The 56392-nt window shown below is 71.0% G+C and carries 57 protein-coding genes and 1 pseudogene (2 of these 58 running past the window's edge); 19 read left to right on the forward strand and 39 right to left on the reverse strand.

The window, feature by feature from the left end:
* The 9 genes from ABD987_RS12250 to eccD form a co-directional block, all read right to left on the reverse strand.
* Nucleotides 1-1399, reverse strand: the 5' portion of a protein-coding gene (locus tag ABD987_RS12250; protein ID WP_452039175.1) for a WXG100-like domain-containing protein. The gene continues 10976 nt to the left of window position 1, outside the view; only the first 1399 of its 12375 coding nucleotides appear in the window; the start codon lies at nt 1397-1399; its stop codon lies off the left edge, out of view.
* 42 nt (nt 1400-1441) lie between these two features.
* Nucleotides 1442-1789, reverse strand: coding sequence for a hypothetical protein (locus ABD987_RS12255; RefSeq protein WP_345390834.1), 348 nt, complete (start codon nt 1787-1789; stop codon nt 1442-1444).
* Nucleotides 1790-1865: 76 nt separating this feature from the next.
* Nucleotides 1866-2276: a YbaB/EbfC family nucleoid-associated protein gene (locus ABD987_RS12260; RefSeq protein ID WP_345390837.1), complete on the reverse strand. Its 411-nt coding sequence runs from the start codon at nt 2274-2276 to the stop codon at nt 1866-1868.
* Nucleotides 2277-2286: 10 nt separating this feature from the next.
* Nucleotides 2287-4566: a hypothetical protein gene (locus ABD987_RS12265; RefSeq protein WP_345390840.1), complete on the reverse strand. Its 2280-nt coding sequence runs from the start codon at nt 4564-4566 to the stop codon at nt 2287-2289.
* A 55-nt stretch (nt 4567-4621) separates the two neighbouring features.
* On the reverse strand, nt 4622-5011 hold the full coding sequence (locus ABD987_RS12270; protein ID WP_345390843.1) for a hypothetical protein: 390 nt from the start codon (nt 5009-5011) through the stop codon (nt 4622-4624).
* On the reverse strand, nt 5011-5304 hold the full coding sequence (locus ABD987_RS12275; protein ID WP_345390846.1) for a hypothetical protein: 294 nt from the start codon (nt 5302-5304) through the stop codon (nt 5011-5013). The genes ABD987_RS12270 and ABD987_RS12275 overlap by 1 nt, the downstream gene beginning before the upstream one ends.
* 15 nt (nt 5305-5319) lie before the next feature.
* A complete protein-coding gene (locus ABD987_RS12280; RefSeq protein WP_345390849.1) occupies nt 5320-5664 on the reverse strand; it encodes a WXG100 family type VII secretion target in 345 nt (114 codons plus the stop codon).
* Between the two features lie 85 nt (nt 5665-5749).
* Complete coding sequence (eccB, locus tag ABD987_RS12285) at nt 5750-7192, reverse strand: type VII secretion protein EccB (protein ID WP_345390852.1); 1443 nt, start codon at nt 7190-7192, stop codon at nt 5750-5752.
* Between the two features lie 20 nt (nt 7193-7212).
* Complete coding sequence (gene eccD, locus ABD987_RS12290; protein WP_345390855.1) at nt 7213-8583, reverse strand: type VII secretion integral membrane protein EccD; 1371 nt, start codon at nt 8581-8583, stop codon at nt 7213-7215.
* Between the two features lie 263 nt (nt 8584-8846).
* Here eccD and eccCa point away from each other — a divergent pair, with 263 nt between their 5' ends.
* Together eccCa and ABD987_RS12300 are read left to right on the forward strand one after the other, a co-directional pair.
* The gene (eccCa, locus tag ABD987_RS12295) at nt 8847-12776 is read left to right on the forward strand and encodes a type VII secretion protein EccCa (RefSeq protein ID WP_345390858.1); all 3930 of its coding nucleotides are present in this window, start codon (nt 8847-8849) and stop codon (nt 12774-12776) included.
* Nucleotides 12777-12829: 53 nt separating this feature from the next.
* Nucleotides 12830-13555, forward strand: coding sequence for a response regulator transcription factor (locus ABD987_RS12300; RefSeq protein ID WP_345390860.1), 726 nt, complete (start codon nt 12830-12832; stop codon nt 13553-13555).
* A gap of 186 nt (nt 13556-13741) precedes the next feature.
* On the opposite strand, the gene ABD987_RS12305 is transcribed toward ABD987_RS12300, so the two are convergent.
* Nucleotides 13742-14521: a sensor histidine kinase gene (locus tag ABD987_RS12305; protein WP_345390862.1), complete on the reverse strand. Its 780-nt coding sequence runs from the start codon at nt 14519-14521 to the stop codon at nt 13742-13744.
* Between the two features lie 196 nt (nt 14522-14717).
* Between ABD987_RS12305 and ABD987_RS12310 the strand changes: the two genes are divergently transcribed.
* Both ABD987_RS12310 and ABD987_RS12315 read left to right on the forward strand, forming a co-directional pair.
* Nucleotides 14718-17951: a right-handed parallel beta-helix repeat-containing protein gene (locus ABD987_RS12310; RefSeq protein ID WP_345390865.1), complete on the forward strand. Its 3234-nt coding sequence runs from the start codon at nt 14718-14720 to the stop codon at nt 17949-17951.
* Nucleotides 17952-18026: 75 nt separating this feature from the next.
* Entirely contained in the window at nt 18027-19169 is a 1143-nt protein-coding gene (locus tag ABD987_RS12315; RefSeq protein ID WP_345390868.1) for a S8 family serine peptidase, read from the forward strand.
* 1 nt (nt 19170) lies between these two features.
* Here the strand turns inward: ABD987_RS12315 and ABD987_RS12320 are convergent, their stop codons facing one another.
* Nucleotides 19171-20277: a hypothetical protein gene (locus ABD987_RS12320; protein ID WP_345390870.1), complete on the reverse strand. Its 1107-nt coding sequence runs from the start codon at nt 20275-20277 to the stop codon at nt 19171-19173.
* A 113-nt stretch (nt 20278-20390) separates the two neighbouring features.
* Here ABD987_RS12320 and ABD987_RS12325 point away from each other — a divergent pair, with 113 nt between their 5' ends.
* Nucleotides 20391-21503, forward strand: coding sequence for a sensor histidine kinase (locus ABD987_RS12325; protein ID WP_345390873.1), 1113 nt, complete (start codon nt 20391-20393; stop codon nt 21501-21503).
* On the opposite strand, the gene ABD987_RS12330 is transcribed toward ABD987_RS12325, so the two are convergent.
* Nucleotides 21504-22118 (reverse strand): helix-turn-helix transcriptional regulator, encoded by a 615-nt coding sequence (locus tag ABD987_RS12330; protein ID WP_345391607.1) that lies wholly within the window; start codon nt 22116-22118, stop codon nt 21504-21506.
* A 409-nt stretch (nt 22119-22527) separates the two neighbouring features.
* A complete protein-coding gene (locus ABD987_RS12335) occupies nt 22528-23868 on the reverse strand; it encodes a DUF3089 domain-containing protein (protein ID WP_345390876.1) in 1341 nt (446 codons plus the stop codon).
* 71 nt (nt 23869-23939) lie between these two features.
* Here ABD987_RS12335 and ABD987_RS12340 point away from each other — a divergent pair, with 71 nt between their 5' ends.
* The 3 genes from ABD987_RS12340 (at nt 23940) to bcp (ending at nt 25373) form a co-directional block, all read left to right on the forward strand.
* Nucleotides 23940-24122, forward strand: a complete 183-nt coding sequence (locus ABD987_RS12340) for a hypothetical protein (RefSeq protein WP_345390879.1) — start codon at nt 23940-23942, stop codon at nt 24120-24122.
* Nucleotides 24123-24339: 217 nt separating this feature from the next.
* The gene (locus tag ABD987_RS12345; protein WP_345390882.1) at nt 24340-24876 is read left to right on the forward strand and encodes a hypothetical protein; all 537 of its coding nucleotides are present in this window, start codon (nt 24340-24342) and stop codon (nt 24874-24876) included.
* A 23-nt stretch (nt 24877-24899) separates the two neighbouring features.
* Nucleotides 24900-25373 (forward strand): thioredoxin-dependent thiol peroxidase, encoded by a 474-nt coding sequence (bcp, locus tag ABD987_RS12350; RefSeq protein WP_345390885.1) that lies wholly within the window; start codon nt 24900-24902, stop codon nt 25371-25373.
* A gap of 117 nt (nt 25374-25490) precedes the next feature.
* Here the strand turns inward: bcp and ABD987_RS12355 are convergent, their stop codons facing one another.
* Together ABD987_RS12355 and ABD987_RS12360 are read right to left on the reverse strand one after the other, a co-directional pair.
* Nucleotides 25491-27269, reverse strand: a complete 1779-nt coding sequence (locus ABD987_RS12355; protein ID WP_345390888.1) for a sensor histidine kinase — start codon at nt 27267-27269, stop codon at nt 25491-25493.
* Nucleotides 27259-27957 carry a response regulator transcription factor gene (locus ABD987_RS12360; protein ID WP_345390891.1) on the reverse strand — a complete coding sequence of 233 codons (699 nt, stop codon included), beginning with the start codon at nt 27955-27957 and terminating at the stop codon, nt 27259-27261. The genes ABD987_RS12355 and ABD987_RS12360 overlap by 11 nt, the downstream gene beginning before the upstream one ends.
* A gap of 102 nt (nt 27958-28059) precedes the next feature.
* On the opposite strand from ABD987_RS12360, the gene ABD987_RS12365 reads away from it, so the two are divergent.
* A complete protein-coding gene (locus ABD987_RS12365; protein ID WP_345390894.1) occupies nt 28060-31245 on the forward strand; it encodes an NACHT N-terminal Helical domain 1-containing protein in 3186 nt (1061 codons plus the stop codon).
* Here the strand turns inward: ABD987_RS12365 and rdgB are convergent.
* The 6 genes from rdgB to ABD987_RS12395 are packed head-to-tail and all read right to left on the reverse strand — an operon-like array spanning nt 31242 to nt 35377.
* Nucleotides 31242-31847, reverse strand: a complete 606-nt coding sequence (gene rdgB, locus ABD987_RS12370) for an RdgB/HAM1 family non-canonical purine NTP pyrophosphatase (RefSeq protein WP_345390897.1) — start codon at nt 31845-31847, stop codon at nt 31242-31244. The genes ABD987_RS12365 and rdgB overlap by 4 nt on opposite strands.
* A complete protein-coding gene (rph, locus tag ABD987_RS12375; RefSeq protein ID WP_345390900.1) occupies nt 31844-32620 on the reverse strand; it encodes a ribonuclease PH in 777 nt (258 codons plus the stop codon). Before rph ends, rdgB begins: the two co-directional genes overlap by 4 nt.
* Nucleotides 32621-32630: 10 nt before the next feature.
* Nucleotides 32631-33125: a PaaI family thioesterase gene (locus ABD987_RS12380; RefSeq protein ID WP_345390903.1), complete on the reverse strand. Its 495-nt coding sequence runs from the start codon at nt 33123-33125 to the stop codon at nt 32631-32633.
* Nucleotides 33115-33882 (reverse strand): MBL fold metallo-hydrolase, encoded by a 768-nt coding sequence (locus ABD987_RS12385; RefSeq protein ID WP_345390906.1) that lies wholly within the window; start codon nt 33880-33882, stop codon nt 33115-33117. The genes ABD987_RS12380 and ABD987_RS12385 overlap by 11 nt, the downstream gene beginning before the upstream one ends.
* Before the next feature lie 29 nt (nt 33883-33911).
* A complete protein-coding gene (gene murI, locus ABD987_RS12390) occupies nt 33912-34718 on the reverse strand; it encodes a glutamate racemase (RefSeq protein WP_345390909.1) in 807 nt (268 codons plus the stop codon).
* Nucleotides 34715-35377, reverse strand: a complete 663-nt coding sequence (locus ABD987_RS12395) for a rhomboid family intramembrane serine protease (protein WP_345390912.1) — start codon at nt 35375-35377, stop codon at nt 34715-34717. Before ABD987_RS12395 ends, murI begins: the two co-directional genes overlap by 4 nt.
* A gap of 126 nt (nt 35378-35503) precedes the next feature.
* Between ABD987_RS12395 and ABD987_RS12400 the strand changes: the two genes are divergently transcribed.
* The gene (locus ABD987_RS12400) at nt 35504-36376 is read left to right on the forward strand and encodes an arylamine N-acetyltransferase family protein (protein WP_345390915.1); all 873 of its coding nucleotides are present in this window, start codon (nt 35504-35506) and stop codon (nt 36374-36376) included.
* Here the strand turns inward: ABD987_RS12400 and ABD987_RS12405 are convergent.
* The 4 genes from ABD987_RS12405 to ABD987_RS12420 all read right to left on the reverse strand — a co-directional run bounded on the left by ABD987_RS12405 (nt 36331) and on the right by ABD987_RS12420 (nt 38891).
* Entirely contained in the window at nt 36331-37050 is a 720-nt protein-coding gene (locus ABD987_RS12405) for an aspartate/glutamate racemase family protein (protein WP_345390918.1), read from the reverse strand. The two genes, ABD987_RS12400 and ABD987_RS12405, sit on opposite strands and share 46 nt — an antisense overlap.
* A 138-nt stretch (nt 37051-37188) precedes the next feature.
* Nucleotides 37189-38139 (reverse strand): PLP-dependent cysteine synthase family protein, encoded by a 951-nt coding sequence (locus tag ABD987_RS12410; RefSeq protein WP_345390921.1) that lies wholly within the window; start codon nt 38137-38139, stop codon nt 37189-37191.
* A gap of 3 nt (nt 38140-38142) precedes the next feature.
* Nucleotides 38143-38415, reverse strand: coding sequence for a MoaD/ThiS family protein (locus ABD987_RS12415; RefSeq protein WP_345390924.1), 273 nt, complete (start codon nt 38413-38415; stop codon nt 38143-38145).
* A gap of 68 nt (nt 38416-38483) precedes the next feature.
* A complete protein-coding gene (locus tag ABD987_RS12420; RefSeq protein WP_345390927.1) occupies nt 38484-38891 on the reverse strand; it encodes a M67 family metallopeptidase in 408 nt (135 codons plus the stop codon).
* A 119-nt stretch (nt 38892-39010) separates the two neighbouring features.
* On the opposite strand from ABD987_RS12420, the gene ABD987_RS12425 reads away from it, so the two are divergent.
* Nucleotides 39011-39391, forward strand: a complete 381-nt coding sequence (locus tag ABD987_RS12425; RefSeq protein ID WP_345390930.1) for a hypothetical protein — start codon at nt 39011-39013, stop codon at nt 39389-39391.
* A 3-nt stretch (nt 39392-39394) separates the two neighbouring features.
* On the opposite strand, the gene ABD987_RS12430 is transcribed toward ABD987_RS12425, so the two are convergent.
* Genes ABD987_RS12430 through clpS form a run of 5 tightly spaced genes read right to left on the reverse strand, consistent with a single transcriptional unit; the run spans nt 39395 to nt 42033 of the window.
* The gene (locus ABD987_RS12430; protein WP_345390933.1) at nt 39395-39901 is read right to left on the reverse strand and encodes a DUF2017 family protein; all 507 of its coding nucleotides are present in this window, start codon (nt 39899-39901) and stop codon (nt 39395-39397) included.
* 1 nt (nt 39902) lies between these two features.
* Nucleotides 39903-40142 carry an ATP-dependent Clp protease adaptor ClpS gene (locus ABD987_RS12435; RefSeq protein ID WP_345390936.1) on the reverse strand — a complete coding sequence of 80 codons (240 nt, stop codon included), beginning with the start codon at nt 40140-40142 and terminating at the stop codon, nt 39903-39905.
* A 39-nt stretch (nt 40143-40181) separates the two neighbouring features.
* Nucleotides 40182-41183: a P1 family peptidase gene (locus ABD987_RS12440; protein ID WP_345390939.1), complete on the reverse strand. Its 1002-nt coding sequence runs from the start codon at nt 41181-41183 to the stop codon at nt 40182-40184.
* A complete protein-coding gene (locus ABD987_RS12445; RefSeq protein ID WP_345390942.1) occupies nt 41180-41737 on the reverse strand; it encodes a DUF2017 domain-containing protein in 558 nt (185 codons plus the stop codon). The genes ABD987_RS12440 and ABD987_RS12445 overlap by 4 nt, the downstream gene beginning before the upstream one ends.
* A complete protein-coding gene (clpS, locus tag ABD987_RS12450) occupies nt 41734-42033 on the reverse strand; it encodes an ATP-dependent Clp protease adapter ClpS (protein ID WP_345390945.1) in 300 nt (99 codons plus the stop codon). The genes ABD987_RS12445 and clpS overlap by 4 nt, the downstream gene beginning before the upstream one ends.
* Before the next feature lie 75 nt (nt 42034-42108).
* On the opposite strand from clpS, the gene ABD987_RS12455 reads away from it, so the two are divergent.
* Genes ABD987_RS12455 through ABD987_RS12465 form a run of 3 tightly spaced genes read left to right on the forward strand, consistent with a single transcriptional unit; the run spans nt 42109 to nt 44651 of the window.
* On the forward strand, nt 42109-43413 hold the full coding sequence (locus ABD987_RS12455) for a nicotinate phosphoribosyltransferase (protein WP_345390948.1): 1305 nt from the start codon (nt 42109-42111) through the stop codon (nt 43411-43413).
* A 12-nt stretch (nt 43414-43425) separates the two neighbouring features.
* Nucleotides 43426-44007, forward strand: a complete 582-nt coding sequence (locus ABD987_RS12460) for an isochorismatase family protein (protein WP_345390951.1) — start codon at nt 43426-43428, stop codon at nt 44005-44007.
* Nucleotides 44004-44651 carry a bifunctional 4-hydroxy-2-oxoglutarate aldolase/2-dehydro-3-deoxy-phosphogluconate aldolase gene (locus ABD987_RS12465; RefSeq protein WP_345390954.1) on the forward strand — a complete coding sequence of 216 codons (648 nt, stop codon included), beginning with the start codon at nt 44004-44006 and terminating at the stop codon, nt 44649-44651. Before ABD987_RS12460 ends, ABD987_RS12465 begins: the two co-directional genes overlap by 4 nt.
* Nucleotides 44652-44657: 6 nt before the next feature.
* On the opposite strand, the gene ABD987_RS12470 is transcribed toward ABD987_RS12465, so the two are convergent.
* Nucleotides 44658-45326: a choice-of-anchor P family protein gene (locus ABD987_RS12470; protein ID WP_345390957.1), complete on the reverse strand. Its 669-nt coding sequence runs from the start codon at nt 45324-45326 to the stop codon at nt 44658-44660.
* Nucleotides 45327-45503: 177 nt separating this feature from the next.
* On the opposite strand from ABD987_RS12470, the gene ABD987_RS12475 reads away from it, so the two are divergent.
* Both ABD987_RS12475 and ABD987_RS12480 read left to right on the forward strand, forming a co-directional pair.
* Entirely contained in the window at nt 45504-47555 is a 2052-nt protein-coding gene (locus tag ABD987_RS12475; protein WP_345390960.1) for an ATP-dependent DNA helicase, read from the forward strand.
* 56 nt (nt 47556-47611) lie between these two features.
* Nucleotides 47612-47944, forward strand: a complete 333-nt coding sequence (locus tag ABD987_RS12480) for a hypothetical protein (RefSeq protein ID WP_345390963.1) — start codon at nt 47612-47614, stop codon at nt 47942-47944.
* A gap of 261 nt (nt 47945-48205) precedes the next feature.
* Here ABD987_RS12480 and ABD987_RS12485 read toward each other — a convergent pair whose 3' ends face one another.
* From ABD987_RS12485 to ctaD, 4 genes are all read right to left on the reverse strand, one after another.
* The gene (locus ABD987_RS12485; protein WP_345390966.1) at nt 48206-48610 is read right to left on the reverse strand and encodes an OsmC family protein; all 405 of its coding nucleotides are present in this window, start codon (nt 48608-48610) and stop codon (nt 48206-48208) included.
* A 39-nt stretch (nt 48611-48649) separates the two neighbouring features.
* A complete protein-coding gene (locus tag ABD987_RS12490) occupies nt 48650-49429 on the reverse strand; it encodes a peptidyl-tRNA hydrolase (protein ID WP_345390969.1) in 780 nt (259 codons plus the stop codon).
* Nucleotides 49426-50655 (reverse strand): phosphoserine phosphatase SerB, encoded by a 1230-nt coding sequence (gene serB / locus ABD987_RS12495; RefSeq protein ID WP_345390972.1) that lies wholly within the window; start codon nt 50653-50655, stop codon nt 49426-49428. Before serB ends, ABD987_RS12490 begins: the two co-directional genes overlap by 4 nt.
* Nucleotides 50656-50778: 123 nt before the next feature.
* Complete coding sequence (gene ctaD, locus ABD987_RS12500) at nt 50779-52560, reverse strand: aa3-type cytochrome oxidase subunit I (RefSeq protein ID WP_345390975.1); 1782 nt, start codon at nt 52558-52560, stop codon at nt 50779-50781.
* Between the two features lie 187 nt (nt 52561-52747).
* Here ctaD and ABD987_RS12505 point away from each other — a divergent pair.
* Nucleotides 52748-53008 (forward strand): annotated as a pseudogene (locus tag ABD987_RS12505) (aminoglycoside phosphotransferase family protein); the annotation flags it as partial.
* A 45-nt stretch (nt 53009-53053) separates the two neighbouring features.
* Here the strand turns inward: ABD987_RS12505 and ABD987_RS12510 are convergent.
* Nucleotides 53054-53827, reverse strand: coding sequence for an alpha/beta fold hydrolase (locus ABD987_RS12510; protein WP_345390981.1), 774 nt, complete (start codon nt 53825-53827; stop codon nt 53054-53056).
* Between the two features lie 39 nt (nt 53828-53866).
* On the opposite strand from ABD987_RS12510, the gene ABD987_RS12515 reads away from it, so the two are divergent.
* On the forward strand, nt 53867-54391 hold the full coding sequence (locus ABD987_RS12515) for a GNAT family N-acetyltransferase (RefSeq protein ID WP_345390984.1): 525 nt from the start codon (nt 53867-53869) through the stop codon (nt 54389-54391).
* A gap of 4 nt (nt 54392-54395) precedes the next feature.
* On the opposite strand, the gene ABD987_RS12520 is transcribed toward ABD987_RS12515, so the two are convergent.
* Nucleotides 54396-54710, reverse strand: coding sequence for a hypothetical protein (locus ABD987_RS12520; protein ID WP_345390987.1), 315 nt, complete (start codon nt 54708-54710; stop codon nt 54396-54398).
* A 91-nt stretch (nt 54711-54801) separates the two neighbouring features.
* The gene (locus ABD987_RS12525; RefSeq protein WP_345390990.1) at nt 54802-55929 is read right to left on the reverse strand and encodes an alkaline phosphatase family protein; all 1128 of its coding nucleotides are present in this window, start codon (nt 55927-55929) and stop codon (nt 54802-54804) included.
* A gap of 63 nt (nt 55930-55992) precedes the next feature.
* Between ABD987_RS12525 and ABD987_RS12530 the strand changes: the two genes are divergently transcribed.
* Complete coding sequence (locus ABD987_RS12530; protein WP_345390993.1) at nt 55993-56202, forward strand: FmdB family zinc ribbon protein; 210 nt, start codon at nt 55993-55995, stop codon at nt 56200-56202.
* Here the strand turns inward: ABD987_RS12530 and ABD987_RS12535 are convergent.
* On the reverse strand, nt 56199-56392 hold the end of the coding sequence (locus ABD987_RS12535) for a trans-sulfuration enzyme family protein (RefSeq protein WP_345390996.1). The gene runs 922 nt beyond the window's last position; only the last 194 of its 1116 coding nucleotides appear in the window; its start codon lies beyond the right edge, outside the window — the gene reads right to left on this strand; it ends in the stop codon at nt 56199-56201. The two genes, ABD987_RS12530 and ABD987_RS12535, sit on opposite strands and share 4 nt — an antisense overlap.

Below are 56392 nucleotides of genomic sequence, written 5' to 3' on the forward strand. Positions count from 1 at the left end.
GCGGGGCGGTGGGCACATCCGGCATGTCCGGCAGATCGTGGTTTTTGAGGTTCTCGACGATCTCGCCGAGCTTGTCCGCGAGGGGCTCGCCCATGAACTTGTCCATCAGGTCGCCCGCGGCGCCGGTGACCATCCCACCGGTGAAACTCCACCAGTGCGCCTTGAACTGGTGCTCGTCGCTGAAGGCCAGGTTGTTCAGGCCCTCGGAGAGGTAGCCGTGCACACCGTAGACCGGCGAGCCCGCGATCGGCTTGAGGATCTGGTACGGCAGCGAACCCTTGAGGTGCTGTTTGGTTTCCTGGTAGACCGCCTCGGGCACGTCGTGCGTGAGCGCCTGGTAGGCACCACCGCTCAGCTTGGCCTTGAACGGCAGTTTGTCCACAGTGGTCTTGAGCTCCTGCTGGAGTTCGACCTTCCCGACGTGCCCGACATGGGAGGTGAAGGTGTCCGACCACGCCTTGCCGAGCGCCTTCTTCTCGGCGCTGTTGAGCGTGTTCTCGAAGCTCTTCTCGAACAGCTTGGTCAGGTCCTTCGCGAGCAGCTTCGCCTCGCTCTTGGGCAGGTTCTGCGACCAGGCGTCCCCGAAGGACTGCGCGATGTTGGTCTTGTACTTCGCCAGTGCGGCGCCGAACTTGTCGCCGAACTCCTTCAACGTGTCCGGGAACGCGTTCCCTACACTCAGGGCGAGATACTTGCCGAAATCCTTGGTGACGATCTTCGCCAGCGCGTCACCGAGCGCCTTGGCACCCAGCGAGGCGGCGCCGCCGAGCGACCCGGCCAGCGCGCCCGACTTGACGGCGTTCTCCAGGCTCTCCAGGTCGAACTTGTCGCGATGCCCCTGCCCGATCTGGATCTCCTGGGCGATCACGTCGGCCAGCACCGCGGCGATCACCGCCAGCGCGATCGAGACGATGGTGTCCAGCAACAGGTTCAGCAGGAACCGGAGGATCATCTGGCCGACCATGCGGATGGTCGGGATGAGCAGCAGGGAAAGCCCGGCGGTGGCCGGTGCCATCGCGTAGGCGGCCGCGATCTGGGCGGGGATCAGGATCAGCTGGATGATCGCGGAGTACTTCATGTACTCGACCTGCGTCGCCACCTGCTCGGCGTAGGCGGCGTATGCCTTGACCGCCTTCTCCGCGGTCTCAAGTGGGACGAGCCCCTTGTCGTTCTTGGTGATCAACTGCCGCATGCGGTCGACGAACGCCTCGCCCGCCGCGCCGTGGAAGTCGTTGCCGATGGCGACGGTCAGCTGCCGGATCTGCTCGGCGATCCGCGGGAAGTTGTCCCCCGCCCGGCGGTAGAGCGCGGCGACCTCGCGCAGCTTGTCCTCGTCGGCCGTCGGCCAGTCCGAACCGGTGAGCCCCTTGAAGAAGTTCACGCCGTCCTGGTTGATCATCAGCGACACGGCCGCGCTCCCCTTTCCCCGCCGCTCCCGGCGTCAGTGCCCTGGTCTGCCCACGTTGGTCGGCGTCGGTGTCCAGCCCGTGGTCAGCTGCTGGTTCCCGTCTTCGGTGGCGTCGAAGGTGCTCGCGGTGACGTGGCCGCTCTCCCCGGTCAGCCCGAGGTAACCGGCGATCTGCTCGACGAGACCGGACACGTTCTCGGTGCCCTTCGTCGTGTACTCGTGGTACTTTGTCGCGACCTCGTCACCGTGCCCGCCGGCGTCCTCGTTCATCCGGTGGATGTCGTCGAGGATCCTGCGCTGCTCGCTCACCAGATTCGAGAATCCGTCGAAGTTCGCGAACTTCTGCTTCAGGTCGGGCGGGACGGAGATCGGCTCGCTCATGCGATCGCCTCGCTTCGCGAGGCAGTGTTGAATCCCTTATAGCGCATGATATCCATGGTTCGCTCGCAAGCTTCGCTCACTTCCGGTCCTCGTCGAACATCGGCATCGGCATCATCTTCCGCAGCGGTTCGAGGAAGGTGTCCCACTCGTGGGCGCCGGTGGTCGAGGCGTTCAGGTCGGCCAGCCCGCGCAGATGCGGCTGGAGCGTGCTGGTGACCTGGCCGAACATGTCCCGGCGGGCCTGCTCGATCACCCTGGTGACGACGTCGGCGAGCTCGGCGGGCGCCATCGACCGGTACCGCGTGTCGTGGAACTCCAGTTTGGACAGTCCACCTTGGGCGTCCACTGTGGCCGAGACCATGCGGTCCTTGGAGCGCGCCGAGGTGGACTGGCCGGCCAGGTGCCGCTGGCAGTCCTCGATCGCCTTCTGCTGTTCGGTCAGCTCGGCGATGGCCTGGTTGAGCTGTTCCTGCAGACGGGTGTGCATTTCCTTCTCCTCAACGTCCGATGGCCGCGGTGAACCCACCGCTGTCCGTGCCCCAGGTGGTCTCGTCCTCGGCCAGCCAGGTCGTGCGCTGCCGCTCCTTGGCGTCGGCGCCGCCGCCCCCGCCCATCCCGGGCGGCGGCATCATCGGCTGCTGCCCGTTCTTGCCCGTCTCCCCGAGTGCGTGCGGCCCGGTCTCGGTCCGGAGCTTCTGCTGTTTCTCCAGCGCGTGATCCAGCGCCGAGGAGTTCGCCGTGCTCCGTTTCGACGGATCGCCGATCTCCGCCCCCGAGAACTTCGCGCCGCCCTGGGTGTCCGGGTGGAACGTGGCCATACTGCTCAGCTTGTTCTTGGTGTACGGGGTGTCCGGTACGTGCAGCGCGCCGTTCGGCCCGAACATCGACTGATGGTTCGGGTCCACGACCTGCCCGCCCGGCCCGATGCCCGAGCCCGGCGGCAGGTAAAGCCGCTGGTTGTTCCCGTCCTGGTAGGTCGACCCGTCCGGCCACCGCAACGCCGTGTTGTGCTGGAGTTTCGACCGCGGATCGACGTGCAACGGGTTGCCGTCCGACCCGGTCACCCGCGAGCCGTCCGGGCGGGTGACGGTGCCGTCCGGGTTGACGTGCGAACCGTCCGGCACGGTGAGCGGGTTCCCGTCCGGGCCCCGCACGACCTGGCCGTCCGGGGTGAGGAGCGAGCTGGTGCCACCGGCCGTCGGGTCGAACAACTGCGTGCCGCCGGACTGGTTCGGCCGGAGCACCGAGTCCTTCGGCACCGTGAGCGGCTGCCCGTTCTTGCCGGTCACCGGCGATCCGTCCGGTTTGACCACGGTGCCGTCCGGGTTGATGCGTGAGCCGTTCGGGACCGTGATCGGTGTGCCGTCGGGATAACGGACCTGGTTGCCGTCCGGGCCGATGATCGAGCTGGTGCCCGCCCCGCCCGGATCCGGGTTCTTCGAGCCGAACCCGCCACCGCCGGAACCGGTGCCGATTCCGCCGGGGCCGAAGTGGGTGGTGGTCGGCCCGATCGGTGGCGGGGTCTGGTCCTTCGTGTTCTGTCCGGTGGGCAGGTTCTGTCCATTTTGGTCATTTTGACCGCCGTGGCCGCCGGTTCCGGTGTCGCCGTCGCCCGTGTCCAGGTCGCCGACGTCGCCGTCGCTACCGTCGCCGTTCTGGCCGTGTTCGCCCCCGGCCCCTGTCCCGGTGCCGCCCGTGCCGGGCGGCAGGTCGCCGTTCCCGCCCGTTCCCGTGCCCTGGCCGCCCGAACCACCGGTGCCGTCGCCGGTGCCGGTTCCCTTGAAGGGGTTGTCGGAGCCAGTGCCGGTGCCGTCCCCTGTGGACGAAGGTGGCTTGGTCGTCGGCGCGATCTGTCCCATTTGGACGGGCACGATGCGGTTCACCGTGACGCCGTACGCGCTCTCGGTCGCGTTCATCAGGGATTCGGACAACGGGTCGAAGGACCACGCGTAGTGGTTGAGCCACCGGTTCTTGGCCTCTCGGTCCAGTCCGGTCTTGAAGCTTTCGTCCCAGATGCCGCCCCAGTTGGAGGTCACATTGGCCCAGTTGTTGGTGATGTTCCAGTTCACTTCGGCCTTGAGCCCGGAGTTCAGCAACGCCTGGTGCACTGCCTCCCTCGGGTCGTGCAGCGGGGTGCCCCGCCACGCGATGAACTGGTTGAGCAGGCCGACGACCTCGTTGCCGAGCGTGTCCCGGCTCCGGTTGAGCGCGTCGATGAGCAGCGGATCGGCCAGCCGCCTGCCGAACTCACCGAGGCGCTTTCCCGCGTTCTCCAGAAGGCTCTGATAGGTCTTGGCCGCCTGGCCTTCCAGATCCCCGCCGGACTCCACCTGCTTGGCCTGTGACGCGAGCTTCCTGCTCCACTGGTCGAGGAACGTGCTGATATCGCCCAGCATCCGCGCCGCGTTGGTGAAGCTGGGCCTGCTGACCACGCTGTTGCCCTCGGGTGGGTGGACCAGCGGGTCGAGGATCTCCGAACCGATGTGGAGGATCTTCGACCAGTGCCCGTCGGGGGCGTTGAGCTTGCCCCAGTCGAGGTTCGCCCAGACATAGCCGGAGCGGGTCTGCATCCGTCCGTTGATACTGGCGGTTGTGTCGAACGGGATGTAGACGTCCCAGGTCGCCGCCGGATCCTTGCCACCGCCACCGTGGCCGTCGTTGTCGGTGACACCGACCGCGGCGATCCACGACTCCGAACTCGGCCCGGCGAACTCGTCACGGTTGACGACCTTCTGCTCTTTCGGGACAAGAGCGGTCAGCGCCTGTTCCCAACCCATGACAGCATCCTCCGGAAGATAGGACTTACGCGGCCGTCAACCGCGACTAGTGCGCTCAGGCGTGGCCGCCGAGACCCGAATCGGTCTGATACTGCTGAACCGACCCGAAGTTCTCCTGCTCGGTGTCCTGGGAGTTCTTGCCCCAGTTCTCGAGTGCGTCGACCCAGCCGAGCACGGTCTTGCCGGACAGATCCTTCAACTGGTCCGAGGCCGATTTCGCGAAGGCGGCGAACTGGGTGGTCAGCTGGTTTCCCATGGCCGACGATCCGGCCTGCACCGTCGAATCCGGGGTACCACCCCCGACGCCGAAGCGCTGCAGGGCGAGGATCGCCGGATTCGACGTCAGATCGGCACGAAAGTCCGTCAGCTGCTTCTTCTGGTCGGCCACCGCCGACTCCGAGAAGGCGATGGTGTCCCCACCGTGGTGTCCCTTTTCCCCACCCATCAGCGCTGGAATTCCGCGGCGTTCTTGATATCGGTGCGCTGGATCGCCTCACGCATATTGGTGAGAATGCCGGTGCCGTGGGAGAACTGCGCGTTCATCTGCGCCTGCGCGTTGTTGATGGTGTCCTGCTTGATCTTCCACTCGTCGCTCCACTGACCACCGGTCTGCTGGACCAGCTTGGTGATGTGGCTCTTCAGATAGTCGATCTGCCGGGAGATCTTGGTGCTGATCTGCTGCATGTCGTGCTCGACCGCCTGGACGTTGGTCGGCTCGATGTACTGTTCGTCGTTCACGAAATGCTCCTCGGTTCAGCTCAGCGCGTTCTCGTAGGACGCGCCGACCTCCGGTGTGGTCTGGAAGCCCTGCGTCAGATCCAGGTTCTGGTCATCGGCGGTACGGAAGCTGTTGATCGTGCCCTGCAGCTTGGCGATGATGTCGTCGAACTGCCGCTTCACCAGCTGGTAGTTCTCGCTCCACTGCTGCACCTTGTTCTGGTACTGCAGGGCGGAAGGCGACCGGTGCATCTGCTGCAGGTGCGAGCGGATGTCGCTGACCCACATGCTGGTCTGGTTCATCTGGTTGGCGTGGTTCTGGATTTCGCCGATTCCGCGTGCCAGTTCGGAATACGGAACACTGATGTTCGGCGTAGTCACCTTCACTCCTTTGCGATGCCGAAGAGCTGCCGAGAAGAACCTAAGCCGGACCCGGAGTCCGTGCCATATCCCAGAAACGGGGACGTCAGCACCGCTTCGCGGCCGTCACCGTCACCCCGGTGACCGGTTTGCCCGCGACGCCGGGATCGAGCGCGTTCCCGGTGGGCAGCTGCCCGGTGAGCAGCGCGGGCATCCGTACCTGGGGCGCGCCCTCGTAGCCGAGCTGCTTGAGTGCCTCCGCGCCCGGCACCGGGTACGCGACGCCGTTGTCCGCCACCAGTGAAAGCGCGTCGCTCGCTCCGTCCCCTGTGGACACACTGCGCACGAGCACCCCACTGCCCGGCGCGATCGCGATCCGGTCGGGACCGGCGCAGGACAGCGCGACGCCGGGCAGGGCCTTCGGCGGTTTCGCCGCGTCCGTCACCTCCCTGCTCACCAGCAGGGTGCTCGTGGACAGGCGTTCGCCGGACGCCGTGGCCGCGCACAGCGCGGAACCGGGATCATCGCGCCGCAGCGCCGGCGGCGTCTCGGGCAGTGCCCCGTCCCGGGTCAGCTGGGCCTTCGCCGAGGGCGGCGCGGCGTGCGCGGTGACGTCCCCGGCGCCGATGGGCCGGACATCGACCGGATGTCCGCCGTAGGCACCGCTCTGCGTCTTCGGGTCGCCGCCGATCAGGGCGAACAACGCCGGGGTGAGCGGCACCAGCCCGTCGGAGCGCAGCAGGTACGGCTGCCCGGCGGTGTCCTTGAACAGCTGCCCGACGACGCTGGGCCGTCCGGCGAGGGCGGGGCCCGCGCCACCGCGGCCGGGGACCTCGGGGCCCACCAGGTCCGGGCCGGACGGCAGCGCGTTGAGGAACCCGGCGGGCACCCGGACCGGGTCGGCCGTGCCGTAGCCGAGCGCGGCGGGCCCGCCCGCGGCCGGGTCCATCCGCAGCTTCTGCCCGGACCACACCAGGAACACCGCGCCGTCCGGGCCGGACACCAGCAGCGCGTCGGCCGCGGTGAGCGGGCGCCCGTCGGCCTCGCCGACGAGCAGGGTGTAGTCGCGCGGCCGGCCGTCCTCGCGCGGCGCAGCGCAGGAGAGCCACGGCGCGGAGCTGAGCGCGGCCGCGCCGGGCAGCCCGTCCGGGGCGCCGGGGATCCCGATCGGCGTGCCGCGTGGCGTCCCGGCGAGCGAGTTCGCGGAAACCTCCTGTACCGCCAGCGACGGTCCGGCGAGCAGCTTCGCCGAGGCCTGGTTCAGCACCGGGTGCAGCTCGCCGCCGAGGTAGATCCACCGGGCGCCGCTCTCCCGCTCGACCACGACCGTGCCCGCCTGCTGCCACGAGGTCGCGCCACCGGGCTTGATGAGTCCGAACAGGACGGTGCCGAGTCCGATGAGGACGGTGACCGCGACGCCGATCGCGATACCGCGGCTCGTCCGCCGCTGCGGGGTGTCCGGGATGTCGGGGTCGGCCCGCAGCATGCCCGCGCTGAGCCTGCCCATGATGAACATGTGCGCCTGAACCTGGTCGCGTCGGGACCGCACGGCCGTTCCTCCTGGAGTCGTTATCCGTTGATGGCGCGGAGAAAGCCGAAGACGCCGAGCACCAGCAACGCCATCGGCAGCAGCGCGACCGCGAACAGCACGTGCACCACGTCGGCGATCCGGCCCCAGTAGGGCACCATGCGCCGTCCCGGCACCGTCCAGCCCGCGACCATCAGCGCGGCACCGGCGAGCAGCACACCGGCGACGAGCAGGAACCGGCCGGTCAGGTCCAGCCGGACGGCCTGGGTGACCGTCAGCGCGACCAGCCCGTAGGCACCGGGGAGCACGACGGCGAGCCGGGTACGGAGGCCGCCGACCTCGCGGCCGTGCAGAAGCAGCAGGGCGCCGAGCAGGCCCGCGAGCACCGCGGGCGCCCAGCCCCCGGCGGTCAGCAGGCCGGTGATCACCGCGGCGCACACGACCCCGGTGGCCAGGAACAACGCGGTGAGGTAGCGGTCGGCGACGGCACCGCGGTCGAGGACCGTCCGGCTGGGGTGCGGGTCGATGCCCTCCTGGAGCTGCTCGGCGGTGGTCGGCAGCGGCGGCATCTTCAGCCCCGCGAGCCGGAACGCGAGCCCGGGGAGGAACGCGCCGAAGAGCACCGCCAGCACCGCGGTCACCGCGAACGCCGGGGCGACCTCGCCGGTGAGCAGCATGACGCCCGCGGTCAGCACCCCGAACACGCACACCACGAGCACGCCGAGATGGACGTGCGGATGCGTGCCGGACGCGACGAGCGCGAGCACCACCCCGCCCGCCGCGGCGGTGGCGGAGGCGAGCAGCAGCGCGGACGGGGCCGCCGCCGGACCGGGCACGAGCAGCCCGGCGAGCGCGAAGAAGGGGACCGCCGCGACGCCGTACAACGTCCCGGCCACGGCGTCGCCGACCGCGCGGGACGCCGAACCCGAGGCGGCGAGCAGCAGCACCGCGACGACGATCGCCGCCGACGCGCGCGGCAGGATCGGCCCCGGCAGCAGGATCGCGGACCACGCGAGCGTGGCGGCCACCAGCGCGAGACCGTGCAGCAGCCACTTCGTCGCCGCCGGGCGCCAGGCGCCGGGCCGGTCCCGCAGCCCGGCGCCGATCCCGTCGACGAGGTCGTCGAAGTGCACCGCGGGAAGGGCGTCCTCGCGCGAGCGCAGGTACAGCACCTGCCCGTCACGCAGGCCGAGCGCCTCGGGCGTCGCCTCGTCGTCGAGTGGTTCCCCGCCGAGGTCCTGCAGCACCCAGCCGCCGTGGTCGAGCCCGGCCTCGTCGAGGTCGTTCCCGGCGTAGCCGACCATGGTGGGCACCAGGTCGGCCAGCGGCACGTCGGCCGGGACCGCCAGGTCGAAGCTCCTGCCCGGCGCCCGGATCGACAGGCGGCACAGGCCCGCGACGGTGCTGTTCACTCCACACTCCCGTTGTCCACTGTGGACTCTTCGGTCACCCCGGCGGGTCCGGCCGCACCGAGGGACGCCTTCGGTGCACTGACCGCGCCGAGGGACGCCCCTGTCGCACTGAACGCACCAAGGGCGTCCCTCGGTGGGTCCCCGCCGGGAGAACGCTAGCCGGACGCACCACGCTTGTAACGTCGCCGATTTACGGGACCTGTTTCCCCGCACCACCCCGTGCGATTCTTCGCCGGCCAGTACCGACCGGAAAGGACACCGCCGTGAGCGTCGTGCTGTTCCGCCGCCCCGAACGGCAGCCGGGGCCGCCGATGCCGTCCGGGGAGATCAGCCTCCAGGAGCCACCCGAACTGCCCGAGGTCCAAAGTGGCTTCAGCGGCGTCATCACCTACCTGCCGATGGCGCTGTCCTCGCTGGCGATGGTGATGATCTTCCTGCGGCCCGGTTCCGGGGCGGGCGGCACGCTGATGTACTTCGCCATCGGCATGATGCTGCTCGCCGCCGTCGGCATGCTCGCCGCGCAGTTCCTGCGCGCCGCGTCCGACCGCAAGCGCCAGATGTCCGGCGCGCGCCGCGACTTCCTGCGGTACCTGGCCCAGGCGAGGAAGAAGGTCCGGGCGACGATCGGCGACCAGCAGCGCGCGCAGGCCTGGCGGCATCCGGCCCCACCGGCGCTGTGGTCGCTGGTCCGCACGTCCCGGTTGTGGGAGACCCGGCCGGAGCACCCGGACTTCGGCGAGGTCCGGATCGCGGTCGGGGACCAGCAGCTGGGGACCCGGCTGTCCCCGCTGTCCACCAAACCGGTCGAAGACCTCGAACCGCTCTGCGCGCACGCGCTGCGCCGGTTCATCCGGGCCTACGGCACGGTGCCGGACCAGCCGATCGCGGTGTACCTGCGGTCGTACGCGCGGGTGCTGCTGCGCGGCGACGCCGAGGTGGCGTGCGGGCTGACCCGCGCGATCCTGGCCCAGCTGGCGGTGTTCCACGCGCCGCGGGACCTGCGGATCGTCGTCGTCGGCAAGGAACACGCCGCGTGGTCGTGGACGAAGTGGCTGCCGCACCACCTGCACCCCGCCGACACCGACGGCGCGGGCCCGGTGCGGCTGGTCGCCGAATCGGTCGGCGAGCTGGAGGGCCTGCTCGGCGAGGAACTGGCCGGGCGCCCGTTCTTCGACCGCGACGCCGTGCCCAGCCAGGACGAGCCCTACACGGTCGTCGTGCTCGACGGCGCCAGCACCGCGCACGGCAGCCGGATGGCCGGCGCCGGGTACCGCAACGTCACGGTCATCGACCTCGGCACCGCGCTGGACTGGCAGTCCGACGCGCGCACGCTGCTGCTGCGCGTCGAGAGCGGAAAGGCCGAGCTGGTACGCACCGAACGCGGCGGCAAGGAGACCGCGACGCCGATCGGCACGCCGGACACGCTCGGCCCGGCTCGCGCCGCGTCGCTCGCGCGGCTGCTCGCGCCGTACCGGCTCGCGGTGGCCACCGACAGCACCGAGCCGCTCACCACCGACTTCGAGCTGACCACCCTGCTCAACATCCTCGACCTGCGCGGCGCGGACCTGGCGAAACTGCACGCCCGGCACGCCGGCGCGGCCCGGCTGCGGGTCCCGATCGGGGTCGGGGCCGACGGTTCCCCGGTCGAGCTGGACCTCAAGGAGTCCGCGCAGGGCGGGATGGGACCGCACGGGATGCTCATCGGCGCCACCGGTTCCGGGAAGTCGGAACTGCTGCGGACCCTCGTGCTTTCCCTGGCACTGACGCATTCCTCGGAGACGCTGAACTTCGTCCTCGTCGACTTCAAGGGTGGCGCGACGTTCCTCGGCCTCGACCGGCTGCCGCACACCTCCGCGGTGATCACCAACCTCGCCGACGAGGTCGTGCTCGTCGAGCGCATGAAGGACGCGCTGCACGGTGAGCTGATCCGGCGGCAGGAACTGTTGCGCAGCGCGGGAAACTACAGCTCGGTGCTCGAATACGAGACGGCGCGCGCCGGGGGCACACCGCTGGACCCGCTGCCGACGTTGTTCGTCGTGGTCGACGAGTTCAGCGAGCTGCTCGCCGCGCACCGCGAGTTCATGGACCTGTTCGTGATGATCGGGCGGCTCGGCCGCAGCCTCGGCGTGCACCTGCTGCTCGCCTCCCAGCGGCTCGACGAGGGCCGCACGCACCAGCTCGAATCGCACCTGTCCTACCGGATCGGCCTGCGCACGTTCTCGGCCATGGAAAGCCGTGGTGTGCTGGGGGTTCCGGACGCCTACCAGCTGCCGCCGCAGCCGGGCAACGGGTTCCTCAAGACCGATGTGGACACGCTCACCCGGTTCAAGGCCGCCTACGTCTCGGGCACCTACCGCCAGGTGCGGCGGGAAACCCGGCAGTCGATCGTGGCGCGGCAGATCGTGCCCTACACCCCGGCCTATGTCCCGCCACGCGAACTCCCCACAGCCGAGGAGCCCGAGATCGAGGAGACCGGGGAGACGCTGCTGGGTGTCGCGGTCACGCGGCTCGACGCTTCGGGCCCGCCCGCGCACATGGTGTGGCTGCCGCCGCTGGACGTCCCGCCGTCGCTGACCGAGCTGCTGCCCGCGCTGACCAGGTCCGCCGAGCGCGGACTGACCACAGTGGACGCTCAGGAGCGCGGGATGGCCGTGCCAGCCGGGGTCATCGACCGGCCCTTCGAGCAGCTGCGCGAACCGCTCATGGCCGATCTCGAAGGCGCGGGCGGGCACGTCGCGATCATCGGCGGCCCACAGAGCGGCAAGAGCACGCTCGTGCGCACGCTGGTCACCGCGCTCGCGCTGATCCGGACCCCGCGCGAGGTCCAGTTCTACTGCCTCGACTTCGGCGGCGGCTCACTGACCGCGTTGACCGGGCTGCCGCACGTCGGCGGCGTGACCGGCAGGCTCGACACCGAACGCCTGCACCGCACGATCAAGCAGGTGACCTCGCTGCTGGCCGAACGGGAGCAGCGGTTCGCCGAGCTGGGCATCGAGTCCATCGCCGACTTCCGCCGCCGCCGCGCGGCCGGGCGGCTGCCGGAGCAGGAGTACGGCGACGTCTTCCTCGTCGTCGACGGCTGGGCCACCATCCGCCAGGACTTCATGGATCTCGTACCGACGTTCACCCTGCTCGCCGCGCGCGGGCTCAACTACGGCGTCCACCTGGTCGTCACCGCGACCCGGGCGGGCGAGGTCACCAGCGGGCTGCGTGACCAGCTCGGCACCCGGTTCGAGCTGCGCCTCGGCGATCCGGTCGAGTCGATGATCAACATGCGCGCGGCGGCGACCGTGCCGAAGATCCCCGGGCGCGGGCTGACCGAGGACAAGGCGCACTTCCTCACCGCGCTGCCCCGGCTCGGCGCCGACGAGGACCCGGCGGCGGGCTCGGCCGCGCTCGTCCACGCGATCGCGCAGGCGTGGCACGGACCGGCCGCGCCGCCGGTGCGGACCCTGCCCGCGGTGCTCGACCCGGCGGACCTGCCGCCCGCCGAGGGCGCGCTCCGGATCCCGCTCGGCCTGTCCGGCGAGGACATGAACCCGCTGTGGCACGACTTCACCGAGCACCCGCACCTGCTGGTCGTCGGCGACGACGCGACCGGGAAGACGAACCTGCTGCGGCACGTCGCGCGCGGGGTCGCCGCCCGCTACACGCCGGAACAGGCGCGGATCACCTTCGTCGACACGCGCCGGCAGCTGTTCGACGCCGTGCCCGAGGAGTACCGGCTGGGCTACGCGGTGTCGAAGGAGCTGGTGCGCGAGGCGGTGACCGGCTCGGCGCGGGCGATGGCGAAACGCCTGCCGGGACCGGAGATCACCCCGGACCGGCTGCCGGCACGGGACTGGTGGACCGGGCCGGAGCTGTTCCTCGTGGTGGACGACCACGACCTGATCGGCACCGATCCGATGGACACCCCGTTCCACGCCCTGCTCGACTTCCTCGCCCAAGGCCACGAGATCGGCCTGCACGTCGTCGTCGCGCGCAGCGCCACCACCATCGGCCGGGCCCAGCAGGACCCGCTGCTCAGGAGGCTCGCCGAGGTCAACACGCCGGTGGCGCTGCTGTCCTGCCCACCGTCGGAGGGCCCGCTGTTCAACGACGTCCGGCCGGTGAAGCTGCCGCCCGGCCGCGCGCAGTACGCCACCCGGCGCCGGACCGTCCAGGTGCAGACGCCCTACCTCGCCGGTCACTGACTGCACACCCCCGTTACTCTCGAAGCGGTGGGCGGCAGTGACGGGAAGGTGCAGTGACCGGCGGGCCAGACGAGCGGACACAGACCGCGCCACGGAATCATCGGGTCCTGGTGGTCGAGGACGATCCGACGATGGCCGAGGTGATCGCCGGGTACCTGAGCCATTCCGGGATGCTGGTCGCCGTGGCCAGCGACGGGGTCATGGCGCTGGACAGCTTTTCCGCGTTCCGGCCCGACCTGGTGATCCTCGACCGGATGCTGCCCCGGCTCGACGGCACGCACGTGTGCCGCAGGCTGCGGGAGATCAGCTCGGTGCCGATCATCCTGGTCACCGCGCTCGGTGAGGAGGAGGACCGCATCCACGGTCTCGAACTGGGCGCGGACGACTACGTCACCAAGCCGTTCAGCCCGCGCGAACTCGCGCTGCGCGCCCAGGCACTGCTCCGGCGCGCCACCGCGCAGCCGGTCGCCGCGGCCCCGGCGCCCCGGGAACTGCGGGTCGAGGACCTCACCTTCGACCCGGCGACCCGGCACGCCACCAAGGCCGGGCGCCCGCTGCGCTTCACCAGCCGCGAACTCGACCTGCTGGAGTTCTTCTTCACCCACGCCGGCCGGACCCTGCGCAAGGACGAGCTCATGCAGCAGGTCTGGCAGTGGCAGGTCGGCGACACCGCGATGGTGAGCGTCTACGTCCGGCGGCTGCGCGAAAAGATCGAAACCGACCCCGCGTCCCCGAGGATCCTCACCACCGTCTGGGGCGTCGGCTACCGCTTCGGCTGACCCCCGCGAGTTACGCCTCCAATCACGCGAGATCTCCGCCCAATCACGCGAGATACGCATCCAGTCACGCGACATCGCGGCTCACGCACGTGCCTCGTGCCGGGCCCTCACGACCTCACGTGACCAAGGACGCGACTCACGTGATCGGGCGCGTCACTCGCGTGATTGGAGGCGTCATTCGCGTGATCAGGCGGGGAGGCGGAGGGTGAACCAGCAACCGCCGGGGACGTGGGTGGTCAACAGGTCACCGCCGTGCTGGCGGACCAGGCCGCGCGTGACCGACAGGGCCGCTTCGCCGGGTTCGGCCGCGCCGAGCGGTTCGCCGCCGGGGAGGCCGCCGCAGGCGTCGCCGACCACGATCTCGACGCCGCCGGACTCGCCGGTCTCGCCGGACAACGGGGTGACCAGGACGGTCACCTGGCCGCCCGCGGGGGTGTGCCGGACCGCGTGCAGCACGACGTTGGTCAGCGCCCTGGTCAGCACCGCGACGTCGACGGCCACGGTGGGTTCGGGCTCGGGCCGGGACTGGCGCAACCGCACCCCGCGTTCCAGCGCGAACGAAAGCGCCGTGGCGAGCGCGGAGTCGAGCAGATCGCCGACCGGCACCACGGTCCGTTCGACCCGGCCCGCCCTGCTCTGCGCCTTCGCGAGCTCGAACAGGTCACCCGCCACCCGGTCCAGCCGCCGGGAATGGTGCACGACGCTCGCCGTGTACCGCTCCGGCGACGCGGCGACGCCGTCGTCCAGCGCCTCGGCGGCGGCCCGGATGGCCGCGAGCGGGGTCCGCAGTTCGTGGGACAGCCCGGCGATCAGGTCGCGCTGTGCCTGGCGCAGCGCGTCACGTTCCCGCTCCGCCTCGGCCAGCCGCCGCGCCGAGCGCGCCGCGTCGTGGCGCAGCCTGTCGAGCTCCGCCCGCAGCGCCGCGCGCCGTCCGGCCACAGTGGACAGCAAGGCGCGGATCCCCATCCCGTTCTCCCGAGGGTCGTCATCCCGCCCATTCCACCCGCCGCGCGCGGGCGCGGCCAGTCCCGGAAACGGGGACGCGGCGGCTGCTTTGGGGGACTGCCCCGCCGCCGCCGCGCCGGGCAGACTGGACGCGCGGCTTCCACGCCCCGGCGTGGAAGCCGTGGGAAGTCCCGGCAGTGCGTGAGGAGAGTGGAGCGTGGCACGGCCCGTCCTGTCGGTCAGCCCGGAAGGCCCCGAGGGCTACCGGACCATCACCGCCGCGCTGGAGGTGGCGCGTCCCGGTTCGGTGATCTCGGTGCGCCCCGGCCGGTACCGGGAGAACCTGGTGCTCACCAAGGTGGTCACCATCACCGCGGCCGAGGGCTCCCGCAGCGTCGAGCTCTCGCCCGTCCGGGGCAGCGCCGTGCGGGTGACGTCGGAGGCCGTGCAGCTGTCCGGCCTCGTCCTGCGCGGCAAGGATTCCGAACTGCCCACAGTGGACGTCCCGCGTGGACAGGCCGCGATGGACGACTGCGAGGTCGTCGGCTCGGCGTGGACCGCCGTGCTGGCAAGGGAATCGGGTTCGCTCGCGATGCGCGGCTGCCGGGTGTCCAATTCGGCCGGTGCGGGTTTCGTGGACACCTCGGAGGCGGGCAGCGTCGTCGAGGACACTCTGTTCGAGCATCTCGGCAGCTCGGCGGTGGTCATCAGCGACCGCGCCGCCCCGGTGATCAGGCGCTGCGTGATGCGCGACAGCAGGGGAAACGGCGTCTGCGCGAACGCCGAGTCGGCGGGAACCGTCGAGGACTGCCGGATCTCCCGCACCGACAAGCCCGCCATCGCGCTGGAAGCGGGCACCGCCACGACCGTCGTGCGCACGGCCGTCACCGACGTCGCCATCGGCGCCTACCTCAACACGAGCGGCCGCCCCGTCCTTCAGGACTGTTCCTTCGTCGGCACCCGCGAGCACGGGATCGTCGTGCTCGGCGGCGATCCGGTGGTCCGCGACTGCCGAATCGGCCGGACCAGGGCACACGGGATCTTCGTCAAGGACAAGGCCCGCGGCAGTTACGAGAACCTGCGGGTGTTCTCGGCTGGCCAGGCCGCGATCCATGTCGGCGAGCTGGCCGGGCCGGTCTTCCGCGACCTCGACGTGCACGACTGCGCGCGGGACGGCGTCGAGCTCACCGACGAATGCGCCGCGGAGTTCGACAAGCTGGAGATCCGCGACGTCGGGGGCAGCGCGGTCACCGTGCGCGCCGGTGCGAACCCGCTGCTGCGCCGGGTGTCCATTGAGGACGTTCGAGGCGACGGCGTCGTGTTCGGCGGCGGCGGACGCGGCAGGCTGGAGGACTCCAGCGTCACCGGCACCGCCGGGGCGGGCATCCGGATCGGCGACGACGCCGACTCCTACGTGAGCACGACGGTGCTGCACGATCTGCCCGGCGCGGGGGTCGTGCTCGAACCCGGCGGCACCGGGCTGCTGCGCGACTGCGAGATCCGGGGCTGTGGCGGCGACGGCGTCAGCGTCGCCGAACGCGCCGAGCTGACCATGTCCGGCAGCGGGATCCGGGACAACAAGGGGCACGGCGTGCTCGTCGCCTCCGGCGGACGCGGCACGCTGACCGGCTGCGAACTGCGGGGCAACGCCCGCGACGGCCTGCGTGTCGACACCGCCGAGCCGGTCGAGGTCACCGACTGCGTCACGGTCGGCAACGGTGGTGCCGGGATCGGCCACCCCGGCGGCACCGAGCGGCTGTCCGTGGAAAACCTGGACAGCAGGGACAATCGGGTGTCCGGTGTGGACGGTGCGCCGGAAGGTGGTGGCGCGCTGGAGGAACTGACCTCGCTGGTCGGGCTGGACGGCGTCAAACAGCAGGTCGCCACCCTGATCGACCTGAACCAGATGGCCAAGCGCCGTCAGCAGGCCGGGCTGCCCGGGCTGCCGATGAGCAGGCACCTGATCTTCGCGGGCCCGCCGGGCACCGGCAAGACGACCGTCGCGCGGCTCTACGGCACGATCCTCGCCTCGCTCGGCGCGCTGCGCAGCGGGCACCTCGTCGAGGTCTCGCGGGCGGACCTGGTCGCGCAGATCGTCGGCGGCACCGCGATCAAGACCACCGAGGCGTTCACCAGAGCCCTCGGCGGCGTCCTGTTCATCGACGAGGCGTACACGCTGACGGCGCAGGAACCCGGCAACGGCCCCGATTTCGGCCGGGAGGCGGTCGACACGCTGGTGAAGCTCATGGAGGACCACCGCGACGACGTCGTGGTGATCGCGGCCGGGTACTCGGCGCAGATGCACGGGTTCCTCGGGTCCAACCCCGGTCTCGCCTCCCGGTTCAACCGCACCATCGAGTTCGACAACTACGCGGTGGACGAGCTGGTCACCATCGTCGAACGCACCTGCGACGCGCACAGCTACCAGCTGGCCGAGGACACCCGCGCCGCGCTGGCCGAGCACTTCCGGCGGATGCACCGCGGCCCGGACTTCGGCAACGGCCGCGCCGCGCGCAAGCTGTTCGAGGAGATGATCGACCGGCAGGCGGTCCGGCTCGCCGCCCAGCCGGGCGCCGATGAGGAGGAACTTTCGCTGCTGCTGCCGTCGGACATCAGCGAGGCCGCCGCGCGGCCACCCGAGGAGAAATCGCCGTCGGCACTGACGCGGCTGCGGGAGATGACCGGGCTGAGCGCGGTGAAGGACACCGTCGAAGACCTGGTGAACCTGGTTGAAACGAACCGGAAGCGCGCCATGGCCGGCCTGCCGACACCGCCGATCGGCCACCACGCGGTGTTCACCGGCCCGCCGGGCACCGGCAAGACCACCGTCGCGCGGCTCTACGGCGAACTGCTCGCGGAACTCGGCGTACTGCCGACCGGGCAGCTGGTCGAGGTCAGCAGGGCGGATCTGGTCGGCAAGTACATCGGGCACACCGCGCGGCAGACCAGGGAGGCGTTCGAGCGGGCGCTCGGCGGCGTGCTGTTCGTCGACGAGGCGTACACGCTGACTTCCGCCGGTGGCAACGATTTCGGCCAGGAAGCGGTCGACACGCTGGTGAAACTCATGGAGGACCACCGCGACGACGTCGTGGTGATCGTCGCCGGGTACACCGGCGAGATGCGGGAGTTCCTCGCCTCGAACGCCGGACTGGGCTCGCGGTTCGCCCGCACCGTCGTGTTCACCGACTACGCCCCCGCCGAACTGGTCGACATCGTCACCCGCAGCGCGGCCGACAACGGGTACGACTGCGGCCCTGACCTGCTGACGGCGTTGCACGAGCACTTCGCCGCGATCCCCCACGACCGTTCGTTCGGCAACGCCAGGTACGCGCGACGGCTCCTGGAGTCGGCGATGACCCGGCAGGCCGGGCGGATCACCCGGCTGGACACCCCGACCCTGGACGACCTGCGCCTGCTCCGCGCCGAGGACCTGCCCGTCCCGGTGGGCTGAAGGACGCCTTCAGTGCATTCGGCCCCCTGTTTCCGGGACTGTCCCCTGTGGACGCGGACCGCATACCGTTGCGGGGTGCGATCCTCTCTCCGCTGGGCGGCCGTGCTCGGTGTGGTACTCACGCTCGGCGCGGCACCGGCCCAGGCCGCGCCGGAACTGCCGCCGATCACCCCTTCGCTGCAGGAAAACCAGGCCTGCCGTACCGCGTCCACAGTGGACACTGATGAGCTGCCGTGGGCCCAGGCGCGGTTGCGCCCGGAGCGGGCGTGGACCCACACCGACGGCGCGGGCGTCACCGTCGCGGTCCTCGACACCGGCGTGGACGGGTCGTCCCCCGCGCTGACCGGCAAGGTGCTCGGCGCCGGGCAGGACTGTGCCGGGCACGGGACGTTCGTGGCCGGGATACTGGCCGCCGCCCCGCGCCCCGGCGGCGGTTTCGCCGGGATCGCGCCCGGCGCGCGGGTGCTTTCGGTGCCGGTGACCGACCGGACCGGCGGGACCACCGCGCACGCGCTCGCGACCGGGATCCGCACGGCACTCGCGGCGGGCGCGCGGATCCTCCAGGTGTCGGCGGCGGTCACCGCCCCCGCGCCGGAACTCGCCGACGCGGTCGCCGAGGCCGTCACGGCCGGAGCCGTCGTGATCGCCCCGGCCGCCGTCGCCGCCGGGCAGCGGCCGGTGGCCGCGTACCCGGCCGCCTGTCCCGGGGTGGTCTCGGTCGCCGCGATCACCCCGCGAGGCACCCCGATGCGGACGGACCTCCCGGACATCCGAGTCGACCTCGCCGCGCCGGGCGCCGCGATCACCGGCGTCGGCCCCGGCGGCCCCGGCCTGTTCACCGCGAGCGACGACGCCGTCGCGGCGGCCATGGTGTCCGGCGCCGCCGCGCTCGTCCGCGCGTACCGGCCCGCGCTGTCCGGCCCGGAAGTGGTGCGGCGCCTGAAAGAAACCGCTTACCCACCGGCCGGTGGCGTGCCGGACCCGCTGCTCGGCGCCGGGGTCGTCGATCCGGCCGCGGCGGTCGTCGCGGAACTGCTACCGGGACCGGCCGCCCCGGCCGTGGCCCCCGCCGGCGCGCGCATGCCCGCGCCAGCCGACCCGCACCCCGGCAGGCTGGCCGGGATCGTGGCCGCGGTGGCGGGCGCGCTCGTCGCGCTCGTGACGCTCGGCGCCGTCGTCGTCCCCCGTGCGCGGCGGCGCGGCTGGCGGGCCGGGTGACTCACCCCGGAGTGCAGCTGACCTTCAGCTGGGTCGACGCGATGTGCCGGTAGTTCGCCTTGCCGTCACCGCTGTTCCAGTCGACACCGCTGTTGTTGAGCTTGACCGCCAGCTTGCCCGCGTCGATCTTGAACGGGCCGCCGAGGCTCACCCACTGCCCGAGATGGGCGGGCTGGTCGACGTCGGCCACCCCGACAACGTTGTCGGACGACGTGGTCAGCGAGCGGAACACCGAATAATGCGCTTTCACGCCACCGACGTGCTCGATGTTGCCGTCGTTCGGGATGTACACCGAGACCGCGCAGTGCCCGGCGGTGACGACGTCGGAAACGTCGAAGAGCCACCTCGTGTAGGTCTGGGGATCCGGCGCGCCGTTGGCGTTGCCCGCCATCGGCATCGCGTCGAAGGTGCCGGTGCACCCCGCCTCGACCGCGCCGCCCGGATAGCTGTTCCAGCCCGCGCGGCCCTGGGCGTACTCCCCGGCCTTCTGGTACGAAGCGCGGGCCGTGTTGGGGCAGCCGGCTCCCGCGACCACCGGGCCGGGCGCCGGTGGTGCCTCCGGCTTCCCGGTGCCCGGCACCGGCGCGCCCGAGGGCCCGGCGGGCTGCCCGGTCGCCCGCGCCCCGCCGGGCGGCACGCCCGGCGCGTTGGTCAGGCCCGGCGCGGGCTGCCCCGGCACCGTGTTCACCGGGGGATTGACGAGCGCGGGCACGCCGTCCGTCGCGTTGACGGCGGCGTCGCCGTCGGACTTCGGGGCGACCCACAGCTCGGTGATCAGGAACGGGACCGACACCAGCACCACGGCAGCACCGGCGAGCGCGATGAGCGTCGGGGTGGAGGGCAGCCTGCCCCGGCGGCGCGTGACGGGTTCGGCCTGCCCCGCCGCCGCGGCGCCCGCCGTCCCGGAGAGAACCTCGAGGGGCACCTTCTCGTACTCGGGCTCGGGGTCCGGCTCGGCGGGAGCGGGATCGGCGACCAGCCGCAGCCGTGCCCGATCGCCGTCGTCGGACGGCCCGGCTGGTGGGAAGACACGCAGGGTTCGCGCTGGTTCAGCCGCGGCCTCGTCCTGGTCGGACGGTGAACGCTGCCCTTCGGAATCGGACGCCACGGGTCTCACATACCTCCGAGTATCCTATACTTCGGCCGCGCCTGGCAGCAGATTGTACAGCGGCCGGATCGTGCCGTTATTCCCCGTAAGACACACTCACGAGACCTCGGGAAATGCCGCTTCAGCTCGAAATAGCCCTGGTGTCCCTGTGGTGTTCGGTCGCGGTCGCCTTGATCGGTTCCGCTTTCCTGTGGCTGCTGCGGCGATCCTCGCTCGTGGTGATGATGGTCGTACTCATCGTCATTCCGGTGGCGGGCATCGCGGCGAGTGTGGTGGCGCTCGCGTTAATGGATCGGCTCGCCTATCCGGATCTGAAGGAAATCCTGCTCGTCTGCATTCCGTGCACCGCGGTGTCACTGGTGGTCTGCCTGCTGCTCGGCCGCCGGTTCCTGCACGGCAGCCGCGACCTCGCGCGGGCGACGCGGAGCATGGGCGCCGGCGGGCGGTTCGCCGCGCCCGCCGGGGACAGCGCCGCCGAATGGGAGGTGCTGAGCCAGGAACTCGCCGCGATGAGCGCCGCGCTCGCGGCTTCGCGGGCCCACGAACAGCTGCTGGAAACCTCGCGGCGGCAACTCATCGCGTGGGTTTCGCACGATCTCCGCACCCCGCTGGGCAGCCTGCGCGCGATGGCCGAGGCGTTGCAGGACGGTGTCGCACCGGACCAGGACCGCTACCACCGGCAGATCCTGCTCGAAACCCAGCGGCTGGACCAGCTGGTCACCGACCTGTTCGACCTCTCCCGGATCCAGTCGCGGTCGCTCACCCTGTCACTGCGCACGGTGCCGCTGTTCGACCTGATCAGCGACACCGTCTCAGCATGTGAACCGCAGGCGCGCGGCCGCGGCGTTCGCCTGGCGCACGGCGGGATCGCGGCCGTCGAGGTCCGGGTCGACGTCCGGCAGCTGTCCCGGCTGCTGGGAAACCTGCTCGGCAACGCGATCCGGCACACGCGCCCCGGCGGTACCGTCACGGTGGCCGCGGCCGCCGACGGGGACAAAGCGGTCGTCACGGTCTCGGACGCGTGCGGCGGGATCGCGGCCACGGACCTCGACAAGGTCTTCGAACCGGGTTGGCGCGGCAGCGCGGCCCGCACCGGGACCGACACCGGCGGCGGGCTCGGCCTGGCGATCGTGCGCGGGATCGCCGAGGCGCACCACGGCACCGTGGCGGTGCGAAACATCCCCGGCGGCTGCGAATTCGGCGTCACCCTCCCGGCGGCGCGCTGATCAGGCGGCCGCGACGGCCGGTACCGGCTCCTGTCCGACGAGCCCGAATTCCATCGCCTTACGGGTCAGCTCCGCCTTGTTCCGCACTTCGAGCTTCGCCCGGATCCGTTTGACGTAGGTGTCGACCGTGGCACAGGACAGCCCCATCCGGCGCGCGGTCTGGGAATGGGTGTAGCCGTTGGCGATCCAGCACAGCACCTCCCGCTCCCGGGGGGTCAGCCCGGACGCGGGCTGCGGCGCGGGCACCGCGGCTGGAGCCGGGGCCGCGGTCAGTGCCTGGCGCGCGTCCGCCGCCACATACACCGCTCCGCGCGCGACCACCGCGAGCGCCGCGAAGAACTCCTGCTCCTCGCAGTGCGCGCCGACGAATCCCAGCGCACCGGCCCGCAGCAGGTCGGGCACCTGCCCGGCCGCGCCCTCGGGCAGCACCACGAGCACCCGGTAGGACCGGCCGAGCCGCTCGACGCAGTGCCGCAGCGCCGCGGCGGGCAGCGCACCGCCGTAGGCGACGACGGCGACGTCCGCACCGGGGCACGCGGGAGCCCGGCCCAGCAGGGCCGCCATCGCCTCCCGCGCCTCGGGACGGTCGGAAAACACGGTCACCTCGGACGACATGCTCACGAGCAACGCAACTCACTTCCGTACGGCTTATCCGCGACCGGCGCGGAACAGGAGTGTCGAGTTCCCCTTCACGAGGACGTCCCGACGTTATCCGGGGAAAGCGGCGTGGAAGAAGGCTTGGCGACGACCTGTAAAGGTCAGTCAAATCTTGAAAGAATCTGTAATAAAGGCCCGGGCGAATAGGACATTTGCCCGCCGGAACCGTTTGCGACGTCCGCCGGATTGTCTCACGCCGGACTCGTTGATGGCCATCTCATGTCTACCAGGTCACCGTCGGATCACGCCGGGAATTCTTTTTCCCGCATCGGTGAATTCCGGCGCCCGGGTGTGCTGAAGGACGCCATCGGTGCGCTCAGTGCACTGAAGGCGTCCTTCAGCACGGCCAACGCACTGAAAGCGTCCTTCAGTGCTGCCGCAGCCATTCGGCGGACTGGGCGGCGACCAACGCGGTCAGATCACCCAGCGCCAGGTTGAAGTCCTTGACGTGCAGCCCGAGTCCCTGCCCGGTGCCCGGCCCGCCGACCTGCGCGTCGCCGCCGCGGATCTGCAGCCAGCTGGCGTTGCCGCCCTGGTACTCGCGGAACAGGCACTGCCCACGTACCGCGCCCGGGTACCGCGCGTAGCCGGTCGGGTGGTCCGGCACCGTGGTCCCGGCGAGCAGCAGCGCCAGATGACCGCCGGGCAGCAGCGGATTGCCCGCCACGAGCCGCTGGGTCGGCAGGCGCGTGTCGAGGTCCGTGGCCCCGTCGGCGGGCGCGCCGGTCAGCAGTGCCGCCGGGTTCACACAGAGGACGCGGTGCCCCGGTTTGGCGAGCAGGCCGAACACGGAATCCGGCGGGAGCGTCCGGTCTCCGGGCTGTTTGTACGCGGAATAGCCGGCGACGCAGCCGGTGGGCACCGGCCGGTCCGCCGACGCGCGGGCGCAGACCGGCACGTACTGGAAGGCCGCGTCCGGATCGGCGCCACCACCGGCGGGGCGGTCGAGCGGCACCGGCACGTTCCCGCCGAGCAGCAGCGCCGAAACCAGCGACGGCTGCACGTCGCCCCGCCCGTCGATCCGGTCGCGGATCAGGCTCGCCACGTCGGCGGCGCCCTGCGAATGGCCGAGCAGCACGACCCCGCGCCGCCGGTGGGTCACCGGGTCGACGTTGTAGTCACGCCAGTAGGCGTCCCACGCCTGTTCGACGTCACCGAGGCCCAGCGAGTAGTCGGGCGTCGTGTGGGTGACGAGCCCGGCGACGTGCGCGGCCAGCGAGGACTGCCGGTAGGACGGGACGAACATCCGGCACCGGTTCAGCAGCGGGCCGGCCTGCGCGAGGGTGACGGCCAGCTGGTCGTCCCCGCGCGCGGGCGGGAGCGACCCGACCTGTGGCAGCGGGTTCGGCAGCACGTTGATGGTCGGATAGACGAAGAAGCAGTCGACCGGCGGCGCCGACGGCGGCGCGAACGGCTCGACGGCGGTCCGCCCGTCCGGCTCGACGCGGGTGACGTCGAGCGGGACCCGTCCGTGGGACACCGGATAACCCGCGGTGAACTTCCCGCCGGGCTCGGCGACCTGTGGTTCACCGGTCAGGGTTTGGTTGCAGGGATTGGCCGCCAGTCCCGGGCGGCACAACCACACCGGGTGAGCGAGCGGGGTGCCGCCCCGCGCGTTCGCCGGAGTGGCGCCGAGCAGCCCGAGCCCGACGAGGAGCGCGAGGAGGACGGCCACCGGGCGGCGGTGTCGCGCGAAGGTCCGGTGCATGGCGTTCCCTTCCGGTGCGGGATTTCCCGGTCGTACTGTGGCAGAGTGGCCCGGCGAGCGGGAGGTGAGAGGTGAGGTCACGGAATCCGCTGCGCTGGCTGGCCCGCTGGGCGGACTGGTTCGAAGAGCGCGGGGTGTACGTGCCGGGCGAGGAGAACCGCGCGGTCGAACCGGTCCGTGACTTCGGCTGGCTGATGGTCGCCTGGGTCTCCGGCGTCGCCCTCTTCGTCTTCCTTTTCATCGCCGCGGTCTGATCCGGAAAGCGCCTTCAGGGCCCCCGATCGGGCACTGTGAGTTCGGTCACCGGGGGTGCCGCTCCGATCACGGATCGGCCACGGCTGTACACCAGGTCCGCGTCAACCCCCCGCTTCCGCTCGTCCGCGCGCGGCCGGACGGCCACAGTGGAGCGGGTTCGGCTCGCCCCCCTTAGGCCGAACGGCCGAACCACGACGCTGACTGGAGCAACCCGAGATGGCGCCCCCGCGCACCCCCCTGATCCTGATCGCCGCCGGAGTGCTCTGCACGGCGGTGGCCTGCGGGGTTCCCGCGCGGGAGGGAGCCGCGGTCATGGGTGCCGCCGTGACCCCGGCGGACACGCCAGCCGCGCAGGCGGGGAGCGACCTCGTGTTCGGCAGCGGGCACCGGTTCGCGAGCGGGGTGTCGTTCTCGGTGGCGGCGCCGAAGTCGTTCCAGCCGAGCAGCGCCGCCTACCCGCCGAGCCCGCGAGGCGCGGCGTTCGAGATCGAGGTCGTCAACAACGGCGTCGAGACGTACCGGCTCTCCGGGCTCGCGGTGACCGCCACGATCGCGGGCGCCCCGGCGAAGCAGGTCGTCGACGCGACGCAGGGCTTCACCGGCGTCTCCGACGCGGGCAAGGACGTCCTGCCGGGCCGGTCGACCCGGATCACCCTCGCGTTCGCCGTGCCGTCGGAAGCGGTGCGGATGCGCCTGCAACTGCGGCCGAGCGCGACGGACCCGGCCGCGGCCACCTATTGCGGGCCCGCGTAGCTCTTCGGCGTTACTCTTCGGCCATGACCGAGCGACTTTCCCCCGGCGACGAAGCGCCGGACTTCACCCTGCCCGACAGCGAGGGCGGGAACGTCTCGCTGTCCGACTTCCGCGGCCGGTCGGTGGTCGTGTACTTCTACCCGGCGGCGGGCACCCCCGGCTGCACCAAACAGGCCTGCGACTTCCGCGACAACCTCGCGGAGCTGAACGACGCCGGGTACCAGGTGCTGGGCATCTCGCCGGACAAGCCGGAAAAGCTCGCGAAGTTCGTCGCCGCTGAGAAGCTGACGTTCCCGCTGCTTTCGGACCCGGACAAGGCCGTGCTCACCGCGTGGGGCGCGTTCGGGGAGAAGAAGAACTACGGCCGGATCGTGCAGGGCGTGATCCGCTCGACGTTCATCGTGGACGCCGACGGCAAGATCGCGAAGGCGGCCTACAACGTCCGCGCCACCGGCCACGTCGCGAAGCTGATCAAGGACCTCGGCCTCGCCTCCTGACCCCGCGGCCCTCTTGCGCCCCAATGTGGCGTTCGGTGCGTCCAACGCACCGAACGCCACATTCGCTGCGTCCAACGCACCCAATGCCACATTGGGGCGTTCGGAGCCCTGCCGACGTCACGAGTCCGCGGGCGCCGACGGCAGGCGCAGGGTGAACGTCGAACCCTGACCGGGAACGCTGGCGGCGGTCACGGTCCCGCCGTGCGCTTCGGCGAGCTTGCGGACGATGGCGAGTCCGAGACCGCTGCCCCCGGACTGCCGGGCCCGCGACCGGTCCGCCCGCCAGAAGCGGTCGAACACGCGCGCCAGGTCCTCCTCGCCGATCCCGGTCCCGGTGTCGGTGACCTCGAACACGACGTCCTCCCCGTCGCGCGTGCCGCGTACGGTGACCGTGCCACCGGCCGGGGTGTGCCGGACCGCGTTGGACACGAGGTTGTCGAGCGCCTGACGCAGGCGGACCGGATCGGCCGTGAGATCCGGGTCGGCCGGTGGCGACACGGACAGCGTGACCCCCGCGGCCTCGGCTCTCGGCACGTGCGCGGCGGCCACCTGGGTCAGCAGCGCGTTCGCGTCCAGCGGTTCCGGGTGCACGCGGAGCTCGCCCGCGTCGGCCAGCGCGAGGTCCTGAAGGTCGTCGACGATGTGCTGGAGGTGCACGGCCTGATCGTGCAGCAGGGTCAGGAGTTCCTCGTCGGGCTGCGCGACGCCGTCCTGCACGGCCTCGATCCAGCCGCGGATGTTGCTCAGCGGCGTCCGCAGCTCGTGCGCGATGTCGCTGACCATGCCCCGGCGCGTGGCCTCCAGCCGTTCCCGCGCCGCGGACATGTCGTTGAACGCCGTGGCCAGCCGCGCGATCTCGTCGCGGCCCCTGACCTCGACCCGCGCGCCGCTCTCCCCCGCCTCCATCCGCTGCGCGGCGCCGGTGAGCGCGCGCAACGGCCGGATCAGCCGGATCCCGGCCAGCACCGTGACGGCGACCGCGATGACCAGTACCCCGCCCGCGACGGCGGCGAGCCGGACCTTGTTCTCCGACGACAGCGTGAACCCGCTCGGCTGTTCCTCGCCGGGACTCAGGAGATAGAGCGACGCCGCGGGCGCGACGTAGGGCGTCAGCTGTTCGCGACGGCCCGCCGCGACGCAGGAGTCGACGGCCGGGTCCGTCCCGGTGCCGCGGAAGTCCTTGCGTATCCAGGTGAACCCGAGCAGCACCTGGATCTTCGGTTTGCCGATCCGGCCGAGACAGTCGTTGGCCAGTGCGGTCAGTTTGTCCAGCGCCACCTGTTCGGTCCTGGTCGGCGCGTCCATACCGAACGGAACCGGAGCCGGGCCGTACTTCGAGCAGTACGAAAGCAGGTAGGGGTCGGTGGCTTCGACACGTGCGCGGCCGTTCGGCTCGGTGACCACCGAAGCGCTGCTGCCCTTCCGGACACAGTTCAGCGTCCGGTCCGCCGTCTCGGCCAGGTACTTCCGTTCCTCGGCGGTCAGCGCGTACGGGCCGACGGCGTCCGGGTCGATGCGGTCGGCGTTGGTGGACACCCCGAGCCCGGCGTTGACCGACAACGGGTCGACCACCACGGACGGCTGTTTCGGCAACAGCCCCGGCCGGGGCGCTGAGTCGGCGATCGGCGCCCCGGACGAGGTTGTCAGCACGATCCGGCGGCCGGAGCTCTTCGCGAGCTCCGCCACGAGCGGGCCGGCCCCGGTCCAGTTCGGATGCGTGGCCGCGTACTTCAGCAGTTCCTGGTAGATCCGGCCGTCCTCGGCCAGTGCCTGGCCCTGCTCCTGCTGGATCGCCCCGGACGTGGTGCGGGCGGCGAGCCAGGCCGTGGCCGCGATCGAGCAGAGCACGATCAGCGCCGACACCGCGAGCAACCGGACCAGCAGGCTACGCGCCATGCGACGGCCCCGCGGTGAGCTTGTAGCCGACGCCGTAGACGGTGAGCAGCCGGGTCGGTTTCCGGGGCTGTGCCTCGATCTTCTTGCGCAGATTCATCACGTGGACGTCGATCGCCCGGTGGGTGATGTAGCGGTCGTACCCGTGCAGCCGCTCCAGCAGCTGGCCACGGGTGAACACCCGGTCCGGCTGCGCCGCCATGACCTCCAGCAACCGGAACTCTCCCGGCGTGCATTCGATCGGCCGCCCGTCGGCGAAGACCTCGTGCCGTGTCGGGTCGACGGTGAGCCCGCCGACGCGCAGCGCGTCGCTCGCCTGGCGCGTGGCCTTCGCGCGCCGCAGCAGCGTCCGCACCCTGGCCACCAGTTCACGGGGGCTGAACGGTTTGGTCATGTAGTCGTCCGCGCCGAGGTCGAGACCGCGCAGCAGATCGTCCTCCGTGGACCGGGCGGTGAGCATCAGCACCGGGACGTCCGATTCGGCGCGGAGCACGCGGCAGACGCTCAGCCCGTCCATCCCGGGCAGCATCACGTCCAGCACCACGAGGTCGGGGGACTCCCGGCGCACGAGGTCGAGCGCCACACGGCCGTCCGCGGCCACGGTCACCCGGTGGTGCTCCCGTTCGAGGTACCGGCGGACGAGCTCCGCCTGTTTGTCGTCGTCCTCGGCCAGCACGATATGGGCACCCATGCCGCCGAGAATAGGACGCGGGCGGGATACCCGAATGCGGGCTTGCCCCGGGCGGCCGTTCGGCGGAATCATCCGCCCTTCGAGGGCAAGGGGAGGGTACTCGTGGCCGGGCTGGAAACCTCTGCGCTGAAGCTGGGCGGGACCATCGCGTCGCATGCCGCGAAGTCGTGGCTGCAGCGGCGAAAAGACCGTTTCGAGCGGTCGGCGAGCCTCGCTGAGCTGGCCGCACAGGAGCTGAAGGGGCCGCTGGAACAGCGAAAACTCGAGAACCTCGTCCAGACTATCGGGACCCAGGTGGCCGAACAGCTGGAACCGGTGCTCGCCGACCGGTTCGCCGCGTTGCCGGACAACGAGGTCGAAGCCGCCTTCCTCGCCGTCGAAGACGCGCTCAACAAAGCGGATCTTTCGGACGAAGCGCTGCTGTCGGACGACTTCTCCCCGGAAAAGCTCGCCCGCCGCGTCCGCGACCGGCTCCCCGGCCTGGCCGCGCGGCGGCTGCTCGCGCCCGGCGCGGCCGCCTTGTACGAGCTGGCGCTCGACCTGTCCTGCCGCCATCTCGTGCAGGTCATCCGGCACTTGCCCTCGTTCCAGCCCCGGACGCTGATCGAACTGCTCGGCAGGCTAAGCCGTCAGTCCGAGCAGCTCGACGAAGTACTCACCCGGCTCCCGAAGACCGGGCTCGACGCCCCCGCCGACACCGACAGCGATTTCCGCGCGGAGTATCTGGACCTGCTGGCCCGCAAGCTCGACCGGCTGGAACTGCTCGGCCTGCCGATGGACGACCAGCCCGCACTGCCGCTGTCGGTCGCGTACCTGAGCCTGAGTGTCTCGTCCACGAGCGATGGGCCCCGGCTGCGGGACCACGGTCCGGACGAACTGTGGTTCGACAAGCGCCATCGCCGAGACGGTCACGCGACCATGCGCGTGGAGACCGCCATCGGCGGCCAGCTGCGGACGCTGGTGCGCGGCGAGGCCGGTTCGGGCAAGACGACGCTGCTCGACTGGCTCGCCGTCACCGCCGCCCGCGGCGAGTTCACCGGCAAACTGGCCGAGTGGAACGGCTACGTCGCGTTCCCGGTCCGGCTGCGCAGCTTCGCCGCCGAACCCCCGCCCCGGCACGAGGACTTCGTCGCGCACGTCGCGCCGAGTCTTGCCGGGAAGATGCCCCCGGACTGGACGCGCCGGATCCTGAACAGCGGCAAGGCGATGATCCTTGTCGACGGCGTCGACGAGGTCGGCGCGTCGCATCGCCGGGAAATCCGGAACTGGCTCAACGAGCTCACCCTCACCTTCCCGAAGGCACGGTTCGTCGTCACCTCACGCACGGCCGCGGCGGACCGGAACTGGCTGCGCCAGCAGGGTTTCGGCTCGGTGCTGCTGGAACCGATGTCCGCCGACGACATCCAGGCGCTCACCGAGCGCTGGCACCGGGCGGCGGCCACGAGCGGCACCGCCCGCCACGACGCCGATCTGCCCGCCGTCCAGCGTCGCCTGCTCAACCAGCTCGACAGCCATCCCCAGCTGCGCAAACTCGCCGCGAGCCCGCTGTTGTGCGCGATGCTGTGCGCCCTCAACCTCGCGCACCGGTCGGAGCTGCCGCGCGACCGGATGGACCTGTACCGCAAGGCCATGGCGATGCTGATGCACCTGCGGGACACCGAACGCGGCATCGCGGTGTTGTTGACGGAGTCGCAGAAACAGGTGCTCCTCGGCGATCTGGCCTGGCGGCTGACGATGGCGGGCAAGGTCGAACTGCCACGTGAGAAGGTCGCCGAACACGTGGAGCGGCGGCTGCGTTCGGTGCCCCGGGTCGATCACGAACCCGCCGTCGTGCTCGATCACCTGGTGGAACGCAGCGGTGTGCTGCGTGAACCGGTGCGTGGCCGGATCGACTTCGTGCACCGGACTTTTCAGGAGTATCTGGCCGCGAGCGAGGCCACCGAGCACGACTATCTCGACGCGCTGGTCAGCCACGCGCACCTCGATACGTGGTGGGAAACCACGATCATGGCGTGTGGGCACGCCAAGCATCACCAGGTAGGCGAATTGCTTCGTGGAATCCTCGACCGGGCCGATGCCGAGTCTCGCCATGCCCGGCGCCTGCGGCTCCTCGCGGCGGCGTGCCTGGAAACGGTGAGCGACGTCGATCCTGAGGTGCTCGCGCGGGTCGAGGGCGTGATCCGGGAGAAGCTAGTGCCGCCGAGGAATCTTCGCGAGACCCGCTCGCTTTCCACCATCGGCCCACGAATTCTGCGGTATTTACCGTCTACTTTGGACAGTTTGACCGAGAGTGCCGCCGCCGCGACCGTCCGCGCCGCGGCGCTCACCGGCGGCTCCGACGCCTTGGCAACGCTGAAGCGATACGCACCGGATCCCCGGTCAGCCGTGCAGGAGCAACTCGCTTCCGTGTGGCGCTACTTCGATCCCCAGAGGTTCGTGGACGAGGTGCTCGCGAATTCCCCGCTCGACAACGGAGAACTCAGCGTCACCACAAGGCGATTACTACCCTACATCAACCAACTGCCACAGCTTACCGGCCTCCAAGTCGCCATCAGCGACACAAAAGAGCACCCCGATCTCGCATATTTAAACGGTATTTCACACGTGAAATACCTGGACTTGTTCTTCACCTCCGACGCGCTCGTGAACTTGGGCACACTCATAGAACATCGAGAACTCGAGGAACTCAGTCTCTTCTACTCAAAAGGATTCACTAACCTGAGCACCTTGAAAAAGCTACCAAACCTCAAGCAGCTGACACTATTTCCAAGTAGCCCTTTGCGCAAAACTCAATCACTAAAAAACCTACAAGGACTCAACTATCTAGCCCTCGCGCGCGCACGTGAAATAAACTCGATCACTGCTTTGCCGAATCTGAGAACACTTCAACTTGTCGGCTGCGCCAAGGAACTACTCCCCGTCAGCAAGCCACTATCCCAAGTATCAAGACTCGTACTCATGAACAATTCAAGGGAATTCACAACACAAGAAATCGCCGAAGCGTTCCCCGAACTTACGGAATTATCGGTCACTCTCGACGAGCAGGACGACCTGCTAGCACTCGGAAACCTACCTTTAACCTCGGTAGCCCTGAATTTCACCACGAAGAATGACCTTTCGCCGCTCGCCTCGATCCCCACGCTGAAAGAAATCCGCCTCAACGGGTTCAGGACAGAAGTCAACCTCACTCCACTAGCCGACCTCCACGTGAACATCCAAGTGATGTTCGCCGAAAAGGTGATCGGCCTGGACCGGCTCGGCCCCGGTGTTAAGGTCGAAATCCGCTAACCGGCGAGCTTGCGCAGGTCCGGCAACAGCGAGCGCAACGCGCGGCCCCGATGCGAATCCGCGTCCTTCTCCGCCGGGGACAGCTCCGCCGACGTCCGCGTCCCACCCTCCGGCACGAAGATCGGGTCATACCCGAATCCGTTGGCACCACGGCGTTCCCGCACCAGCGAGCCCCGCCATTCGCCGCGCACCACGGTCTCCGTCCCGTCCGGCAGTACGAGCGCGGCCGCGCACACGAACGCCGCGCCCATCCGCTCGTCCGGAGTGTCCGACAGCTGCGCCAGCACCAGATCGAGATTCGCCTCGTCGTCGCCGTGCTTCCCGGACCAGCGCGCGGAGAGCACGCCCGGCATCCCGTTCAGCGCGTCGACGGCGATGCCCGAGTCGTCCGCGATGGTGGGCAGGCCGGTGGCCGCGACGGCGTCACGGGCCTTGGCCACGGCGTTGCCCTCGAAGTCCGGGGCCGTCTCCGGCGCCTCGGGGAACTCCTCGACATCGGCGAGCCCGACGACCTCGACGCCTTCGATCCCCTCGGCTTCCAGGATCCGCCGCAGCTCACCGAGCTTCTTCGCGTTCCGCGAAGCCACCAACAGTTTGGTCACTTCGAGCCTTTCTTCTTGTCCGGCCGCGGTTCCGGCAGCTCACCCGGATACGGGAGCGCCAGCGCCTCCCGCTGCAGCCTGGTCAGCTCCGCGCAGCCCGCCTGCGCCATGTCCAGCATGGTGTCCAAAGTGGACCGTGCGAAGGTGGCGCCCTCGCCGGTGCCCTGCACCTCGATGAGCGTGCCCGCGTCGGTCGCGACGACGTTCATGTCGACCTCGGCCCGCGAGTCCTCCTCGTACGGCAGGTCCAGCCGCACGCGCCCGTCGACGACGCCGACGCTCACCGCGGCGACCGAGGACGACAGCGGCTGCGGGTCGGCCAGCCGGTTCGCCGCGCCGAGCCAGGTGATGGCGTCCGCGAGCGCGACGTAGCCACCGGTCACCGCCGCCGTGCGGGTGCCGCCGTCGGCCTGGATGACGTCGCAGTCGATCACGATCGTGTTCTCCCCGAGCGCGGCGAGGTCGATGCAGGCACGCAGCGACCGGCCGATCAGCCGGGAGATCTCGTGCGTGCGCCCGCCGACGCGGCCCTTGATGGACTCCCGGTCACCGCGGGTGTTCGTCGCCGAGGGCAGCATCGCGTACTCCGCGGTCACCCAGCCCAGCCCGGACCCGGCACGCCAGCGCGGCACACCCTCGGTGACGCTCGCCGCGCACAGCACGCGCGTGTCGCCGAACTCGATCAGCACCGACCCCGCGGGCCACCGCTGGAAACCCCGGGTGATCTTGACGTCGCGCAGCTGGTCGTCGTTCCTGCCATCTTTTCTCGCCACGCCTTGCACTCTAGGGCGTCGCCCCCGGCCCGCCGACGCCGGAGTGCGACGAACCCCGCGCGGACTGGAAGGACACCGTGCCCTGCGCGGCGGCGACCGCGCGGCCCGCGTTCTCGACGTCGATCCGCACGACCGCGACCGAGCGCCGCCTGGCCAGGATGGTCGCCGTCGCCCGCACGACGCCCTCCCTGACCGGCGCGAGGAAGTTCATCTTGAACTCGAGGGTCGCCGGCCAGGTCCCCGGCTCGACGTGCGGCAGCAGCACCGAACCGAGGCTGTGGTCGATCAGCGCCGCCACCACACCGCCGTGCTGTATCCCGAAGTGCGAGCGGAACTCCGGCCGTACGGTCAGCTCGAAACAGCCGTGCCGGTCACCCAGCTCGGTGGTGGTGATGCCGAGCGCGCCGGGGAACTCCCCGAACACCGCCGGATCCGTGCGCAGCAGCTGGTCCCGTCCGGCGGGATTGACGAATCCCCCGTCCTCGGCGACCACCTCAGAGGTCATACACCGCGCCCTGCTCGACGAGTTCGGCGTTCGGGAAGATCGCCTTCGCCTCGGCCAGCACGGCGTCGCGGTCGGTCCACGGCGCGACGTGCGTGAGCAGCAGGCGGCCGGCGCCGGCGGCGCGCGCCAGCTCACCCGCCTGCCTGCCCGACAGGTGCACCCCGGCAGGCCGGTCCTCGGCGTCGGTCCAGGACGCCTCCGACAGCAGCACGTCGGCGCCGTCGGCCAGCTCGCCGAGCGCGGCGCACGGGCCGGTGTCCCCGGTGTAGGCCAGGATCCGGCCGCCATAGGAGACGCGCAGGCCGAAGGCGGGCGTCGGGTGATCGACCGGGACGGCGGTGACCTCGAACGGGCCGATCGTCGTCCGCTCGTCCCGCAGCCGGTGGAACGCGAAGACGTCGGAAAGGTCGGTCTCGGCGCGCTCGGCCTCGTTCGGCGCGTAGGCGTTCGCGAGCCGCCACGGCGCGTCCGCCGGGGCGTGCACCGGCAGCAGCCGCGGCCGGGCCGGGTAGGGCGGCGCCGGGTGATACCGGCGCAACACCGTCAGCGCGCTGACGTCGGCGCAGTGGTCCGGATGCAGATGGCTGAGCACCAGCGCGTCGAGGTCGAACGGATCGGCCACGGTCTGCAGCTGCGCCAGCGTCCCGTTGCCCAGTTCGAGGGCGAGCAGGAACCCCTCCGCCTCCAGCAGGTACCCGGACGCGGCGGTGTTCGGCCCGGGGATGCTGCCCGAGCAACCGAGGATCGTCAGTCGCACCACGCCACCCTAAGCGTCAGGAACCTTTTCTACCCGCCAGTAGGAGCAAGCACACCCGGCGCGAACCCCATAAAACGCTGGGCGAGCCGCGCGAACGGCTCCGCCGACCCGGTCGCGACGAACTCGTGCCGCGGCGGGGTGTCCCGCTCGGCCAGCAGCTCGCGCTCGGTCAGCACGCGGACCAGGTCCCGCGCGGTCTCCTCCGCGCTCGACACCAGCGTCACCTCGGGCCCCATCACGATCTGCAACACCCCGGCGAGCAGCGGGTAGTGCGTGCAGCCGAGCACGAGCGTGTCGACATCGGCGTCGATCAGCGGCTCCAGATACCCCTGGGTCAGGCCGAGCACCTGCCTGCCGGTGGTGATGCCCCGCTCTACGAAGTCCACGAACCGCGGGCAGGCGACGCTGGTGAGCCGGATGTCCGGCGCCGCGGCGAACGCGTCGTCGTAGGCACGCGACCGGACGGTGCCCTCGGTGCCGATCACGCCGACCCGCCCGCTGTGGGTCACGCTGGCCGCCCGTCGCGCGGCGGGCAGGACGACCTCCAGCACCGGGATGTCGTAGCGCTCCCTGGCGTCGCGCAGGCAGGCCGCCGACGCCGTGTTGCACGCGATGACCAGTGCCTTCACCCCACCCTCGACCAGCTCGTCGAGCCGTTCGAGCGCATACTCGCGCGCGGTGGCGATGGGCAGCGGGCCGTACGGGTTGCGGGCGGTGTCACCGACGTACCGCAGCTGTTCGGCGGGAAGCTGTTCGAGGATCGCCCTGGCGACGGTGAGCCCGCCGACACCCGAATCGAAGACACCGATCGGGGCGTCGAGGAGCGGTTGACTCACACCGCGAGGTTACCCGTGCCGCCCGCGGTGGCCTTCTTCGCCTTGTCCGCACGCGCCACCAGCCACGCCGCGAACACCCCGGACAGCGCGCCGAACAGGTGCCCCTGCCAGGAGATCCCCGGGTTGCCCGGCAGCAGGCCCCACAGCATCCCGCTCCACACGCCGAGCAGGACCACGGCCACCAGGATCTGCCCGAACGCCCGGTTGAAGATGCCCCGGACCAGCAGGAACGCCAGCCAGCCGAAGGCGAGGCCCGACGCCCCGACGGTCACCGCGTTGGACGGGCCGACCAGCCAGACCCCGAGCCCGGACAGCACCCAGATGATCGCCGTGACCATCGCCCAGCGGCCGATCCCGGCCGCCATCGCGAGGAAGCCGAACACCAGGACCGGGACGGTGTTGGAGAACAGGTGCGACCAGCCTGCGTGCAGCAGCGGCGCCCACAGGACGCCGTCGAGCCCGGACAGCTCGCGGGAGTGGATGCCGGCCTGGTCGAGCCGCATCGGGAGGATCGCGTCCACCAGCTCGACGAGGTAGAGCAGCGCGGTGAAGGACAACGCCACGATCGCGGCCGCCTTCGGATTCGGCGGCAGGACACGTTTGGCCGGATCGGTGACCGGTGTACCGGACGGAACCGACGGCTCAGGCAAAGTGCTCACACCGACCAGGCTACGTCGGCACACGCCGCCCCACCTCGGGTGAAATCCCTGATCCGCCGTCAAGGAAAACCCGGACTCCGGAAAACCCTGCCGAGATTGTCGGTACCCGCCGCTAGCCTGCGCGACATGGGGAACTTCGACGTCACCGCCTACCTTTCCCGGCTCGGCGTGCCCGCCGGGCCGCCGAGCGTGGACGCGCTGCGCGCACTGCACGCCGCGCACATCGAACGCGTGCCCTACGAAGCGCTGGAGATCGCGCTCGGCCGGGTCACCCCGCTGGCCCCCGAGGCATCGCTGGCGCGGATCCTGCGTGGCCGTGGCGGCTACTGCTATCACCTCAACGGCGCCTTTTCCGAGCTGTTGCGCGCACTCGGCTACCAGGCCACCCGGCATCTGAGCGGTGTACAGGGCGAGGCGGCGGACCTGCCGAACCTCAACCGCAGTCACCTGGGACTCACCGTCACCGGCCTGCCGGACGATCCGGAAACGACGTGGTTCGTCGATGTCGGGCTCGGGGACGGACTGCTGTACCCCGTCCCCCTGCGTTTCGGCGAGTTCTCGCAGGGGTCGTACACCTACCGGCTGCGTGCCTCCGACGTCGTCCCCGGCGGCTGGCGGTTCGACCACGACCCGGCGGGCAGTTTCGTCGGCATGGACTTCGCGTCCGGCGCGGCGGAGCTGCCTGACTTCGCGGAGCGGCACCGCTACCTGTCCACGTCGCCGGAGTCCGGGTTCGTCCGGGTGTGCGTGGTGCAGAGCCTGGACTCGCGTGGTGTCGACACGCTACGGGCGCTCACCCTCAGCCGCAGCGGTGACGTCGAGAAGAAAGAGGTCCTGGAGTCACCCTCGGAGTGGTGGACGGCGCTCGCCGACGTGTTCGGCATCCCGGGCGCCGCGTTCACCGACGAGGAGCGGGAACGCCTGTGGCACCTGGTACTCGGCCAGCACGAGGCTCATCTGGCGGGCGCGGCGGAAAGCGAGGTGGTGCCCAGCGCGTAGTCCGCCGCGGTCTCGGCGTGCAGCCGGGTGGTGGGGAAGGTCGGCACCGGGCTGTCCGCCGGGCCGACCAGCAGCTCGATCTCGGTGCAGCCGTAGATCACGCCCTCGGCGCCCGCGCCGGCCAGCCGCCGGATGACCGCGCGATAGGCGTCGCGGGATTCCTCGGTCACCACGCCCAGCACCAGCTCGTCGTAGATGACCCGGTGCACGAGCGCGGCGTCCTCGGGTCCTGGCACCAGGACATCGAGACCGTGCGCGGCGAGCCGCTCGCGGTAGAACGGCTGGGACATGGTGAACCCGGTGCCGAGCAGGCCGACCCGCTTCAGCCCGGCACCGAGGATCGCCCGCGCCGTCGTGTCGGCGAGGTGCAGCAGCGGGATGCCGAGCCCCTCGGTGAGCCGGTCCGCGACCTTGTGCATCGTGTTGGTGCACAACACGACGAAGTCCGCGCCCGCGGCCTCCAGCGCCTTCGCCGCGCGGCCGAGCTCCGCGCCCGCGTCGTCCCAGCGTCCCTCGGCCTGCATCGCCTCGATCTCGGCGAAGTCGACCGAGTACAACACCGTGCGCGCGGAATGGAAGCCGCCCCGGACAGCCTTGACCCGCTCGTTGACGAGCCGGTAGTACTCCGCCGACGACTCCCAGCTCATCCCGCCCAGCAGCCCGATGGTCTTCACCCCACCAGTCTGCCCGGTCGCCTCTCGCCGCGGCCCAAGCGCCCCAATGTGGCATTGGGTGCGTTGGACGCACCGAACGCCACATTGGGGCGCATGAGAGCGAGACGTGCCGCAGGCGACCGTGGGGCCCGCCGGGGCTCAGGCCCAGAGCTGGCCGTCGAGGCGTTCGGCGGCCTCGTCGAGGGAACCGGAGTAGGCGCCGGTCGAAAGGTACTTCCACCCGGCGTCGGCGACGACGAACGCGACGTCGGCCCGCTCACCCCGCGCGGCTGCCTTCTCCGCGACGGCGAGCGCCGCGTGCAGCACCGCGCCGGTGGAGATCCCGGCGAAGATGCCCTCGTGCTCCAGCAGTTCGCGGGTGCGCCGCAGGGCGTCGTACGCGCCGACCGAATACCGTCCATTGAGGACGGACGGATCGTACAGCTCGGGCACGAACCCCTCGTCGAGGTTGCGCAGCCCATACACCAGCTCGCCGTAGCGCGGCTCGGCGGCGATCACCTGCACGTCCGGCTTCGCCTCGTGCAGATACCGCCCGACGCCGACGAGGGTTCCCGTGGTGCCGAGACCGCCGACGAAATGGGTCAGCGTCGGCAGGTCCTTCAGCAGCTCGGGGCCGGTGCCGCGGTAGTGCGCGTCGGCGTTGGCCGGGTTGCCGTACTGGTAGAGCATCACCCAGTCCGGATTGGCCTCGGACAGTTCCTTCGCACGGCGCACGGCCTCGTTGGACCCGCCCGCCGCCGGTGAGAACACGATCCGCGCGCCGTAGGCCTGCAGCAGCTGCTTCCGCTCGGCCGAGGTGTTCTCCGGCATCACGCACACCAGGCCGTAGCCCTTGAGCTTCGCGGCCATCGCCAGCGAGATCCCGGTGTTGCCCGAGGTGGGCTCGAGGATCGTCGACCCGCGCCGGAGGACGCCCTCGCGCTCGGCGGCCTCGATCATCGCCAGCGCGGGCCGGTCCTTGATCGAACCGGTCGGGTTGCGGTCCTCCAGCTTCGCCCACAACCGCACGTCGTGGGTCGGGGAGAGCCGCGGCAGGCCGACCAGCGGGGTTCCGCCGAGCGCGTCGAGCAGGGACTCGAACCGAGCCATGGCTCAGCCGCCCGCCACGGCGGGCAGGATGGTCACGGTGTCGCCGTCCTTGACCTCGGCGTCGAGCCCACCGGCGAAACGGACGTCCTCGTCGTTGACGTAGACGTTGATGAAGCGGTGCAGCTTCTCCTCCTTGACCAGGCGCGCCTTGATCCCGGCGTGCCGCGACTCGACGTCGTCGATGATCTCGAGGACGGTCTTGCCCGCCGCCTCGACGGACTTCTCGCCGCCGGTGTGGGTGCGCAGGATGGTCGGGATGGACACGGTCACGGCCATGGGTTCTTACCTCCGGTGGGTTCTCTGACGCAGACGTTCGGGGTGGCCCGCTTATTCCGGCCCGGGATTCAGTCGACGATCTCGACCGGCTCCTCGGTGATTTCGGCGTCCACGATGCGGTACGAGCGGAACTCGTGGGTATCGGGGTCCCTCGTGGACACGAGCACGTAGTGCGCGTCCGGCTCGGCGGCGATGGACGCGTCGGTCCGCGACGGGTACGCCTCGGTCGCGGTGTGCGAGTGGTAGATCACCACCGGCACCTCGTCGTTCGCGTCCATCTCGCGGTAGAGCTTCAGCAGGTCGGCGGAGTCGAACTCGTAGAACGTCGGCGAGCGCGCCGCGTTGAGCATCGGGATGAACCGCTCGGCGCGGTCCGAGCCGACGGGACCGGCGATCACCCCGCACGCCTCGTCGGGGTGATCACGACGGGCGTGGGCGACGATCTCGTCGACGAGTTCACGGCGGATCCGGAGCACGACCACATCTTACGTGCTGGACACAGCGCGTCCAGATGATGAGACGCACGACTCCCGCCCTGGTCAGGGGCTCCCCCGGAGGCGCCCCGGCGCGGCGCCGGATACGGGACACTGGCCGCATGCCACTGCCGTCGAAGATACGTGACCGCTGCCGGAGGTACCTCGGCACCGACGAGCGGATCCAGTACCTGATCCCCGGGACGTCGATCTCCGTCGACAACATGGCCATGCAGGTCGGCTTCCTCGTGATGGTGACCGACCGGCACGTGACGATCCTCGCCTGCAGCCGGTGGTGGGTGAACCGGCCGAAGCAGATCTGGGTACGCCTGCCCCGGTCCACCGAACTCGGGCCGCTGGAGATCCACCCGTCGCTCGGCCCGGTGCTCTCGGTCGGCGGGATCGACCTGGAGATCGACGAGGAGTACGTCCCTGCCGTCCGCGCGGCGAACCGGGAGATCACCACCGACGCCCTGCCCGAGGACCCCTTCCCCGGCGGATAGGCCTCAGACGTCGAGTACCACCGGCATCCCCGGAGGCGCGAGCGTGGCCGCGGCGACACAGGCCTGCAACGTCCTCAGCCACGCCACCTTGACATCGTTGTCCCGCTTCGACGTGCCGACCGACGCCCGCCAGCGAGGTTTCCGCAGGTAGGACGTCTGCGCGTGGGCGAGCACCACCATCCAGTCCCGCACGGCCGCACTGTCCAGCGTGAGCCACGGCTGTTCCGGCCAGGCCTCCAGCACCCGCTCCAGCGCGGCCCCGAGTTCCTCACGCATCCGCGTCCCGTGCCGTTCCCGGAACGCGGCGTTCTCGGCGGCGCTGTCGTAGGCGTCCGGGAACAATCGCTTGTCCGGCAGGCGAAGCCGCCGGGGCGGTGGGTCTTGGCGCGCCTCAGCCAGTACCGAATCCAGCTCGGCCAGGATGTGCCACACGGCGTCCGCCGCGTTCTCGGACATCGCGAGCTGCACCGTGCCACCGCCGACGCCGGTGACGCGGATGTAGTCCTCCACCTCACGCCTCCCGCAGGGTCGCGTGCAGCCCGAACACCTGAAGATCCGCGACCAGCCGCTCGGCCTCCGGCCCCGGACGCGGCGTCAGCTCCACCGATTCGCTGTGGTGAAGGTCGGCGGCCAGCTCGTACCCCTGGTCCTGGGGCAGTCCCAGCAGCCGATGCGCGATCAGCGCGACACCGGCGTAGGTGTTGACCTCGTCGTTGTGAATCTCGACGATCCACTTTCCCCCAGCGCTCACGCGAAGGAGATCCGCGACACCGCGAGGCGCGTTACACGGTCAGCCCTGCGGCCAAGCCTCCGGCCAGACGTCTCGATAGGCCGGGACCCCGCCCGCGGTGGTCGCCGCCAGCAGCCCGTGCACCATCGCCCGCGCGAACACCCGTGCCGCCGCCGAACTCAGCTCGTTCCAGGCCTGTACGCGCGCTATCCCCTCCGCCGGCAACGCACGTTCGCCGGTCGCCAGCACGAACACGGTGTCCCCGTCGAACATCGTGTGCGCCGGGCGCACCGCCCGCGCCAGCCCGTCCTGCGCGGCCACGGCGAGCCGGCGGGCCTCCGCCTTCGACAACGCCGCGTCGGTCGCGACCACGCCGACCGTGGTGTTCAGATCCGTCGGCCGCGACGTGACCTCGCCGGGCCGGTCCGGCCAGCGCACCCCGAACTCGCCGCCGACCTCGTGATCGGCCGCGAACGCGCGACCGGTGGCCAGATCGACCGCCTCACCGGCCGCGTTGACCGCGGCCAGCGCGCCGACGGTGTAGCCGTCCACCCGCTCGCTCGCCGTGCCGACGCCGCCCTTGAGCGAGCCGACGGCGGCACCGGCGCCCACCCCGACACTGCCCTGCGCCACCGGCCCGGTCGCGGCCGCTTCGCAGGCGGCGTAACCGAAAGCGGCGTCCGGACGCTTGCCCCATTCGCTGCGCGGCAGGTCGAACACGACGGCACCCGGCACGATCGGCACCACCTCGTACGGCTCCCGGCCGACCGGGGTGCCCAGGTTCCGCTCGCCGAGCCAGCGCATGACGCCGTCGGCCGCGGCGAGCCCGTACGCGCTGCCACCGGACAGGCACACCGCGTTGACCTGGCTGACCAGGTTCTCCGGCCGGAGCAGGTCGGTCTCGCGGGTGCCCGGCGCGCCGCCCCGCTGATCGACCGCGCCGGTCGCGCCGCCGGGCACGAGCACCACGGTGGTACCGGTCGCCCAGCCCCCGCCGATCCGCTCGTGGTGCCCGACCAGCACGCCGGGGACGTCGGTGATCGCGTTCAGGGGCACGGTCAACCGGTCACCGCCTGGATCAGCGTCTCCTGCACCCAGGTCAGCCAGTGGTAGACGCCCAGGTGCGCCGAGCGCGGATCCTCCTCCGGCAGCTCGTCCGGCATGTCCTCGGTGACGTCGAGCGCGGTGCCCAGCGCCAGCCGGACGTCGTTGAGCGCGCTCAGCCACGCGTCGGCCTGTTCGAAGGTCAGCCGCACGTTCCCGCCATCGCGCGGCAGCGTGTCGAGCACGACCCCGGCGACCCCGACCTTCAGGTCCAGCAGCTCCGGCTCGTGCAGCGACCGCATCGCGGCGGCGGAGTCGAGCTCCTCGCGCGTCGGGTTGTCCGGGTCGAGCCGGTGGAAGTCCGGCAGCAGCCGGGAAAGCACCGGGTCGTCCGGGGACTCGGTCGGGCCGGTGCGGATGCCGGTGAGCTCGGCCAGCTCGTCCTGCGGCGCCTCCTCGGCCCGCGCGCGCAGCATGTCCTCCAGCTGGCTGACCAGCCCGCGCAGCACCGCGGCTTCCTGCTGTTCGAAGCCGGCGACGATCGTCGCGCCCTTGCGGCGCCAACCGTTCACGAGGGCTGTTCCATGGTCGCCCACAGCCCCGCCGCGTGCAGTTTCGCCACGTCGGTCTCCACCTTCTCCTTGGAGCCCGACGACACGATCGCCTTGCCCTTGTGGTGCACGTCCAGCATCAGCTTGGTCGCATGGTCTCTGCTGTACCCGAACAGCTTCTGGAAGACATAGGTCACGTACGACATCAGGTTCACCGGATCGTTCCACACGATCGTCCGCCACGGTTTGTCCGTAGCGGCGTGCTCCACCCCGGCGGGTTCGACCTGCGTCTGTTCGGAGGCGACTGGCGTCGACATGCACACCATGGTGTCACGGGGCCAATCCGGCACGCCGTGCCAGGTCCGGCCGTGTGGGTGAATAGGGTGACTCGTATGGGTTCACCGGAGCCGGGTACCGGCGCCAGCACGGCGCTGCTCACCGACCACTACGAACTGACCATGCTGAGCAGCGCGCTGGCCGACGGCACGGCCGACCGGCCGTGCGTGTTCGAGGTCTTCGCACGCAGGCTGCCCGACGGCCGTCGCTACGGCGTCGTCGCCGGCACCGCCCGCGTGCTCGACGCGATCGCGGACTTCCGCTTCACCGACGCCGAACTGGCGCAGCTGGAAGCCACCGCGGTCGTCGACGACGCGACGCTGTCCTGGCTCGCCGACTACGAGTTCTCCGGCGACATCGACGGCTACCCCGAGGGCGAGCTGTACTTCCCCGGCTCGCCCTTGCTGACCGTGTCCGGCAGCTTCGCCGAGGCGGTCGTGCTCGAAACGCTGGTGCTGTCGATCCTCAACCACGACAGCGCCATCGCGTCGGCCGCGGCCAGGATGTCCGGCGCCGCGCACGGGCGGCCGATCATCGAGATGGGCGGGCGGCGCACCCACGAGTACGCCGCCGTCGCCGCCGCGCGGGCCGCCTACCTGGCCGGCTTCGCCACGACGTCCAACCTGGAGGCCGGCCGCCGCTACGGCATCCCCACCCGCGGCACCGTCGCGCACGCGTTCATGCTCCTGCACGACAGCGAGGAGGCCGCGTTCCGCGCGCAGGTGAGCAAGATGGGCGCGGACACCACGCTGCTGGTGGACACCTACGACATCACCAAGGGCATCGAGACCGCGGTCCGCGTCGCCGGGCCGGAACTCGGCGCGATCCGGATCGACTCCGGCGACGTCGGCCCGCTCGCCCGCAAGGCCCGCGAACAGCTGGACGCGCTCGGCGCGCGCGACACCCGCATCGTCGTCTCCGGCGACCTGGACGAGCACGCCATCGCCGCGCTGCGCGCCGAACCCGTCGACGCGTACGGCGTCGGCACCTCGGTGGTCACCGGGTCCGGCGCGCCCACCGCGGGCATGGTCTACAAGCTCGTCGAGGTGGACGGCAACCCGGTCGCCAAGCGCAGCGCGCACAAGGAGTCCCGCGGTGGCCGCAAGTCCGCGATGCGGCGGCTGCGCAGCACCGGCACCGCCGTCGAGGAGGTCGTCTGGACGACGGCCTCGCCCGCGCCCGCCCCGGGCCCCGACGACCAGCCGCTGCAGATCCCCCTGGTCCGGGCCGGACGCACGGTGGATGATGTGCCCACGCTCGACGACGCGCGGCAGCGGCTGCGCCGAGGGCTGGTGAGCCTGCCGTGGGAGGGCCTCAAGCTCTCGCACGGCGAGCCCGCGATCCCGACCCTGTTCCTCTAGGAGGTTAAGACCATGGCTACCGCGCTGATCGTGGTCGACGTGCAGAACGACTTCTGCGAAGGGGGGTCACTCGGCCTGCCCGGCGGCGCCGCGGCCGCCGCGGGCATCTCGAAGCTCGCCGCCGAGGGCGGCTACGGCCACGTCGTGGCCACCCGCGACTACCACATCGATCCCGGCGACCACTTCAGCGAGACGCCGGACTTCAACCACAGCTGGCCGCGGCACTGCGTCGCGGGCACGCCCGGCGCGTCCTTCCACCCGGCGCTCGACGTCGTCCCGATCGAAGCGGTGTTCTCCAAGGGCGAGTACACCGCCGCCTACTCGGGATTCGAAGGCAAGTCCGGGGATGACAAGAGTCTCGAGGCGTGGCTGCGCGAGCACGACGTGACCGAGGTCGACGTCGTCGGCATCGCCACCGACTTCTGCGTCCGCGCCACCGCACTCGACGCCGTGAAGGCCGGGTTCTCCGTGCGCGTGCTGCTGGACCACACCGTCGGCGGCTCGCGGCCCACCGTGGACGCGACGCTCGTGGACTTCGACGAAGCGGGCGTCGCCTACACCGGCACCGCCCCGGTCCCGCCTGCCGCCGCGTGAAAGAAATCCAGCGGGCGCTGGCGCGGCACCGGCTCGTCGCGATCCTGCGTGCCGCCGACGCGAGCCGCTTCGCCGAGGCGTCGACCGTGCTCTACGCGGCGGGAATCCGCCTGCTGGAGGCGACACTGACGACACCGGGCGCGCCGGAGGCGATCGCGAAGATGCGGGCGGACCTCGGCGAGGACGCGCTGATCGGCGCCGGCAGCGTCCGCGAACCGTCCGATGTGGACACCGCGGCGGACGCGGGCGCGGAGTACCTGATCACGCCGACGGTCAACCCCGCGGTGCTCGAACGGGCCGCCGCGCGCGGCGTCCCGGTGGTCTGCGGCGCGCTCACCCCGACCGAGATCGACCAGGCGTGGCGGCTCGGCGCGGCCGCGGTGAAGGTGTTCCCGGCCGCCGCCGTCGGCGGGATCGCCTACCTGCGCGCGATCCGCGCGCCGATGCCGGACGTGCCGCTGGTGCCGACCGGCGGGGTCCACCTCGCCGATGTCGAGGGCTACCTCGGCGCCGGGGCGATCGCGGTCGCCGCGGCGACCCCGCTGCTCGGCGACGCGCTCAAGCCGGGCGGCAGCCTGCCCGATCTGGCCGCCAGGGCGAGCGAGTTCGTCGCCGCGACGGCCCGGTACGCCCACCCCGGCTGAGGTGGCTCAGGGCTTCGGCTTTGCCTTGCCGTACGGATCGCAGCGCGCCGTGCCGAGGTAGATGTCGCCACTGGCCGGGCCGCCCTTCGGGAACAGCTTGACGTGCAACGCGTGCGTGGTCATGCTGCCGTCCGCCGGATCGGGCACCACGGTCTCGTTGAGCGTCACCGTCGCCAGCGTCTCGCCCGCCTTGCCGGGCACGGTGATCCGGTAGTTCGCCGGGATGTTCTCCGGCACCTTCACCCCCGTCACGGTGCCGAGCCGGACGTCACCGGAGCTGCCGTCCTTGGACGTGGCGCATTTGGCCTCGAACGTCCGGGCGGTGAGCACGGGCCCGCCGAACCGTTTGAGCACATCGGCCTGGAAGCGCTTGCCATACGCCTGGCCGATGGCCGCGGTCTCGTTCCGCCCGCAGCGGGTTTCACCGGCGCCGAACACCGCGATGTCCCCGGTCGCGCCACCCTGCGTGCGCTCGCCGGGCGAGGCGTCGACGGCGCAGCGCGCCAGCTCGGGTGTCACGATGTGCTCGTCGTCGATCATGATGTCCACCGATCCGACGGACGCCCAGGCGGTGGAGGTCACCGGATCCGCGTGCGCCGCCTGTGGCACCGCGAGCGCTCCCGCCAGCGCGGCCACCGCCAGTACCCGCCCCGCCGTCTTCCTGGCGTTCCGCATCACCGGCCTCCTCGATTCCGTGACTGAACGTGGCTACCCGCTCCGTCATCGGCAGCCCCGGCCGTCCCCCTGACGGCGGGACGCGGAACTCACCCGGACGTGTAAGCACACGGCGCGAACGGACCGTTGGTGCCGTAGTGCCGATCCTGACGGTGGTCCGGGCTAGGGTGTGACGCTGTGCCAGCCCGTGCAGACTTCCCCGGCGTCCTCGAACTCCTCACCCATGCGGTGGAGTCCGTCGGCGGTGCCGAACGCCCGGGCCAGGTCAAGATGGCCGAGGCCGTCGGCCAGGCCATCCGCCGCGGCGAGCACCTCGCCGTCCAGGCGGGCACCGGCACCGGGAAGTCACTGGCCTACCTCGTCCCCGCGATCCGGCACGCGGTGCAGAAGGAAGCCACCGTCGTGGTCTCGACGGCGACGATCGCGCTGCAGCGCCAGCTCGTCGACCGCGATCTGCCCCGGCTGGCGAAGGCGCTGAAGAAGCCGCTCGGCCGCGAGCCGACCTTCGCGATCCTCAAGGGCCGCCGCAACTACCTGTGCCTGCACCGGCTCGACACCGGCGCGCCCGACGAGCCCGAGGACGCGCAGCTGTTCGACCCGTTCGCGGTGTCCCGCCTCGGCAAGGAGGTCACCCGTCTGCGCGAGTGGTCGTCGGACACCGAGACCGGTGACCGCGACGAGCTGGTCCCCGGCGTCAGCGACCAGGCGTGGCGCCAGGTTTCGGTGACCGCCAAGGAATGTCTCGGCGCGTCGCGCTGCCCGATCGGCACCGACTGCTTCGCCGAACGCTCACGCGCCGAGGCCGGGCGCGCCGACATCGTCGTCACCAACCACGCGCTGCTCGCGATCGACGCGCTCCAGGGCTACCAGGTGCTGCCCGAGCACGACGTCGTCGTCATCGACGAGGCGCACGACCTGGTCGACCGGGTCACCTCGGTCGCCACCGGCGAGCTGACCAGCGCGATGGTCTCGGCCGCCGCGCGCCGCTGCGGCAAGCTCATCGACGCCGACGTCGCCGACCGCATGATGGAGGCGAGCGACGGCCTCGCCCTCATCCTCGACGACCTGCCCGCCGGCCGGATGGACTCGCTCCCCCAGCCACTGCGCGGCGCCGTCCCCGCCGTGCGCGACGCCGCGAAAGCGTGCCTCACCTCGCTCGGCGGCGACCGCAAGGAGGACGTCGACGAGGCCACCGCGCGCAAACTCGCGCGCTCGCTGGTGGAGGAGGTGCACGACACCGCCGTCCGGCTGCTGGAGGCGTTCGAGGAGGACCAGGCCCACCAGCGCGACGTCGTCTGGCTCTCCGGCGACCGGTACTCCGCGAACCCGCGGCCGCCCGCGCTCAAGGTCGCTCCGCTCGGCGTCGCCGGGCTGCTGCGCGAGCGCGTTTTCGGCCAGCACACCACGATCCTGACCTCCGCGACGCTCACCCTCGGCGGCACCTTCGACACCATGGCCCGGCAGTGGGGCCTGCCGCCCGGCCAGGACCGCGTCGAGAAGGCCGCCGGCACCGCGACCGACAAGGCACCGCCGTCCGACGCCGACGACGGCCCGAAATGGACCGGCCTCGACGTCGGATCGCCGTTCGACCACCGGCGCAACGGCATCCTGTACCTGGCCAAACACCTGCCCGCCCCCGGCCGCGACGGGCTCGCGAAGTCCACAATGGACGAACTGGCCGAGCTGATCGAGGCCGCGGGCGGACGCACCCTCGGCCTGTTCTCCTCCATGCGCGCGGCGAAACAGGCCACCGAGGAGATGCGCGAGCGGCTCGACCACCAGATCCTCTGCCAGGGCGACGACTCCACCTCGTTGCTCGTGAGCAAGTTCGCCGACGACGAACGCACCTGCCTGTTCGGCACGCTGTCGCTGTGGCAGGGCGTCGACGTCCCCGGCCCGTCCCTCCAGCTCGTCGTCGTCGACCGCATCCCGTTCCCCCGGCCCGACGACCCGGTGTCCTCGGCCCGGCAACGCGCGGTGGAGGCCCGCGGCGGCAACGGCTTCCTCACCGTCGCCGCCACCCACGCCGCGCTGCTGCTCGCCCAGGGCACCGGCAGGCTGCACCGGTCCGTCAGCGACCGCGGCGTCGTCGCCGTCCTCGACTCGCGGCTGGCCACCGCCCGCTACGGCGGCTTTCTGCGGGCCTCGCTGCCGCCGTTCTGGCCCACCACCGACCCCGAGGTCGCCCGCGCCGCGCTGCGCAGATTGGACGCGGCCGCGCCCCGGTGATCCGGTGCACACCCGCCAGGTACGGTAAAGGGAACGAAGCAGACAGGGAGCAGCGGTTGTCCCAGGATTCACCCAGCGCGCAGTCCCGGACCGTCAGTGTCGACGACACCGGCGTGCGGCGGCGTCTCGCCGATGGCAGCGAAGAAGCCGTGACGTGGTCGGACCTGTCCTCGGTGATGGTCAGAGTCATCCCCGACGGCCCCTGGAACGAGGACGTCTTCTTCATGCTCGTCGGCGCCGACGGCAAGGGCACCGCCATCCCCAGCGGCGACCCGGCCGCCGACGCCCTCATCGAGCGCCTCCAGTCACTGCCCGGCTTCGACAACGAGAAGTTCATCGAGGCCATGACCACCGACGCCGACGACGCCTACGTGGTCTGGACTAGCTGAGGTTTTGGGTGGAGTGTGTTCGCGGAACGCACTCACCCATCGGCCTCAGCTAGGTGTCCCTTGGGGGTCGAACCCCCAAACCCCCGCCAGGGGGCAAGCCCCCTGGCCCCCCCGCCCCCCGCCCCCCGCCGTGGTCACCTCGTCCGGCTGGTGGACCGGGCATACCCACGGGCCCGAGTTTCGCTCTCGGGGCCCGAATCGCTTACTGGGGCCAGTTTTCCGGTCGTCATGCGCCCCAATGTGGCGTTCGACGCCGGGTGATCAGGCGCCGGGGAACGACTCCGTGACGGGGATGCCCTTTTTCAGGGTGCGGCTGACAGTGCAGAGGCGCTCGATGGCACGGTCCACCGCACCGGCCAGCGCAGCGCGCTGATCGGCGTCCAGCACCGACACGTCGACGTCGAACGCCACGTGCACCGCGTCCAGTTCCCACGCGTCCTCCCGCCGGTCCGCGGTGACGCCGACCCGGAACTTCGAGTCCTCACCCACCCGGCGCGTGATCAGCTCCTCCGCCGTCACCGCCGCGCACCCCGCCGCGGCGATCTGCAACAGCTCCGCGGGCGAGAACACGCCCTCCTGCCCCTTGCGGCCCACCTTGACGTCGGCGCCCCGCTCGTTGCGCCCGACGAAGACGTGTTTGCCTTCCCGCTGTACTTCCAATGCCACGTCGCACTCCTCGCTCCGGTCTGCCGCGGAAGAACCCGCTCAAACTCCCGTTTGTTCCGGCGCCCACTGCGCGAGAACCGTGACCGTGCCCGGCTCCACCTCGGTGAACCCGGCGTCCCGCACGGCGACCACCCGGTCCCGCCGCCAGCCCTCCGCCGGATCGTCGACCGGGCACAGCTCCCGCCACCGCGCCGCGGACGGCGTCCGCACCGACGTCCGGTACCGCTGCGCGGCCCAGCGCGTGAGCGCGTCCGCTTCGAGCAGCGAGGCCAGGATCATCGTCGCGTGCCCGACCTGCGCCGAGGCCTTCCCGACCGTCATCGGCACGTGCGGGTTCAGCAACAGCACCGGCACCCCGGGCAACGCGGGCCCCGGCTCGTCGGGCGGCAGCTCACTGCCCGAGATCTGCAACCGCGAGACCTCTTTCGGGCTGTCGACGACCCGGCCGGGCACGAGCGCACGCGCCTGCGCGCCGTCGATCTCGACGGTCACGCCAGGCAGCTCCTGCACGGCCTGCCAGTGCGCGCCCCGCGCCCGCCGCGCGACCTTCCGGATGCGGTTGTCCAGCCACTCGTGCACCGGCCCGGCCCACTCACCGTCCGGCGCCGAACGCTCGTCGAGACACACCGCGAGCGCCGCGGCAGCCGCCGCTTCCAGCAAGGCCGTCCGCCCCGGCGGCTCGGCACGTTCGATGCGCAGGATCACCGGCATGGCCCGGACCTCCGCCGGATCCTCCTCGGAGGTGTCCGCGGTGTCGGCGGCGGGCAACCCCAGCCAGTACGCGTAGCGCGCGGCCAGCGGTTCAAGAACACTACTCACACTCGCTCCGGCTCAAGCCCATCGGCCGCGTCGGCGGCCTCCACCTCGGCCCTGGTGACCCCGAGGACGAACAGCACGGCGTCGAGATACGGGTGCGACAGGGCGGTGTCGGCGACCTCCCGCAGCGCGGGCTTGGCGTTGAACGCCACCCCCATCCCCGCCGCGGACAGCATGTCGATGTCGTTGGCGCCGTCACCCACCGCGACGCACTGGCCGAGCGGGATCTCGTACTCCTCGGCGAACCGTCGCAGCGCCGTGGCCTTGCCCGCCCGGTCCACGACCTCGCCGACGACCCGGCCGGTCAGCCTGCCGTCGACGACCTCCAGCTCGTTGGCGGCGGCGAAGTCCAGGCCGAGATCGTCCACCAGCCGATCGATGACCCGGGTGAACCCACCGGACACGACCCCGCAGCGGAACCCCATCCGCTTGAGCGTCCGCACGGTCGTCCGCGCGCCCGGCGTCAGCTCCAGCGAGTTCGCGACCTCGTCGAGCACCGATTCGGGCAGGCCGGCCAGCAGCGAAACCCGACGCTCCAGCGACTCGGTGAAGTTCAGCTCGCCGCGCATCGCCGCCTCGGTGATCTCGCGGACCTGTGGCTCGACCCCGGCGAACGCGCCGAGCATCTCGATGACCTCGCCCTGGATCAGCGTCGAATCGACGTCGAACACCACGAGCCGCTTCGCCCGCCGGGTGATCCCGGCCCGCTCCACCGCGACGTCGATCCCCGCCCGCGACGCCGCGTCGGCCAGGACCGACCGCAGCTCGGCGTCGGCGGACTCACTGTCCTCGGCGACCGAAACGTAGAGCTCCAGACCGGTCACGGGGTAGTCGGCGACGCTGCGGATCGAGTCGATGTTCGCCCCGACCGACGCCAGCCGCCGCGCCACCTCGGAGAACGCCCGCGCGGTGACCGGGCGGCCCAGCACCACCAGCACGTGCGAGGAGTCCCGGCGGCCCAGCGCGAACGGGTCCTCCCCGATCGCCGAGCCGATCCGCACGTCGACCTGCATCCCGACCGTGGCCATCGCCTGCTCGACGGACTCCTGCAGCCCTTCCGGGTCGCGGTACACCCCGGCCAGCACCCCGAGCACGAGCTGGCCGCGGATGACGACCTGTTCGACGTCGAGCACGTCGACGTCGTGCCGGGTGAGCACGGCGAACAGCACCGACGACACGCCGGGCTTGTCGGGGCCGGTCGTCGTGATCAGGACGGGGGTCTGGGTCACGGGTGTCTTCCTCGCTGGAGTGCGGTGATCTCGGCGGGTCCAGTCTGGCGTCCCGGACCACGCATGAAGAAGGGCGCGTGCCCGGCCTCACATCGGCCGTGGCACGCGCCCTGTCCTATCGGGTCACTGCTCGCTCGCGTTGTCCTTGTCGTGGTCCCCGGGGACCACCGCCTCGGTCAGCACCTGCGAGGGGGCCTTGGCCCCGCCGTGCACCTTCGGTTTCCCGAAGAAGCCGATCTCGCCTTCCTTGTGCATCCGCTCGATCATGTGCGGGTAGTGCAGCTCGAAGGCCGGGCGCTCGGAACGGATGCGCGGCAGCTCGGTGAAGTTGTGCCGCGGCGGCGGGCAGGAGGTCGCCCACTCCAGCGAGTTGCCGTAGCCCCACGGGTCGTCCACCGTGACGATCTCGCCGTACCGGTAGCTCTTGAACACGTTCCAGATGAACGGCAGCGTCGAGGCGCCGAGGATGTACGCGCCGATCGTGGAGATCGTGTTCAGCGTGGTGAACCCGTCGGTCGGCAGGTAGTCCGCGTACCGGCGCGGCATGCCCTCCGCGCCCAGCCAGTGCTGGACGAGGAACGTGCCGTGGAAGCCGATGAACGTGGTCCAGAAGTGCCACTTCCCGAGCTTCTCGTCCATCATGCGGCCGGTGATCTTCGGGAACCAGAAGTAGATCCCGGCGAAGGTGGCGAACACGATCGTGCCGTAGAGCACGTAGTGGAAGTGCGCGACCACGAAGTAGCTGTCCGACACGTGGAAGTCGATCGCAGGCGCGGCCAGCATGATGCCGGTCAGACCACCGAAGAGGAACGTGACGATGAAGCCCATCGAGAAGATCATCGGCGTCTCGAAGGACAGCTGGCCCTTCCACATCGTGCCGATCCAGTTGAAGAACTTCACGCCCGTCGGGACCGCGATCAGGAAGGTCATGAAGGAGAAGAACGGCAGCAGCACCGCGCCGGTGGCGTACATGTGGTGCGCCCACACCGCGACCGACAGCGCCGCGATCGCCAGCGTCGCCCAGACCAGGCCCTTGTACCCGAAGACCGGTTTCCGGCTGAACACCGGGAAGATCTCCGACACGATCCCGAAGAACGGGAGCGCGACGATGTACACCTCGGGATGGCCGAAGAACCAGAACAGGTGCTGCCAGAGGATCACGCCGCCGTTCGCGGGGTCGAACACGTGCGCCCCGATGTGCCGGTCCGCCAGCAGGCCCATCAGCGCCGCGGTCAGGATCGGGAAGGCGAGCAGGATCAGGATCGAGGTCACCAGGATGTTCCAGGTGAAGATCGGCATCCGGTACATCGTCATACCCGGCGCGCGCAGGCACACGATCGTGGTGATCATGTTGACCGCGCCGAGGATGGTGCCGAGACCGGAGACCACCAGACCGGAGATCCACAGGTCGGCGCCGACGCCGGGCGAGTGGATCGCGTCCGACAGCGGCGTGTAGGCGAACCAGCCGAAGTCCGCGGCGCCACCCGGCGTGAGGAAGCCGGAGAGCACGATCAGGCCGCCGAAGAGGTACAGCCAGTAGGAGAACGCGTTCAACCGCGGGAACGCGACGTCCGGCGAACCGATCTGCAGCGGCATGATGAAGTTCGCGAAGCCGAACAGGATCGGTGTCGCGTACAGCAGCAGCATGATCGTGCCGTGCATCGTGAACAGCTGGTTGTACTGCTCCTGGGACAGGAACTGCTGGCCGGGACGTGCCAGCTCGGTACGGATCAGCATCGCCATCGCGCCGCCCACCATGAAGAAGGCGAACGACGTGACCAGATACATGATGCCGATCTGCTTGTGGTCCGTGGTGCGGAACAACCGCAGCAGGTACGAACCCTTAACCGTCTCGTGCGCCGGATATGGGCGCGTGGCGATCGGCTTGGGGGCTACGGCCGTCACTCCTGCCTCCAACACTGCAGCCTTGTGGTGGTCATTGATCGGGAATCGCCGGGGCGCGCCCACCTGTGCGGCGGGCCCAATCCGGCAATCAAGGGGATCGTAGCCCTCGCTACCGACAGTCGCTCGCACCGGCTGGCAAGATCGGGCCGCGGCCGACGGATACACCGCCGCAGCGGTCGTCGCGGCGGTGGCCGTTGCCCGCCGGTACGGGCTGCCCGCCGACGCGCCCGAGGTACCGTACGAACGCTCGAACGTGCTGGTGAGACTGGGTCCGGTGGCGGCGAGGGCGCCCGCGACGACACGGCTCGCCCTGCCCGGTCCGGCCGCCCGGCTCGCCAGGGACGTCGCCCGGTCCGCCCACCTCACCGAACGTGGTGTGCTGGTCGTCTCACCGACCACGGATCCCCCGGCTGGGCCCCATTTCGCGGGCGGGCTCCCTGTCACGCTCTGAACACGCGAGTTCTCCGCTCAATCACGCGAGTTCGCTTTCGAATCACGCGTGCGCGCCGTTCGAGCACACCTTCGGGTACCACTCCAGGATCGCCTCGACGACGCCGGCCGGGTCCTCCAGCGGGGTCAGGTGCCCGGCCTCGGGCAGCACGACGAGCGTCGCGTCCGCCAGCGCGCCGACCATGGTGTTCGCCGCGTCCAGCGGGGTGATCGCGTCGTGCTCGCCGACGATCACCAGCGCCGGGACGTCCCTGCCCCGCAGCAGTTCGACCGAGTCCGGCCGGACCCGCATCGCCCGCGCGGCCCACGCGACGCCCGACGGCGGCTGGGCGTCGATGAGCCCGCGCACCGTTTCGGCGATTTCGGGGCGTTCGGTTCGGGTCTTCTCCGACAGCAGCTTCGGCAGGTTGTCCTCGGCGAACCAGCCCGACACCCCTTCGGCTTCGACACGCTCGGCCACGGCGAGCCGCCTGAGGACCGCGTCGGGATCGTCGGCGGTGGCCGTCGTGTCGATGAGGACCAGCCCGCCGACGCGTTCGGGCGCCAGGCGGAGCACGGCCAGCGCGAGATAGCCGCCCATCGAACAACCGCCGAGCACGACGCGGTCCAGGCCGAGCCGGTCAAGCAGGGCGACGACGTCGTGTGCCGCGTCCGCGAGACTGGGCTCGCGCTCGGTTTCCGGCAGCGGGCTGCGGCCGAGGCCGCGCTGGTCGGGGGTGATCAACCGGACCCGTTCGGCGAGCGGGGCGCGCACCGGGTCCCACATCCGGGCGTCGAAGGGGAAGGCGTGCAGGAGTACCAGGGGCAGATCCGTCATGCCGCGATTCTGTCGGACCCCCGCGCTAACGTCGCGGACATGCTGATCACGACCTTCACCGAGCTGCGGACCGAGCGGCTCGTGCTCCGGCCGCTGCGCGAGGAGGACAGGCAGGCCATGGTGGACATCCACACCGATCCGAGGACGAACCGGTTCAACCCGGCACCACCGGACGTCGCGACGTTCTCCGAGGTGTACACGGGGTGGCTGGCGCACTGGGCCGAACACGGGTTCGGCTACCTCGCGGTGACCGAACCCGGCGGCACGGAGGTACTGGGTGTCACCGGGGTGCGGTTCCGCGAGTTCCACGGCGAACGCGTGCTGAACCTGGCCTACCGGTACCGGCCCTCGGCCTGGGGCAAGGGCTACGCCGTGGAGGCGGCGGGCGCGGTCATGGACTGGTGCGCGGGGAAGCTGCCCGGCGTTCCGGTGCTGGCCAGCATCACCGTGACGAACAAGCCGTCCCTGCGCGTCGCGGAGCGGCTGGGATTCACCGACTACATCCTGGAGGACTACGACGGAGCACCCTCACGCCACTATCGGCGTACTCCCACAACCGAATAGGCGTTCACCAGCGGCGATGAGGCCGCCGGCGGGCCCGCGCGTCCCAGCAGGCGCGGTGCCAGTGACGACGGTCGGCCACGGAGCCGGTTTCGTCGGCGGGCCAGACCACCACGTGCGGGGTACCGGGCCGGATCTCGTGATCGCAGCCGGGACAGCGGTAGACCTTGGTCGCCTGGGCACCGGGCACGGTGCGCACCAGCCAGTCCCCGTCCGCGCCCGATTCGGCGCGCGCCCAGCCGGTGGCGGCACCCAGCTCGGACTGGGCACCACCACGGGCGTCGCGGGCACGGCCGTGGTCCGGGTGATTGCGTCGGGGCACGCGGAAACGGTATCCGCTGGACCGGGGCGGAGCGGTCCGGTGGGGGCGGACGCGTTGCCTGGCACACGTTCCCCCGGCCGGAGGGGTGTGGTCAGCCCCGCACCGTCACGAGCGGGACGAGTTGTTCGGCGGTGGTCAGCGAGCCGTGCTGGCCGATCAGCGAGGACTCGACGGCCTCGGCGAGTTCCCGCACCATGCCGAACCGCCCCTGTGCCGCCGCGACCACGTCGCCGATCCGCGGCCGGACGCGATCGCTGACGGTGTGCCCGAACCAGCCCGCCTCGATGGCCTCGTCCCGCGAGCGCACCCAGGCACGGTCACCGAGCACGGCGCGCCACGCGGCGAGCACGTCATCGGCGGCGCCCGGTTCGGTGTAGACGTGCCGGGCCCGGACCTCGCCGCCGATCGCGCGGACACCGGGAAGCAGCTCCGGGGTCTCGTCGATGTCGAGCGCGCCGTCGACGGCGACCATCCCGTGGTCGGCGACCACGGCCAGCAACGCACCAGGCGGCAGACCATCCACAAGGGACTCCACGAGGCGGTCCACCTGGCGCAGCTGCATCCGCCAGGCCGTCGAGCCCGGGCCGTACAGATGGCCGAGCATGTCGAGTTCGCTGTGGTAGGCGTAGCAGAACGCCCGGCCCTCGGCGAGCACGTCGAGGGTGCGGGCGGCGAGATCGCCGAGCGCGTGGACCCCGGCGTAGCGGGCGCCGCGCTGGGTCGCGCGGGTCAGCGCGGTGTCCGAGAACCGCGCGGAGGACACCACGGCGGCCTCGATCCCGGCCGCGGCCGCGCGCTCGAAGGTGGTCGGCAGGGGCTGGACCTCGAGCGGTGGCAGCGCGCCCCGGAGGTCGCCGCCGTGCTCGTGGCTGCACCAGCGCAGGGCGTTGAGCACCCCGGCGCCCGGCATCTCGAACGTGTAGCCGACCATGCCGTGCTCGCCGGAGGCGAGCCCGGTGCCGATCGCGGCGAGCCCGGCGGCGGTGGTGGACGGGAAGCCGACGCGGAGCGGTCGTCCGGCGAGTTCGGCCAGTACCGGGGCGTCCGCGGCGTGCTCGTGGAGCAGTTCCCAGCCGAGCCCGTCGATCAGCAGCACGGCGGCGCTGCGGCTGTCCGGTAGCGCCAGCGTGTTCACCGAACCGCTGTCGCCGACGGCGGCGAGCAGTGAGGGGACGACCTGGCCGAGATGCGGGATGTCGGTGATCTGCGGTGGTTCCACCCGCCCAGCTTCCCACTGTGCCCGGCTTCCCACCCAGCCCTGGGACCGACGATAATTCTTCGCATGCCGACCTACGCCTACCGCTGCCGGGAATGCACCGGAACGTTCGAACTGCTGCGGCCGATGAGCGAGTCGAGTGCGCCCGCGGTGTGCCCGGACGGGCACACCGACACCGTCAAGCTGCTGACCACCGTCGCGCTGACCGGTGCGGCGGGCGGGCCCGCCGCACCGGCGCCCTCCGGCGGATGCTGTGGTGGCGGCTGCTGCGGCTAGCAGGCCTTCAGCGCCTGGTCGAGGTCGTACCAGAGGTCCTCGACGTCCTCCAGGCCGACCGACATCCGGATCAGCCGGTCGGTGACCCCGGCGCCGTGCCGGTCCGCCGCGTCGACGATGCGGTGGCTGATCGACGCCGGGTGCTGGATCAGCGTGTCGACGCTGCCCAGGCTGACCGCCGGGGTGACGA

Source organism: Amycolatopsis samaneae (assembly GCF_039541975.1).
Classification (GTDB): Bacteria; Actinomycetota; Actinomycetes; order Mycobacteriales; family Pseudonocardiaceae; genus Amycolatopsis; species Amycolatopsis samaneae.

Coding starts and splice junctions, on each gene's coding strand:
- ABD987_RS12255 (WP_345390834.1), bottom strand. CDS start 1,789: ATGAGCGAGCCGATCTCCGTCCCGCCCGACCTGAAGCAGAAGTTCGCG.
- ABD987_RS12260 (WP_345390837.1), bottom strand. CDS start 2,276: ATGCACACCCGTCTGCAGGAACAGCTCAACCAGGCCATCGCCGAGCTG.
- ABD987_RS12265 (WP_345390840.1), bottom strand. CDS start 4,566: ATGGGTTGGGAACAGGCGCTGACCGCTCTTGTCCCGAAAGAGCAGAAG.
- ABD987_RS12270 (WP_345390843.1), bottom strand. CDS start 5,011: ATGGGTGGGGAAAAGGGACACCACGGTGGGGACACCATCGCCTTCTCG.
- ABD987_RS12305 (WP_345390862.1), bottom strand. CDS start 14,521: ATGGGGATCCGCGCCTTGCTGTCCACTGTGGCCGGACGGCGCGCGGCG.
- ABD987_RS12325 (WP_345390873.1), top strand. CDS start 20,391: ATGCCGCTTCAGCTCGAAATAGCCCTGGTGTCCCTGTGGTGTTCGGTC.
- ABD987_RS12330 (WP_345391607.1), bottom strand. CDS start 22,118: ATGTCGTCCGAGGTGACCGTGTTTTCCGACCGTCCCGAGGCGCGGGAG.
- ABD987_RS12335 (WP_345390876.1), bottom strand. CDS start 23,868: ATGCACCGGACCTTCGCGCGACACCGCCGCCCGGTGGCCGTCCTCCTC.
- ABD987_RS12345 (WP_345390882.1), top strand. CDS start 24,340: ATGGCGCCCCCGCGCACCCCCCTGATCCTGATCGCCGCCGGAGTGCTC.
- bcp (WP_345390885.1), top strand. CDS start 24,900: ATGACCGAGCGACTTTCCCCCGGCGACGAAGCGCCGGACTTCACCCTG.
- ABD987_RS12355 (WP_345390888.1), bottom strand. CDS start 27,269: ATGGCGCGTAGCCTGCTGGTCCGGTTGCTCGCGGTGTCGGCGCTGATC.
- ABD987_RS12360 (WP_345390891.1), bottom strand. CDS start 27,957: ATGGGTGCCCATATCGTGCTGGCCGAGGACGACGACAAACAGGCGGAG.
- ABD987_RS12380 (WP_345390903.1), bottom strand. CDS start 33,125: ATGACCTCTGAGGTGGTCGCCGAGGACGGGGGATTCGTCAATCCCGCC.
- ABD987_RS12400 (WP_345390915.1), top strand. CDS start 35,504: ATGGGGAACTTCGACGTCACCGCCTACCTTTCCCGGCTCGGCGTGCCC.
- ABD987_RS12410 (WP_345390921.1), bottom strand. CDS start 38,139: ATGGCTCGGTTCGAGTCCCTGCTCGACGCGCTCGGCGGAACCCCGCTG.
- ABD987_RS12415 (WP_345390924.1), bottom strand. CDS start 38,415: ATGGCCGTGACCGTGTCCATCCCGACCATCCTGCGCACCCACACCGGC.
- ABD987_RS12425 (WP_345390930.1), top strand. CDS start 39,011: ATGCCACTGCCGTCGAAGATACGTGACCGCTGCCGGAGGTACCTCGGC.
- clpS (WP_345390945.1), bottom strand. CDS start 42,033: ATGTCGACGCCAGTCGCCTCCGAACAGACGCAGGTCGAACCCGCCGGG.
- ABD987_RS12455 (WP_345390948.1), top strand. CDS start 42,109: ATGGGTTCACCGGAGCCGGGTACCGGCGCCAGCACGGCGCTGCTCACC.
- ABD987_RS12460 (WP_345390951.1), top strand. CDS start 43,426: ATGGCTACCGCGCTGATCGTGGTCGACGTGCAGAACGACTTCTGCGAA.
- ABD987_RS12470 (WP_345390957.1), bottom strand. CDS start 45,326: ATGCGGAACGCCAGGAAGACGGCGGGGCGGGTACTGGCGGTGGCCGCG.
- ABD987_RS12510 (WP_345390981.1), bottom strand. CDS start 53,827: ATGACGGATCTGCCCCTGGTACTCCTGCACGCCTTCCCCTTCGACGCC.
- ABD987_RS12515 (WP_345390984.1), top strand. CDS start 53,867: ATGCTGATCACGACCTTCACCGAGCTGCGGACCGAGCGGCTCGTGCTC.
- ABD987_RS12530 (WP_345390993.1), top strand. CDS start 55,993: ATGCCGACCTACGCCTACCGCTGCCGGGAATGCACCGGAACGTTCGAA.